The organism is Aggregatilinea sp. (genome assembly GCF_036822615.1).
GTDB lineage: Bacteria > Chloroflexota > Anaerolineae > Aggregatilineales > Aggregatilineaceae > Aggregatilinea.
In genome coordinates, this window is record NZ_DAISHJ010000001.1 from 217522 (window position 1) to 267797 (window position 50276).

41 protein-coding genes, 1 tRNA gene, 1 pseudogene and 1 other annotated feature are annotated in these 50276 nt (G+C 62.8%); of the genes and pseudogenes, 21 read left to right on the forward strand and 22 right to left on the reverse strand.

Features of this window, described 5'->3' with window-relative positions:
• A pseudogene (locus V7116_RS00895) lies at positions 1-190 on the forward strand (homoserine kinase); the annotation flags it as partial.
• 8 nt (positions 191-198) lie between these two features.
• Here V7116_RS00895 and V7116_RS00900 read toward each other — a convergent pair.
• The 5 genes from V7116_RS00900 to purB form a co-directional block, all read right to left on the reverse strand.
• Positions 199-2967, reverse strand: a complete 2769-nt coding sequence (locus V7116_RS00900) for a GAF domain-containing protein (RefSeq protein WP_324389445.1) — start codon at positions 2965-2967, stop codon at positions 199-201.
• A gap of 41 nt (positions 2968-3008) precedes the next feature.
• A complete protein-coding gene (locus tag V7116_RS00905) occupies positions 3009-5906 on the reverse strand; it encodes an FAD-binding and (Fe-S)-binding domain-containing protein (RefSeq protein WP_324389446.1) in 2898 nt (965 codons plus the stop codon).
• A 114-nt stretch (positions 5907-6020) separates the two neighbouring features.
• Positions 6021-7124: an ABC transporter ATP-binding protein gene (locus V7116_RS00910; protein ID WP_324389448.1), complete on the reverse strand. Its 1104-nt coding sequence runs from the start codon at positions 7122-7124 to the stop codon at positions 6021-6023.
• A gap of 216 nt (positions 7125-7340) precedes the next feature.
• Positions 7341-8876, reverse strand: a complete 1536-nt coding sequence (gene purH, locus V7116_RS00915; protein ID WP_324389450.1) for a bifunctional phosphoribosylaminoimidazolecarboxamide formyltransferase/IMP cyclohydrolase — start codon at positions 8874-8876, stop codon at positions 7341-7343.
• Positions 8877-8963: 87 nt separating this feature from the next.
• Entirely contained in the window at positions 8964-10370 is a 1407-nt protein-coding gene (purB, locus tag V7116_RS00920; RefSeq protein WP_324389452.1) for an adenylosuccinate lyase, read from the reverse strand.
• A gap of 739 nt (positions 10371-11109) precedes the next feature.
• Between purB and V7116_RS00925 the strand changes: the two genes are divergently transcribed.
• A complete protein-coding gene (locus V7116_RS00925; RefSeq protein ID WP_324389455.1) occupies positions 11110-11442 on the forward strand; it encodes a hypothetical protein in 333 nt (110 codons plus the stop codon).
• A gap of 48 nt (positions 11443-11490) precedes the next feature.
• On the opposite strand, the gene V7116_RS00930 is transcribed toward V7116_RS00925, so the two are convergent.
• On the reverse strand, positions 11491-12762 hold the full coding sequence (locus tag V7116_RS00930; protein WP_324389457.1) for a glycosyltransferase: 1272 nt from the start codon (positions 12760-12762) through the stop codon (positions 11491-11493).
• 4 nt (positions 12763-12766) lie between these two features.
• The gene (locus V7116_RS00935) at positions 12767-13777 is read right to left on the reverse strand and encodes a GNAT family N-acetyltransferase (protein WP_324389459.1); all 1011 of its coding nucleotides are present in this window, start codon (positions 13775-13777) and stop codon (positions 12767-12769) included.
• A gap of 164 nt (positions 13778-13941) precedes the next feature.
• Between V7116_RS00935 and V7116_RS00940 the strand changes: the two genes are divergently transcribed.
• The 4 genes from V7116_RS00940 to V7116_RS00955 all read left to right on the forward strand — a co-directional run bounded on the left by V7116_RS00940 (position 13942) and on the right by V7116_RS00955 (position 18639).
• Positions 13942-14014, forward strand: a tRNA-Thr gene (locus V7116_RS00940).
• A gap of 66 nt (positions 14015-14080) precedes the next feature.
• Positions 14081-14737 carry a uridine kinase gene (udk, locus tag V7116_RS00945; protein ID WP_324389461.1) on the forward strand — a complete coding sequence of 219 codons (657 nt, stop codon included), beginning with the start codon at positions 14081-14083 and terminating at the stop codon, positions 14735-14737.
• Positions 14738-14790: 53 nt separating this feature from the next.
• Positions 14791-15022 (forward strand) — a binding site (T-box leader).
• Positions 15023-15066: 44 nt separating this feature from the next.
• Positions 15067-15837: a class I SAM-dependent methyltransferase gene (locus V7116_RS00950; RefSeq protein ID WP_324389463.1), complete on the forward strand. Its 771-nt coding sequence runs from the start codon at positions 15067-15069 to the stop codon at positions 15835-15837.
• 147 nt (positions 15838-15984) lie between these two features.
• Positions 15985-18639 (forward strand): valine--tRNA ligase, encoded by a 2655-nt coding sequence (locus V7116_RS00955; protein WP_324389465.1) that lies wholly within the window; start codon positions 15985-15987, stop codon positions 18637-18639.
• 128 nt (positions 18640-18767) lie between these two features.
• Here V7116_RS00955 and V7116_RS00960 read toward each other — a convergent pair whose 3' ends face one another.
• The 3 genes from V7116_RS00960 to V7116_RS00970 are packed head-to-tail and all read right to left on the reverse strand — an operon-like array spanning position 18768 to position 19874.
• Complete coding sequence (locus tag V7116_RS00960; protein ID WP_324389467.1) at positions 18768-19004, reverse strand: HEAT repeat domain-containing protein; 237 nt, start codon at positions 19002-19004, stop codon at positions 18768-18770.
• A 24-nt stretch (positions 19005-19028) separates the two neighbouring features.
• On the reverse strand, positions 19029-19346 hold the full coding sequence (locus V7116_RS00965) for a HEAT repeat domain-containing protein (RefSeq protein WP_324389469.1): 318 nt from the start codon (positions 19344-19346) through the stop codon (positions 19029-19031).
• A gap of 9 nt (positions 19347-19355) precedes the next feature.
• Positions 19356-19874, reverse strand: coding sequence for a HEAT repeat domain-containing protein (locus V7116_RS00970; RefSeq protein WP_324389471.1), 519 nt, complete (start codon positions 19872-19874; stop codon positions 19356-19358).
• Between the two features lie 177 nt (positions 19875-20051).
• On the opposite strand from V7116_RS00970, the gene V7116_RS00975 reads away from it, so the two are divergent.
• Both V7116_RS00975 and V7116_RS00980 read left to right on the forward strand, forming a co-directional pair.
• Positions 20052-21044: a sugar phosphate nucleotidyltransferase gene (locus V7116_RS00975; RefSeq protein WP_324389473.1), complete on the forward strand. Its 993-nt coding sequence runs from the start codon at positions 20052-20054 to the stop codon at positions 21042-21044.
• 15 nt (positions 21045-21059) lie between these two features.
• Positions 21060-21476: a rhodanese-like domain-containing protein gene (locus V7116_RS00980; RefSeq protein WP_324389475.1), complete on the forward strand. Its 417-nt coding sequence runs from the start codon at positions 21060-21062 to the stop codon at positions 21474-21476.
• Between the two features lie 68 nt (positions 21477-21544).
• On the opposite strand, the gene V7116_RS00985 is transcribed toward V7116_RS00980, so the two are convergent.
• From V7116_RS00985 to V7116_RS00995, 3 genes are all read right to left on the reverse strand, one after another.
• Positions 21545-21802: a glutaredoxin domain-containing protein gene (locus V7116_RS00985; protein ID WP_324389477.1), complete on the reverse strand. Its 258-nt coding sequence runs from the start codon at positions 21800-21802 to the stop codon at positions 21545-21547.
• 87 nt (positions 21803-21889) lie between these two features.
• Positions 21890-22186 carry an anti-sigma factor family protein gene (locus V7116_RS00990; RefSeq protein ID WP_324389479.1) on the reverse strand — a complete coding sequence of 99 codons (297 nt, stop codon included), beginning with the start codon at positions 22184-22186 and terminating at the stop codon, positions 21890-21892.
• Positions 22183-22803, reverse strand: coding sequence for an RNA polymerase sigma factor (locus V7116_RS00995; RefSeq protein ID WP_324389481.1), 621 nt, complete (start codon positions 22801-22803; stop codon positions 22183-22185). Before V7116_RS00995 ends, V7116_RS00990 begins: the two co-directional genes overlap by 4 nt.
• Positions 22804-23023: 220 nt before the next feature.
• Between V7116_RS00995 and V7116_RS01000 the strand changes: the two genes are divergently transcribed.
• The 4 genes from V7116_RS01000 (at position 23024) to secF (ending at position 26954) form a co-directional block, all read left to right on the forward strand.
• On the forward strand, positions 23024-23482 hold the full coding sequence (locus V7116_RS01000) for an OsmC family protein (RefSeq protein ID WP_324389483.1): 459 nt from the start codon (positions 23024-23026) through the stop codon (positions 23480-23482).
• Between the two features lie 9 nt (positions 23483-23491).
• Positions 23492-24097, forward strand: a complete 606-nt coding sequence (locus V7116_RS01005) for an HDIG domain-containing metalloprotein (protein ID WP_324389485.1) — start codon at positions 23492-23494, stop codon at positions 24095-24097.
• A gap of 304 nt (positions 24098-24401) precedes the next feature.
• A complete protein-coding gene (secD, locus tag V7116_RS01010; protein WP_324389488.1) occupies positions 24402-25892 on the forward strand; it encodes a protein translocase subunit SecD in 1491 nt (496 codons plus the stop codon).
• A 24-nt stretch (positions 25893-25916) separates the two neighbouring features.
• Positions 25917-26954 carry a protein translocase subunit SecF gene (gene secF, locus V7116_RS01015; RefSeq protein ID WP_324389490.1) on the forward strand — a complete coding sequence of 346 codons (1038 nt, stop codon included), beginning with the start codon at positions 25917-25919 and terminating at the stop codon, positions 26952-26954.
• Between the two features lie 99 nt (positions 26955-27053).
• Here the strand turns inward: secF and V7116_RS01020 are convergent, their stop codons facing one another.
• From V7116_RS01020 to V7116_RS01030, 3 genes are all read right to left on the reverse strand, one after another.
• Positions 27054-27557, reverse strand: a complete 504-nt coding sequence (locus V7116_RS01020) for an OsmC family protein (RefSeq protein WP_324389492.1) — start codon at positions 27555-27557, stop codon at positions 27054-27056.
• A 72-nt stretch (positions 27558-27629) separates the two neighbouring features.
• Complete coding sequence (gene mutL / locus V7116_RS01025) at positions 27630-29474, reverse strand: DNA mismatch repair endonuclease MutL (RefSeq protein ID WP_324389494.1); 1845 nt, start codon at positions 29472-29474, stop codon at positions 27630-27632.
• A gap of 82 nt (positions 29475-29556) precedes the next feature.
• Positions 29557-31041, reverse strand: coding sequence for an ATP-binding protein (locus V7116_RS01030; protein WP_324389497.1), 1485 nt, complete (start codon positions 31039-31041; stop codon positions 29557-29559).
• Between the two features lie 232 nt (positions 31042-31273).
• Between V7116_RS01030 and V7116_RS01035 the strand changes: the two genes are divergently transcribed.
• The 3 genes from V7116_RS01035 (at position 31274) to V7116_RS01045 (ending at position 34604) form a co-directional block, all read left to right on the forward strand.
• Positions 31274-32431, forward strand: coding sequence for a response regulator (locus V7116_RS01035; protein WP_324389499.1), 1158 nt, complete (start codon positions 31274-31276; stop codon positions 32429-32431).
• Positions 32432-32548: 117 nt separating this feature from the next.
• Positions 32549-33310 carry an SIR2 family NAD-dependent protein deacylase gene (locus V7116_RS01040; protein ID WP_324389501.1) on the forward strand — a complete coding sequence of 254 codons (762 nt, stop codon included), beginning with the start codon at positions 32549-32551 and terminating at the stop codon, positions 33308-33310.
• Between the two features lie 4 nt (positions 33311-33314).
• The gene (locus V7116_RS01045) at positions 33315-34604 is read left to right on the forward strand and encodes a sensor histidine kinase (protein ID WP_324389503.1); all 1290 of its coding nucleotides are present in this window, start codon (positions 33315-33317) and stop codon (positions 34602-34604) included.
• A 69-nt stretch (positions 34605-34673) separates the two neighbouring features.
• Here V7116_RS01045 and V7116_RS01050 read toward each other — a convergent pair whose 3' ends face one another.
• Positions 34674-35630: an MDR/zinc-dependent alcohol dehydrogenase-like family protein gene (locus V7116_RS01050; RefSeq protein WP_324389505.1), complete on the reverse strand. Its 957-nt coding sequence runs from the start codon at positions 35628-35630 to the stop codon at positions 34674-34676.
• Positions 35631-35745: 115 nt separating this feature from the next.
• Between V7116_RS01050 and V7116_RS01055 the strand changes: the two genes are divergently transcribed.
• Entirely contained in the window at positions 35746-36093 is a 348-nt protein-coding gene (locus V7116_RS01055) for a hypothetical protein (protein ID WP_324389507.1), read from the forward strand.
• A gap of 173 nt (positions 36094-36266) precedes the next feature.
• On the forward strand, positions 36267-37277 hold the full coding sequence (locus V7116_RS01060) for a class I SAM-dependent methyltransferase (protein WP_324389509.1): 1011 nt from the start codon (positions 36267-36269) through the stop codon (positions 37275-37277).
• Here the strand turns inward: V7116_RS01060 and V7116_RS01065 are convergent.
• Entirely contained in the window at positions 37274-38398 is a 1125-nt protein-coding gene (locus tag V7116_RS01065) for a muramidase family protein (RefSeq protein WP_324389511.1), read from the reverse strand. The genes V7116_RS01060 and V7116_RS01065 overlap by 4 nt on opposite strands.
• A 60-nt stretch (positions 38399-38458) precedes the next feature.
• Positions 38459-39907 (reverse strand): LysM peptidoglycan-binding domain-containing protein, encoded by a 1449-nt coding sequence (locus V7116_RS01070; RefSeq protein WP_324389513.1) that lies wholly within the window; start codon positions 39905-39907, stop codon positions 38459-38461.
• 217 nt (positions 39908-40124) lie between these two features.
• On the opposite strand from V7116_RS01070, the gene V7116_RS01075 reads away from it, so the two are divergent.
• Together V7116_RS01075 and V7116_RS01080 are read left to right on the forward strand one after the other, a co-directional pair.
• Positions 40125-41261 (forward strand): nuclease-related domain-containing protein, encoded by a 1137-nt coding sequence (locus V7116_RS01075; protein ID WP_324389515.1) that lies wholly within the window; start codon positions 40125-40127, stop codon positions 41259-41261.
• 9 nt (positions 41262-41270) lie between these two features.
• A complete protein-coding gene (locus V7116_RS01080; RefSeq protein WP_324389517.1) occupies positions 41271-43136 on the forward strand; it encodes a glycosyltransferase family 39 protein in 1866 nt (621 codons plus the stop codon).
• Positions 43137-43326: 190 nt separating this feature from the next.
• Here the strand turns inward: V7116_RS01080 and V7116_RS01085 are convergent, their stop codons facing one another.
• Positions 43327-44406 (reverse strand): SPFH domain-containing protein, encoded by a 1080-nt coding sequence (locus V7116_RS01085; protein WP_324389519.1) that lies wholly within the window; start codon positions 44404-44406, stop codon positions 43327-43329.
• A gap of 51 nt (positions 44407-44457) precedes the next feature.
• The gene (locus V7116_RS01090; protein WP_324389520.1) at positions 44458-44979 is read right to left on the reverse strand and encodes a hypothetical protein; all 522 of its coding nucleotides are present in this window, start codon (positions 44977-44979) and stop codon (positions 44458-44460) included.
• Positions 44980-45152: 173 nt separating this feature from the next.
• Between V7116_RS01090 and V7116_RS01095 the strand changes: the two genes are divergently transcribed.
• Both V7116_RS01095 and V7116_RS01100 read left to right on the forward strand, forming a co-directional pair.
• On the forward strand, positions 45153-45698 hold the full coding sequence (locus V7116_RS01095) for an NUDIX hydrolase (protein WP_324389522.1): 546 nt from the start codon (positions 45153-45155) through the stop codon (positions 45696-45698).
• Between the two features lie 104 nt (positions 45699-45802).
• Positions 45803-48481: a DUF5060 domain-containing protein gene (locus V7116_RS01100; RefSeq protein WP_324389524.1), complete on the forward strand. Its 2679-nt coding sequence runs from the start codon at positions 45803-45805 to the stop codon at positions 48479-48481.
• Between the two features lie 223 nt (positions 48482-48704).
• Here V7116_RS01100 and V7116_RS01105 read toward each other — a convergent pair.
• Positions 48705-50276, reverse strand: a 1572-nt coding sequence (locus tag V7116_RS01105) for a LysM peptidoglycan-binding domain-containing protein (RefSeq protein ID WP_324389526.1), incomplete at its 5' end; no start/stop codon positions are given.

Here is a 50276-nt window from a genome sequence, read left to right on the forward strand (position 1 = left end):
GCACGCGGCGGGCGCGCTGGCCGCCGGCATTAGCGGCGCAGGCCCGACCATCTTCGCGCTGTGCGACGATCCGGTCATGGCTGAGCGCGTCAATGTGGCCTTCGAGGCGGTTTATATCGCGCTCGGCATTGAGTGCACGACGCATATCGCCCGCCCATACATGCTCGGAGCCACCCTGCTGGCCGACTGATCGCCCGCCTAGCGCTTATTGTCGTGCGCGACAGGCAGCCAGAAGCGGAACGTGCTCCCATGCCCGACCTTACTCTCGAACGATACCAGTCCGCCATGCCGTTCCACGACGGTCTTGACGAGGCTTAAGCCCAGGCCGGTTCCGGGGATTTGTTCGGTCCCCGGTTGGCGCGCGCGGTAAAACCGCTCGAAGATCCGCACCTGCCGTTCGGGCGAGATGCCATACCCGTTATCGGAAACGCTGAAATAGACCTGCTCGTGATCGGAGGTCAGCTCGACCGTGATCGTGCCGTTCTCCGGCGTGTACTTGATCGCGTTCCCCACCAGATTGGCAACCGCCTGCCGCAGCTGCGGGATGCTGCCGAAAACCGGCGGCATGCCCGGCGTGTGCTGGTATTGAAGCGACTGCTTCTTGAGATGCGCGCCCGAATATTCCGCGTCGATAACCTCGGTCACCAACCCCGAAAGATCGAACGTCTGCCAGTCGCTTTCGCGCTCACTTTCGACTCGTTCCAACGTCAGCAGGTCATCGATCAGCGACTGCATTGTGCGCGTGCTGCGGCGCAGGGCGCCCAGATATTCCTCGATCTCCGGTCCGATGTTGGCTTGTTCGAGGCTCATCGAAATCAGATCGAGATATCCGAGAATCGTGTTCAGCGGATTCCGCAAGTCGTGTGAGGCCATGCGGATCATCTCGGATTTGATCTTATCGAGCTGAAGCACCTCGTGATACAGCATCGACTGCCGCAGTGCGATCGACGCCTGATTGGCCAGTGCCTCTGCCTTAGCGATTTCGTTGGGCGTGAACACCCGGTCATAGCGCCCTTCGTTCACCATCACCAGCCCGATGAGTTCGTCCTGGGCGACCAGTGGCAGCAGCAGTGCGGCGCACACCCCATTTTCGTGCAGCATTTGGTGAACGACTCCGGGCAGATCCGGATCGATCGTGCGTAACACCACCGCGCGGTTTTGTTTGAGCGCGTTGGACAGCGGCTCCAGGGCGGTAATAGAGACACTCGACTTGGCGGCGGGAAGCTGCTCCTGCGCGCCGCGTGCCGTGCCGACCCGGTATACCGCCAGGACCTCGGCGTCCGTGCGATCGACTCGATAATTGAAAATGATCGCGCTGGACGCATCGAGCGCCACTGCCAGCGACTGTGCGATGCGCTGGAGTACCGTATCCCGTTCGAGCGTCGCGGTGATCGTCCGGCTGGCCGAATACAACACGGCCATGTCGTCGGCCAGTTGTTCCGACTGCCGGAACAGCCGGGCATTATCCAGCGCGACCGCGGCCCGCCGGGCAAGACGTTCGAGGAAGCTGACGTTCTGCTCGCCGAACGTGCCGGAATCGCTCGAAATCAACGACAGCACCCCCAGCACTTCGCCGCGCATCACCAGCGGCACGGAAATTTGCGATCGCGCCCCCGGCATCAGCGCGTCCGGGTCACCGTCGGCCATATCGTTTGCGATCTGGATCTGGCCGCTGGTGAGTGCATGCCCCAGCGTCCCGCGATCAAGCGGCCACGGGTTCTGCTCGGTGCTGGCGAGGATTTCCGCGCCCAAATAGCCCATCGTCGTAAAGGGAACCAACCCGCGCTGATCCTGCGTCGTCAGCGCCAGCAGGCCCGTATCAGCCCCCGTGCGGCGCAGCGCCCAGTCCATCGTCAGTGTCATCACCTGATCCATGTTCAGGTGCGAGCTTAACTCGCGGTCTGCGCGGTGAATCATCGACAGTTCTTCGACCTGATCGGCCAACTGGTTTGCAGTGCGCGTTTTTTCCTCGAACAGTCGCGCATTTTCCACGAGGTATGTAGTTTGGCTCGCCAGGACGTCCAGCACGCGCAGCGCGGACGCCTGGGGACGAAAGCTGCCTTCAGGATCGCCAAGCCGGAGTGCTCCAACGATCCTTCCCTGTCCCAACCGCAGCGGCGCGAACAGCAAATCGTCGGGATGCCAATGCTGGCCGCCATCCGTAGCCGGGATGAAATACAGTGCGCCCACCCGGTACTGCTCTAGCTGGCCCTGGCTGAACATCATCCAGATCTGGCGCGGGATGATGCCGTCTCGCAGAGCTTCCCGGCGGCTCTCCTGCACGCCCAGCGTAATGAGCTGGTCCGCTGCGCCCTCGTCGTCATACACCGCCAGGATGACCTGTTCCCAACCCAGGCCCTGAAACGCCTCGGCGATCTGTATCAGGTTGACGTTGACGTCGGGCTGTTCCAGAACCTGCCGTACGGCAGCTTGAAGCCCCGTGAGCCGGTTTTGTTCGGTGTGAAGCACGACCTCGGTTTCTTGTTTCTGCGCCTGGAGCCGGTTGGCCGCCAACACGGCGGACGTATAGCGTGCCACAAGTTCGATCCCGCGCCCGGCCAGATCGTCGAATGTGCGTCCTTCCGTGCTGTCCAATGCGGCGAGGACGCCTAACAGCGTATCGTCCCAGATCAGCGGCGCGGCCAGCCCAGCCTGAAATCCCAATGCATCGAGCCGTGCATCGGAGGACGTCCAGCCTCGATCCGTAACAAACTGCTGTTCCTGGCGATCCAGCGCCCGGCCCACAAAACCATGTCCCGGTTCTGCGATATAACCTTCCAGTGTATCGCCTGACGGATAGCAGCCCAGCAGCGTCAGCGCTCGATCGGGAGCGTCGATGCGCCACAGCGCGGTTGCCGTACACCCCAGCATCGCGCTCAGCCCTTGCAGCAGCTCGTCCAGAACAGTTTGCTGCCGGTCCGGATTCACGCTGTGCAGCACATTCAGCAGGAGTTCAGAATCAGCCATGAAACGTACTTACTCCTCGCCTTAAGACCATCGCTGGTCCTTTACTCATTACCCGCACCCAACGCCATCGCCACAATCTCGATTGGATGCAGCGCTTCACGTCCGGTCCCATGTCGAATCTGCTCCCGGCACGAAACGCCGCTGGCCGCGACAATGGCATCAGACGCAGCACGTACGGCGGGCAGCAGCCGCTGCTCGCCAATTTGGACCGACAGATCGTAATGTTCGGCCTCGTACCCAAAGCTGCCCGCGACGCCGCAGCACCCGTCATCCAGCTCGGAGATGTCCAGGTTGGGCAGCAGCGCCAGCATCCGGTGTGCCGCCCCCGTGCCCCACAGCGATCGTTGGTAACAGTGGCCGTGCAGCAGGACTTTATGCGGTGCGCTGTCGAACGCTACACCGGCAAACAGGCCGCTTTCTGCGGCTTCCGCGGCCCATTCCTCGACGGTGATCACCGCGCTGGCAACCGCCTGTGCGTCCGTCCGCAGATCGTGCGGAACCAGATCGGGATACTCGTCGCGGAACGCAGCGGCGCAGCTTGGCTCCACGATCATGAAGCGCTCGCCGCGTGCCGCCACCGGGGCCATCCGGCGCACGTTCTTTGCCGCCAGATCCCAGGCCTGATCGAGCAGCCCTTTCGAGATCAGAGGCCGCCCGCAGCAGTCGATTTGTCCCGGTCCCCAGACCTCGACGCCCTGCTCCAACGCCTGCGCAACGCGCATAACCGCCTGACCGAGATACGGGTAATTGTATTCGGTATAGGTATCAGAAATCAAAATGGGTGCGCGTGCGCCGCCTTTTCCCTCAAGAGGATGGTTCTGCGCCCACGTGCTGAACCGCTCGCGGGCTAACAGGGGGAGCTGGCGTCGCGTTGTGATCCCCACACGCTCCAATGCCCGGCGCGTAAGCGAGGAACTCAGCACAGCATTCGCCGCGGCGGGCATCAGACTGCCGAGCCGGTTCATGCGGTGGATGTTTCCGAACAACCGCGATCGCAGAGGAATACCGTGTGCGTCCTGATAGCTTGCCGTGAATTCGGTTTTCAGGCGCGCCATATCGACGCCGGACGGACATTCGGCTTTACATGCCTTACACGACAGGCACAGGTCCAATACGTCGTACACGCGCTTGTCGGCCAACCCTTCCAGGCCCAGCGCGCCGGACATCGCCAATCGCAACGCGTTCGCCCGCCCGCGCGTCGAATCGCGTTCGCTGCGCGTCGCCATGAAACTGGGGCACATGATCCCCGTGTCTTCTTTGCGGCACACGCCCGCCCCGTTGCACATTTCGACCGCCGCCGGATAACCGCCGTCCGCCGACCAGTCCAGCCGTAACCGTGGCGGCGCTAACGGTGTGCTGTAGGCGGGTCCGTAACGCAGCGTGGCCGGATCGTCCATCGGGCCAACATAGACGATTTTGCCGGGATTCATGCGGTTGTGGGGATCGAATGCCGCCTTTACCTGCCGGAACGCCCCTGTGATCTGCGGCCCAAACAGTTTTTCGCTGAATTCCCCGCGCGAAAGCCCTTCACCGTGCTCGCCGCTGGTCGTCCCTTCGAAGTGGATCGCCAGCGCCAGCGCGCCCTCGGCAATCGTGCGATAGCGTTTTAGCCCCTCTACCGTCTTGAGATCGATCAGCGGGCGGATGTGCAAACAGCCCGCGCTGGCGTGCGCATAGATCGCCATACTCGTACCTGCCTCGGTCACGATCCGTTCCACACCCTCGACGTAATCCGGCAGATGCTCCACCGGGACCGCTGCGTCCTCGATGAACGCCACCGGCTTATTGGCGCTGCGCATACTCATCAGCAGTCCCAACCCGGCCTTGCGCACTTTGAGCACGTCGCTCATTTGCGCCGCGGTTGATGCGATCACCGTCGAGCCGTGGTAACCACCCGCCGCCATGTGCTGTTGGAGCCGTTCCACCTTCGACGCCAGTTCGGACTCCCTCTCCCCGTAGTATTCCACCACAAGCACTGCCGCCGGATCGCCCACGACAAACGTCAAATGGCGCGAAAACTCGATGTGCGCGCGTGTCATGTGGATCAACATCCGGTCGAGCAGTTCCACCGCGGAAGGATTCGTTTCCAGGATCGCCGGAACCGCTTCGAGCGCCGCGCGCAGGTCGTCATAATGCAGCAGCACCTGACGCGTCATCACCGGGCGCGGCACGAGGCCCAGCTCAACCTCGATCACCGTACCCAGCGTGCCCTCCGATCCAGTGAACAGCCGCGCCAGATCTGGCGCAGTGGGATCGAGCTTGTTCAGTGCATACCCGGCTACCGTGCGCCACGTCTTCGGAAAACGCCGTGCGATCTCGTCGCTGTTTTTCGTGACGATACGCGCGATTTGCGCTTCGAGCGCCTGCCTGCGTGCGCTGGTAGGCGCGTCTTTTCCGAACGCGACGCGCTCGCCGTCGGCCAGCACCGCCTCTACCCCGCGCACGTGATCGCCGAACATGCCGTACAGGATGCTGTGCATCCCGGTCGCGTTATTCCCGACGCAGCCGCCCACAGTTGCGCGTTCGCCGCTCGCCGGATCGGGGCCCACCATCAGGCCCAACGGCGCAAGCTGCGCGTTGAGCTGCCCCAGTACCACGCCCGGCTGTACGCGCACCGTTCGGGCCTCGGCATTGATTCCGACCACACGCCGCATATAGTGCGAGAAATCCATCACCACGGCGTGTCCCACCGTCTGCCCGGCGAGGCTGCTCCCCCCGCCCCGCGGCAGCAGCGGTACGCCATACTGCCCCGTGATGGCGTGAGTCGCCGCCACGTCGTCCGCGTCCTTGGGACGCACCACGCCGATCGGCTCGATCTTGTAGTTACTGGCATCCGTGCTGTACAGCAGCCGCGTCATCTGGTCGAAGGACACGTCGCCGCCCAGGGCGCGTTTGAGATCGTGTTCGAGCTGGTTGGAATCGAAGGAAGGAGTTGTCATGGAAGAAGTCAGTCGCTAAAAAAGGCTAACGGTATTGGGAGAAATTAAAAGCAGCCGCCTGTGATAAACACACGCGGCTGCACAATAGGTTGATGCCGGAAGAACTGGCGTCGCTTATTGCAGCGCGCGCTCCGTCTCGGGATCGAAGAGGTGCATATTCGCCATGTTAAACACGACACCGGTCGTCTGCCCCACATGGACGTCCGAGCGCGGGTCCATACGGGCCAAAACGGTCTTGCCAGCCTTTTCGAGATACACGATCTTCTCGTTACCCATCAGCTCGACCACGTCCACGGTTGCTTCAGAGTTTGACGGCACGATACCGGGCGGCGGGAATTCAGGGTGGTGAATATCTTCGGGACGAATGCCGAAGACAACGCGCTTGCCGATATACGGGCGGTAGAGGTCGTAACGCGCCGGTGGCACTTCGAGCTTGTACACGCTCGTATCGATGAACAGCTTGCCGCCTTCTTCGCTCAGCAGTGCGTTATCGAAGAAGTTCATCGACGGGCTGCCGATGAACCCGGCCACAAAAATATTGCCGGGATGATCGTACAGGTTCGAGGGCGTGTCGATCTGTTGCAGTTCGCCCGCGCGCAGAACGGCGATACGCTCGGCCATCGTCATAGCTTCGGTCTGGTCGTGCGTCACGTAGATGAACGTCGTGCCCAGGCGCTGGTGCAGCTTGGTGATGAACGAACGGGCTTCAACGCGCAGCTTGGCGTCCAGGTTGGACAGCGGCTCGTCCAGGAGGAACACGGCGGGTTCACGCACGATAGCGCGGCCCACGGCGACGCGCTGGCGCTGACCACCCGAAAGCTGGCGGGGGCGGCGGTCGAGCAGCTGCTCGATGCCCAGGCTGGAGGCGACTTCACGCACGCGCTCGTCGATGACGTGCTTCGGCGTACGGCGCAGGCGAAGGCCAAACGCCATGTTGTCGTACACGGTCATGTGCGGGTACAGCGCGTAGCTCTGGAACACCATGGCGATGTCGCGGTCCTTCGGAGCGACGTTGTTCACAACGCGGTCGCCGATGAGGATCTCGCCTTCAGAAATCTCTTCCAGTCCGGCCAGCATACGCAGGCTGGTTGACTTGCCGCAGCCCGACGGGCCAACGAAAACCAGGAATTCGCCATCTGGGATGTCGATGTTGAGGTTCTTCACCGCGGTAACATCGCCCCAGCGCTTTGTGACGTTTCGGTAAGTTACACTTGCCACAGAAATCCTCCTAATGACAATTTCTTGCACAGTCGCTGCGCAAAAATAACGTACGCGGCCCGGTTCTGCCGTTGCGGGCAGCGGGCGGTGTGCTTAAACGTTTCAAGTATAACACGTAATTGTGTCCGCACGTCAAGTTTTCGTCAAAAATTACTCGCGCAGTGTCCGACTTGTAACGCCATCAGTGCCGCTCCCGGCAGGTGTTTCCGTTCCGATTTAGTGCCTGAAATGCCGCGTGCCGGTGAAGATCATGGCGATTCCCGCCGCGTCCGCCGCCTCGATGACCGCCTGATCGCGGATCGAGCCGCCCGGCTGGACCACTGCCGTAATCCCGGCCTGAATGCCAACTTCCAGCGCGTCAGGGAATGGGAAGAAAGCGTCGGAGGCCAGCACAGATCCCTGTGCGTGCGCGCCCGCCTTTTCGATCGCCAGCCGCGCCGCGTCCAGGCGGCTGGGCAGCCCGCCGCCGATCCCCACCGTGGCCTGCTCTTTTGCCAGCACGATCGCGTTGCTCTTAACATGCTGCACAGCGCGCCACCCGAAGCGCAGCGCCTGAAGCTCGGTAGGTGTTGGCGCGCGCTGCGTCACCACGCGCCATTCCGCCTGTTGGGGATCGCCATCATCAATCGTCTGGATCAGATATCCATCACGGATGCTGCGCACGTCCAGTGCGGCTTCAACCGTGCGCGGCTCGATCCGCAGCAGCCGACAGTTTTTGCGCGACGTATTGAGGCGCTGCTGGGCCGTAGCCGTAAAATCGGGCGCAGCAATCGCTTCGACGAACAGCGTGCCGAGCGCATCCACGAACGCGTCGTCCACCACGTCGTTCACCGCGATCACACCCCCAAACGCAGAAACAGGATCGGACATCAGCGCCAGCGGGAAGGCTTCTGCCAGCGTGTCCGCTGTTGCGATGCCGGTTGGCGTCAGATGCTTGACGATCACCACAGTGGACGGCTCAAAGCTGAGGACGGCGTGCCACGCCGCATCCAGATCGAGCAGATTGTTGTACGACAGCTCCTTGCCGCCCAACACGTCCGCGCCCAGCGGTTTTGCGCTGGGATGCGTCGCGTATAGGCTCGCCGCCTGGTGCGGGTTCTCCCCGTAGCGCAGGGATTGCACACGCGTCAGCCCGATCGAGAGCACGTCCGGCAGGCCGCGGTCGGCATCGATCCCCACTTCTTGCGACAGGTACGAGTGAATCGCCGTGTCGTAATCGCGCGTCAGGGCGAACGCCTTTGCCGCAAGCTGCCGCCAGATGTGCATTTCCGCTGGCTCGCTGGCCTGGAGCAGCGACAGCACGAGCGGGTAATCGGCAGGATCGCTGACCACGATCACGCGCTGGAAGTTTTTCGCCGCGGCGCGCAGAAGCGCTACACCGCCGATATCGATCTGTTCGATCGCCTCCGCCAGCGATACGCCGATCTTTGCTACCGTCTCCTGAAACGGATACAGGTTGCAGACCACCATATCGATCGGGGCGTACCCCTGCTCGGCCAGCGCGGCCATATCCTCAGTCGTATCGCGGGCCAGGATCGCCGCATGCACGGCAGGGTGCAGGGTCTTCACCCGCCCACCGAGCATTTCCGGGGCCTGCGTGATTTGTTCGACCGGCGTCACCGTCAGCCCGGCTAGTTCCAGCACGCGGGCGGTGCCGCCGCTCGCCACCAGATCCCACCCAAGTCTTGACAGCGCCTCTGCGAATTCCGGCAGGCCCGTTTTATCGTATACGCTCAAGATTGCTCGTGGCATGTGAATCCCTCGCTCGCTGCTCTATCAAACCCACGTTCCCATAATAACGGTATGCCCTCCGTTTTTCGGCTGGCAGTTTGAACAAGTTTAGGAGAGAGCCTGCCGGATCTCCCCCGCGAGCCGCCGGGCGCGTTCTGGCGCATCGCCCACATAGGCGCTCGCATCCAGCAGCGCGAGCAGTGTTTCTTCGGGCACAATAGCCGTAATCGTCTCGTCGGCGCGCAGGAGATCCGGCAGCGGATTCGACCGTCCCTGGCTGACCTCGGCCCAGGCCGCCATGCTGTGCGTGCGCAGGCGCTCGTGCATCTCCTGACGATCCGCGCCTGCCCTGCCCAGCGCCATCAGGACGCGCTCTACGGCGGCGAAGACGCCGTAAATGGCGACGTTGCGCTCGATTGCGGCCCGGTTCACGCGCAGATCGCGCACGATGCGCGTGCACACCTGCACAATCTCGTCCACGGTCAGGAATGCTTCCGGGAACATCAGTCGGCGGTTGGCCGAATCATCCAGGCTGCGCTCCAGGATGGTCAGCGCCGCGTTATCCCATGCGACGCGTGGCAGCGCCGCGACCCACCGCGCGAGGCTGTTCACTTTTTCGGCATTGATCGGATTACGCTTGAACGGCATCGCCGACGATCCGACTTGCTTTTCACGGAACGGCTCGGCCCATTCGCCGAACGGGGGACTTTGCAGCACGCGTAAATCCAGCATCAGCTTGTTAGCGCTGCCCGCAATCCCCGCCAGCGCGTTGAGCACGAGCCAATCCTGCTTGCGTGCGTAGACCTGCGTGCTCACCGTGAAAGTATCCAGGTTCAACCGGCGCATCACGTCGGCTTCGAGCTGTGCTGCCGTCCAGCCCGTGCCCGCCAGCAGATCCATGTAAGATGCGCTCGTGCCGACCGCGCCCTTGATGCCTTTGCCGCGCAAGTTGTCGCGCACGCGCCGCACCTCGCCCCAATCCATCAGCAGATCCTGGGCGTACTGCGCCAGCCGGTAGCCGACGGTGGTCGGTTCGGCGGGCTGGATGTGGGTGAAGCCCATGCTCGTCACGTCTGCCCAGGCGTCGATCTGATCCGCCAGCGCCGCGAGCAGCGCGCGTAGACCCTCCAGAGTCAGATCGAGCGCCTGCCGGACGCGCAACACATCCGCGTTATCTTCAATATCCGCGCTGGTCGCGCCCAGGTGCAGCGCGCCACCGCCTACTGCGCACTGGCTCGCAAACACGCGCAGCTCCGCCATCAGATCGTGGTGAATCTCCGCTTCGACCGCGCTCGATCGCTCCAGGTCGATGTCTTCCGCGTGAGCTTGAATGTCCGCCACCTGTTCACCGCCGATCAGCCCGCTGGCCGCCTGTGCTTCCGCCAGTGCGGTCCACACCTGCCGCCACAAACGGCGCTGGCGATGCTGGCTCCACACCTCACGCATGGCCTCGCTACCATACCGCCACGTCAGCGGCGAAAGATAGGTCGTGTGATCGAACTGCAAACTGTCCATGCAGACCTCGCTTCAGTGCAAGCGCCAACTTCAAACGGGCATTATACCCGAGACAAATATTGGCATGCATGTAACACACACCGTGGATAGGTCAAAGGTAGGATGCCGGAATAGCCAACCGGCTGATGTAGCAGCGTTCATTTTGACATATCCTACGCGTAATGATGGAATCGGAAACAGGAAGTATCCCAGGCGATTAACTTGACGCTAAATAGTTAGAAGTGTTTGAATCAGGATATAGGATCCAAATATTTACCTGGTAAACGACGGATCGTGAAACAGGAGGGGTTTTAGTGAGAGCGGCGGTGCCGCACTAAAGGAGACTTACGATGCAGACGACAACGATTGAAATTGGCCGGGTGCTCCGGTTGGGCCGCGGATGGGCGGATGTCTCTGTGGATCGAAAGACGCGCCGTGTTTCGGTCCGCCCCGATCTCCTGGTTCGCGTAGGAGACTCGCTCAAGATCGTTCAGGATCACGCGGTAGGCTGCCTGCGACCGCCCCGTTAACGCGATGGACACACGTTGTAAACGTAACTGACAGCGGGATGCCACTGTAAAAGACTGAAAACGCCGGGGTTATAGGGATCCCGGTGTTTTGTTTTAAATGATGATTGCCTTAGAAAATAATCAGTTCTCCGGAATTGCTGTTAAAATTTCCACTATTCAGATCTTCTCAAATCCAATACACTTTGGAATGAAACGACCCAGGATCAGTTGCTGCACAGAGGATTCGCATGATGGAAGCTCAGAAAACCGGTCAGACCGCAACACTCGCTTTGATTCGCGCGCGTCGTGATGCGAAGGCCAAGCCCCACTTGACCCAGTACGCGCCCGTGTGGATGGTGGGCGAGGAATTCGTCCCCGACGATGACGCAGTTCGTTTCAGCGTCGTCTTTTGCCATCCCAAGTATTCCTGGGTCACGCGGCGCTACCGCTTCGACGGCTATAACGACGTGCTGTACTATCTGGGCGAGATGCTGCTGGACGAAGACAAGGCGCTCGACATGGAAATCACCGAGCCGTATATCTCTGCCGAAGCCATCAACACGTTGGATTCCTACGGCGGCTAAACGTGAATGTCGGGCAGAGCAGCGTTGCTCTGCCCGTGGTGTTTCCCATCACGAATGATCGTGGCGCTTGCGATACTGCCGCTGTACGCGCTCGAACAGGCCCAACACGCGATCTGCGATCGCGCTCCAATCGTACCCGGCGGCCACGCGCTGGGCGGCATCCCCCATGCTTTCCCGCAGTTCCGGCGTCGTGATCAGCGTCCCGATGCGGTTCGCCAGGGCGTGCGGATCGCGGTAAGGGACGTGGAACCCTGTCACCCCGTCTTCGACCAGAAACGCAAGTCCACCGACCTCTGACGCGATCACGGGCGTGCCGCAGGCCATCGCCTCCAGCGCGACCAATCCGAAGCTCTCATAGTCGGAAGGCATCACCAGCACTTCCGCCGCGCTGTAGTAGGCAGGCAGCGTTTCCTGATCGCGCGCGCCTGCAAAGGTCACCTGGTCTTTTAGTCCCAGTTCATCGCGCAGCGCCAGCAGCCGCGCCGTTTCCGCATCAGGCACGGCGTTTTCGCTCTGCCCCCCGATAACAACCACGCACACGTCGTCCGTGCTGGCTAAACCATCCTGGCGCAGCAGCGCCACCGCGCGCAGCAGAGTGTCGATGCCCTTGAGCGGCTCGATCCGCCCGACGAACAGCACAATCCGCTGTTCCGCGTTAATGCCAATCTGCTGCTTCGCTTTGGCGGCATCGATGCGGTGGAAGCGCTGTGTATCCACACCGGGCGGGATGACTTCGATCTTGCGCCGGTCAGCCCGGTACAGCCAGAGGAGCTGCGCGCGCTCCGCAGGGGTGGCCGCAATGATGCGATCCGACCATCCCAGCGATTCAAGCTCGGTCGTGATGCGGATCTCGGCTTCCTGGTCTTTCGCCTGCTGTGCGACGCGATTCTTCATCCGCCCCAGGGTATGGAACATTTGTACGGTTGGCGCAGACCACGCGTCCTGAAGGCTGTGCGCTGCCCACCCGCTGAGCCAGTAGTGGCTGAAAATGACGTCGTACGACGCTTTTTTCCCGGTCAGCTTGGCCGCATTGGCGGCGAATTCGGGCAGGAAGGGATAAACCTCGGCGGTTCCGAGCGGTTTTTTAGGGCCGCATGGCACGTGGATCACACGCACATGATCGGCCAACGGCGCGATCTTCGGCAGATCGGAGCTATCCCGCCGCGTATAGATGTCCACGTCGATTCCGCGTCGGCCAATCTCCCGGCTGAGGTCGCGTACGTAAACGTTCATTCCACCCGTTTTTTTGCCACCCAACGCCGCCAGCGGGGAGGTGTGCACGCTCAGCATGGCGATCCGGTGGATGCGTGCGCCCGTCATCGAATTAGCCCTGACTCGCAGCGGAGATTGTGAGGCTGTAGACCTGCGTGTTTTGCCCGCCGAGATCGTACTTGTACGATTCGTCGCCGCGCAGGAAATCGAACGTGTGGAAACCGTGCGTAATAGCGTATTCGATCAGCCGCGCCAGCAGCACGATACCGGGACTGTACCCGTTCAGTTCGGGGTTATGACCGGAGTTGTAGACCATCACCCGGTCGCCAATGGTGAAGTTAAGGTACGTCGCGGCAGGCTCTCCGCCGACCAGCAAGAACGCGAGCTGAAGCCAGCCCTTTTCCAGCAGCTTGGGGGTCACGGCGGCAAAAAACGCGGCGTGGTGCGGATCTTCGAGAAATTCCGCCTTGAGTGGAGAGCTGGACCGCATCAATGTGAAGAAGCGTTCCATTTCGGCATTGATGTCGTGCTCCGGTCCCACGATGTACCAATCGACCTCCCCTGCCCGGCGAATTTTCCGCCGCAGTTCGTGTCGGTTTTTCTTGTTGAGTGAGTTGACGTAGCCTTCCCAGTCCTCCGGCAGCGCGATCACCGGGCACACGTCCTGTACTTCCTCGACACACGACAGGCCGCGCGCTTCGATCAGGCCGGGGAGCCACTCGCGCATGGGAGAGGACTCAGGGATGTTACACAGCTCAAGGACGTTGTAGCGATCCGGGTGCGCCGCGATGTAATCTGCGAACGCGCTGAAAACGGCCCCTTCCTGGCCCTTGCGGACGATCACTTGCAGGTAGTCGGTAACGTCTACACAGCCGATCTGGCTGACTTTCCGTGCTTCGGGCTGCCGTCCGCACAGGAACCACGGTGCGATGCCCTGAAGCTGGCCGTCGTCGTCACGGACCGCCATGGCCCAGATCTGCCCCGGTTGGTAAATCTCCCACCACGTTGTCTGCCACAGATACGATGAAAACACCCGGTTGGCGCTGCTTTCTTCCAGCAGCAAATCCCACTCGTCTGCCAGATCGGCAAACAGCGAGACGCTATCATAGAATGTGAGTTTCACAATAACCTCATTTAGGGAATTGATGGCTCCAGCCTCTACCCGGCAATTATAGCGGAGCGCACGCGCTTTCCCCATGCCCCCGGGGTAATACGGCCCCGACTGCGCAGATTCCCCCTTGTCAGAGACTCCCGCCATTGTTATAATGCCCATCAATTGATGCACTCGCCACCCTAGCTCAATCGGCAGAGCAAACGCTTCGTAAGCGTTAGGTTAAGAGTTCAACTCTCTTGGGTGGCTCACCTTTTTGCCCCAGTTATCTAGACTGCGGGCATTTCTTTTATCTGGCCCTGTGCAGGAGAAGCAATGTCGGACACTGTACCCTACCCTACTCCGGTGGTTATTGGTGTCGCGGGCGGTTCTGGCTCCGGCAAAACAACGGCCTCTATGGCGATCCTTGAGCGCGTGGGGACCGAGCACCTCGCCTATATCGAGCATGACGCCTACTACCGCAACCTGTCCGATATTCCCCACACTCAGGGCCTAATCAACTTCGACCACCCCGATGCGCTGGAAACCAGCCTTCTCATTCAGCATATTCAGCGGCTCAAGGCGTGGCAGCCCGCAACAATCCCCGTCTACGACTTCACCACCTACGAGCGCACGCAGGCCGTGCGTGTGATCCAGCCGCAGCCGATTATTCTGGTTGAGGGGATTCTAGTCTTCGCTGAGCCTGATCTGCGTGAGTGCTTCGATGTGCGGATCTTTGTGGATACGGACGCGGACCTGCGCTTTATCCGCCGCCTCACCCGTGACCTCTCTGAGCGTGGACGTACGGTGGATTCGGTCGTGACGCAGTATCTTCACACGGTCCGCCCCATGCACCTGGAATTTGTCGAGCCGAGCAAGCGTTACGCGGATGTGATTATCCCCGAGGGGGGTAAGAACCTCGTGGCGATCGAGATGGTCGCCTCGCGTATTCGCAGCCTGCTTGACGCCGCCGGGCACGCCCCCACGGGCTAACCCGCCTATTTACTATCCCCCCTCCCCATGCTATACTCGCCCTTATAGGTCTCCGAAAGACAGTGACGGAGAAGAGTACGCGGTCTGGGCCTGTAGAGAGTGCGGGTCATTGGCTGAAAGCCTGCACAGTGCGCCGCCGCGGAAGGTCGCTCCCGAGTTGGCATTCTGACCCGTTCTGGTAGGGATGCCCGGTTCGCACCCGTTAGCGTGCTTTGAAGCGCCCGGTGGCCTTGTGCCGTCGGGAAGCAAGGTGGTACCGCGAAAGCCTGCCCTTTCGTCCTTGTATGGCGACAGGGCATTTTTGTTTCTAGAGATGGAGATGTACTGGTATGCCAACCGACAATGACACGAGCCTGTTCTACGATGCCGTAGCGGATGACTATCATCTCCAGTACCGCGATTGGGATACGGAATTGGAGCGCGAGGGCCTGAACCTGCGCCGCTTCCTCCGCCCGCATGATGTAAAGACCGTGCTGGATACCTCCTGCGGTCCGGGAACCCAGGCCATCGCCCTCGCCCGCCTGGGCTATCAGGTCACCGCCGCCGATCCGAGTGCGGGCCTGCTGGCGCGTGCCCGGCAGAATGCCGAGCATTACGGCGTGTTGGACCAGATCACGTTCGTCCAATCCGACTTTCAAGGGCTGCCCGGCGCGGTTCAAGGGCCGTTTGACGCGGTCCTGACCAAAGGCAATGCCCTGCCCCACTTGCTGCAGGATGAGCAGATCGAAGAAGCGCTTTTGGTCTTCCACGACCTTCTGCGTCCCGGTGGTCTCCTGCTGATTGGCATGCGCGATTTCGAGCCGCTGCTCGATGACCGGCCCCGCTTCTGGCCGGGCCGCGTCCACGACGAGCCGGAGGAGCAGATCATTATCTTCGATCTGTGGGACTGGGACGATGGCCCGCCCATCACCGTGACCGTCAGTAACTTCGTCGTGCGAGGCACCGGTCAGACATACCGTGTGTCCAGGCATCCGGTGGTCTTCCGGGCTCTCACTGCCGAGGAAGTCGAAGTGGTTATGCTCGAAGTCGGATTTCAAGACATCGTAGTCGCACCGGATCGCTGGGAGTTACTCATCTCGGCAGTGAAGCCCGAAGAGTAGCGGATGCGAATACAGACGTCCCCTGCTCTTTGGAAGCCATCTATTCTCCTGGTGTGGAGAAAGCGTTTGATGACTACACGAAATTTCTGCGAGGCGATAGGACTGCCTCTTTCCGTTCGTTCCTGAACAGCGCGCCACGAGGACATTATGACGACTAAGTTCACCGCAACAAGCGAGATGCCGACGCTCTTCGACTTCAACGACCAGGAGATGAGCATCTATCACTGGTGGCAAGAAAACGGCTGGTTCAAGCCCGAGGTTAACCCCGGTGCAGACCCGTTCGTAATCGCCATCCCGCCGCCCAACGTGACTGGCGCGCTGCACAACGGCCACGCGATGTTCGTCAGCCTGGAAGACCTCATGATCCGCCACGCCCGCATGAAGGGCCGCGCCGCGCTGTGGATTCCCGGCGCGGACCACGCCGGGATCGCCACGCAGCTCCAGGTCGAGCGCCTGCTGCGCAGCGAGGGCACGAGCCGCCAGGAAGTCGGGCGTGAGGAATTTCTGCGCCGCACCTGGGAATGGAAAAATAAGTACGCGGGCCGCATCGAAGACCAGCTTCGCCGCCTCGGCGCAAGCTGCGACTGGGATCGCGAGCGCTTCACGCTCGATGAGGGCCTCTCCCGTGCCGTGCGCGAAGCCTTTGTCACGCTCTGGGAACAGAGACTGCTCTATCGCGGCCCGCGCCTGATCAACTGGTCGCCCGGCCTGCAAACCGCCGTCAGCGACCTGGAAGTGGAGCGCGTCGAGGAACAGGGCAACCTGTACTACTTCAACTATCCGGTCAAGGGCGGCGGCAGCCTGCCCGTGGCGACCACGCGCCCCGAAACCATCCTGGGCGATACTGCCGTGGCGGTTCATCCCGAAGATCCACGTTATAAAGATCTCGTCGGCAAAACCTGCATCGTGCCGGTGCTCAACCGCGAGATCCCCATCATTGCGGACGAATATGTGGACCGCGAGTTCGGTACCGGCGCGGTGAAGATCACCCCCGGCCACGACCCGAACGACTACCTCATCGGCCAGCGCCACAACCTGCCGGTGATCAACATCATGAACACCGACGCCACGCTGAACGCCAACGCCGGTCCTTACGCGGGCATGGACCGCTTCGACGCCCGTAAAGCGCTCTGGGCCGATATGGAAGCCCAGGGCATCACCCTGCGCGTCGAGCCGCACAAGCACGTCGTGCCACGCTCGCAGCGCGGCGGCGAGATCGTGGAGCCGCTCATCAGCACCCAGTGGTTCGTGAAGATCGAGCCGCTGGCCGAAAAAGCCCTCGGCGCGGTCCGCGATGGGCGCATCAAGATCATCCCCGACCATTTCGAGCGTGTCTACTTCAACTGGCTCGAAAATATCGAGGACTGGTGCATCAGCCGCCAGCTCTGGTGGGGCCACCGCATCCCCGCGTGGTACTGCGACGACTGCGGTGAGGTCACCGTCACGCGCGAAGATCCCGAGCACTGCGCCCACTGCGGCAGCGGCAAGCTGCGCCAGGATCCCGACGTGCTCGATACGTGGTTCAGCAGCGGCCTGTGGCCGTTCAGCACGCTCGGCTGGCCGGAGCAAACGCCCGATCTACAGCGCTACTACCCGACCAGCGTCATGGAAACGGGCTACGACATCCTGTTCTTCTGGGTCGCGCGCATGATCATGATGGGCATGTGGTTCACTGATCAGCCGCCGTTCCATACCGTCTACCTGCACGGCCTCGTCCGTGACGAGCACGGGCGCAAAATGAGCAAATCCTACGGCAACGTGATCGATCCAATCGAAACCGTGGACAAGTACGGCGCGGACGCGCTGCGCTTCACCCTGTTGACCGGCAGCGCCCCCGGCGCGGACCTCAACCTGGCTGAAAGCCGCATCGAGTACAGCCGCAACTTCGGCAACAAGCTCTGGCAGATGTCCCGCTTCACGTGGGCCAATCTCGACGGCTACACGCCTCGCGCCGAGCCGGACGTCACCACGCTGGATCTGCCCAGCCGCTGGATTCTCAGCCGCCTCTCGAAGCTCATCACCAACGTGGACCGGCTGTTCGAAACCTACCAGTACAGCGAGGCCGGGCGCCAGATTCTCGACTTCATGTGGAGCGAGTTTGCCGACTGGTACGTGGAGATCAGCAAGAACGCGCTGTACAGCGGCGAGGGTGAAGACCGCGAGCACGCGCTTGACGTCCTGTCCTACGTGATCAACGCCGGGCTGCGCCTGCTGCACCCGTATATTCCGTTCATCACCGAAGCCATTTGGACCTACCTGTCCCCCGATGGCAAGCCGCTGATCCTGTCTTCGTGGCCGGTTGCTAACCCCGCCCACATCGACGATGCAGCCGAATCCGACTTCGCCGTGGTGATGGACCTCGTGCGCGGCATCCGCAACGTCCGCGCCGAGTACCGCGTGGAGCCATCCCGTCGCATCACCGCGCACATGGATGCCGGATCGCACGCCGCGCTGCTCGAAGACTACAAGAGTCTGTTCTCCCGGCTCTGCAACGTCAGCGACGTCGATCTGCTTCAGACCGGCAGCGCCGCGCCGGAAAACGCCGCCGCGACCGTGTCCGCCGATGTCACGGTCTACCTCCCGCTGGCGGATCTGGTCGATCTGGATGCCGAGCGCCAGCGCCTGAGCAGCGAGCTGGATAACCTTTCGCAGCAGATCACCCGCACCGAGGGGCTGCTCGCCAACGAGAACTTCGTCAGTCGCGCCAAGCCCGACGTGGTCCAGCGCGAGCGGGACAAGCTGGCGACCCTTACCGCCAGCCGTCAGGCTGTCCAGGAACGTCTCGACGCCCTGGCCGAATAACGCCCCCAACTGATACGCAAACGAGCCGCGCTCTTGTGAGTGCGGCCCGTTTCATTTCATCCAGTGCTTGAACGCTGCCACCATATTTCCATAGGGGCAGGTCGTAGATCCGTGCAGCGTTGTGCGCCTTACTCCGCCGGATTCTCGCCCTTTTCGCGCAGTTTGAGGTACAGCACCCGCCCGGCCTTTTGCGCCGTGCGCCGCACCGTCTCGTCAGGATCGGTCCGGAAAAGGGTTTCCAGGGCGCTGTAGGCTTCGGTGGCTTCCAGCAGCGCTAGCTCCTCGATCGATTGAATCCGTATGCTCGGGTTCTTGTCCGACAGGCGCAACATATGGTAGGCGATCAATTTTTCCGACGCCGACATAAACTCGATCTCCTGTAACTGGTTCTACGACGACTGTCTGCCCGATTTGTTTGCTTGCACGCGTGCCAGGGCTTCAGCAGCTTTCTGCTGTTCGTTTCCGCTCGATACGCCGCTCATCCACGCTTGCCGTACCGCGCTGTAATAGATACTTTTTCCGGCCTGCTGCGCCAGCAAGCGCGTTTCCGGATCGGGATCGGTGGCAAAAAGCTCGCCCAGCGCAGGCAGCGCACCCGGATGGCCGAGCACTTCCAGCCCGCGAATGCACTCCGCGCGGGTCGCGCTGTCCTGAGCGCTGCTCAGGCGTCCCAGCCATACTTTGAGCGTCGTGTCTTGATCCGGCATCGCGTCCCGCTACTTTACCCTCAAAAAGGTCAATCCCGCATCCAGTAAATCGCTGAAATCGTCGGGGCCGTCCACACTGAGCGGAGCCGCGCCATCCGGTGCGGGTAGCGCGGGCACGCTTTCGTCATTCTCCTCGCGCGGCGTGCGCAGCAGTTCTTCCATCTGCCGCTGGTAAGACTGTTCTACGGCGAAATGCCACGCCCTGTTTTTGCCCTTATCCGTCAGGCTCAGTTCCAGCTCGGCCAGAAACGCCTCTTCGCGGTCTTCGGTTTCCCGGCGTTCGTACAGCGCCTTGATCGCCTCGCGCGTGGAATGTCCGCGTTCTCGCGCCGCGCGCAGAATCCCGGCGGTCCATAGCGCGACCTCGCGCACGCCCGGCTCAGGATCGCGCGCGGTCATCCACTCCACCGCCCGCAGCGCCTCGGTTTCCTCGACCATCGCCAGAATGCGCAGCGTCTCCACGCGCACCCGCGGATCGGGATCGCGCAGCCTCTGCGGCAGCGCCCTTATGTCCAGTTCCGTATCCATAATGCTCAGTATAAACAAATCCGGTCTGCGTGCCACTGTCGCACCTGCCTATGCTATAATCGCAGGCCGTATGTGTCGCCTCCAACCTCGCTGCCCGGGCTGCATCCAATCGCACAAAACTGCATCAAAACAGGAGTGGCCTGCTGCCGCGGAGGGATCAAAGAAGGGAACGTCGTTGTGATCCAGCAAGCCGTAATTCTGGCCGCCGGGCGCGGAAAACGCCTCGGCCAGTTAACCAAAGATCGCCCCAAATCCATGCTGCCCGTGTTGGGCAAGCCGATCATCGCCCGTGTGATGGATCGCTTCCGCGATGCCGGGGTACGCCGCTTCGTGGTTGTCGTGGGCGAAAACGACGGCCAGATGGCCTCTTACCTCAACCAATCCTGGTATCCCGACGCCGACATCCGTTTTGTGATGCAGCCCGTCCCCACCGGCACGGTCGATGCGCTGCTGGCCGCCGCGCCGCATCTTGACGGGCCGTTCCTGCTCACGGCAGTGGATAACCTGACCTCCCCCGCGCACATCTCGAACCTGATCACGCGTTTTCACGAACACCCTGATCATCTCGCGGTCGTCAGCCTGCTGGAAGGCAGCCCCGCCGATATCCGCAAATCGTCCGGCGTGGTCCTGAACAACAGTCGCGTTGAGGAAATCATCGAAAAGCCCGACCAACCCCGTACGTCGTGGCTGTCGTTTATGCTGTACGCGTTCGCGCACGACTATCTCGACTTTCTACCCGCCGTACCCGTGTCCCCCCGCGGGGAGCGCGAGCTGGTCAGCGCGATCCAGGCCGGGATCGAGCAGGGCCGCCGCGTTGGGTATGTCATTGCCGACTGGCGCCTGCACCTCACCCGCGAACTGGACCTCTACGCCATCAACCGGCAGTTCCTGCGCGAAGGCCGCGACACACACATTCTCAGCGAAATCCCGGACTCGGTGCAAATTACGCCGCCGGTCCGTATCGATCCAAACGTTAGTGTTGGCCCCGGGGCGGAAATTGGTCCCAATGTGTACCTGGAATCGGGCGCGACCGTTGGGCAGCGCGCAGTCGTCAAAAATGCCGTATTGCTTCGCGGCGGTGTCATACCCGCCGGGGAGCACTGTGACGGCGAGATTATCGGCAACGGCGTGCGGCTGGTCGACCCGGATTCCTCTCATCCCGCAGCATAAAGGAGAAGCAAGACGATGTCCAAATCCGTACGGTTCCTCATCCTGATCCTGGTCGTCCTCGCGCTGGCGCTGGCCGCGTGCGGCGGCTCTGACGATAAGCAGGCGTCAGCCACTTACCAGACCATCAGTGTGACGGAAGCTCAAAAGCAGTTGCAGGCCAATCCCGACGCGATCTTTGTGGATGTGCGCACCGCTGAGGAATACGCGACCGGCCACGCCGAAGGCACCGTGCTCATCCCGCTCGACGAAGTTTCCGACCGCGCCGCCGCTGAGCTGCCCAAAGACAAGGACATCTACGTAATCTGCCGCAGCGGTAACCGCAGCAAGTCCGCCTCCGAGACCCTGATCAGCCTGGGATACGAGCACGTCTACAACGTCGACGGCGGCACGAATGCGTGGTCCTCTGCTGGCCTGCCCATGTCCAGCAATTAGCCCGACGTCCGCAAAAAAACAGGCGGCCTACGTGGCCGCCTGTCCTTATTCCTCTCGTCACATTCCAGCTACTGCGACAGCAACCGGTCGATCTCGGGGCGGTTGAAGCCCACCACGATCCGCCCGTTGATGTCGATCACCGGCACACCCTGCTGGCCGCTCCGCCGGACCATATCCCGTGCGGCGGCAGCATCACGGCTCACGTCCACGTCGCGGAACCGGATACCCTGCTGGCGCAGATACTGCTTGGCGTGGTTGCAGTGCGGGCACGACGGGGTGCTGAAAACGATCACACGCTTCTTTTTAGTCTCAGTTTCCTTCGGCATAGTTCCTCACCTGCTAGTTAAAATGACTATGCGAAACGCAGTGCGTACAAGTCATTAGATGCAGCAGATGCTCTCCGGGTTGCGCCTTTACCGCGATTCGCTGCCGCTTCCGTCGCCATTGCCGCGCTGGGGTTTCAGATCCAGCACCGCGTACAGGCGTTCCTTCACCGCGTTCGGCAGATCGGGTGCGGGAAGCTGGCGATAGAGCGAGATCGTTTTCGTCATGGTGTTCACCACGACCCGGCAGTTCTCACACGCCGCCATGTGCGCTTCCAGCTCGCGGCACAATTCAGGATCGAGATCGCCGTCCACGTAGTCTGTCAGGCTCGCCAGATAGCGCCGGCATTCGCCGTTTTCGTGATGATGGTGGCTTGTAACGCTCATGCCTCACCTCGATTTCTGGACTCAGCTATCACCGGACCCTGAGAAAAATAGGCGCTCAGGCGCTCGCGCAGCTTCAGCCGTGCGCGCATCAAGCGGCTTTTGACCGCCGGGACCGACAGATCCAGCGCCGAAGCGGTTTCTTCCGTCGAAAGCCCTTCGATGTCGCGCAGAACAAACACGCTGCGCAGTGTCGCCGGGAGATCGTCAATGGCGCGGGCCATTTCTTCGCGCGCCTCGTCCCGCAGCAGATCGTCTTCGGGCAAACAGCAAAAGTCGAATAACTGCCTCGGCAGCAGGTCCCCGTCGTCGCGCTCGATCGGTTCATCCACCGATACCTGCTCCGGTTCCTTGCGCCGCAGCCGCATCAGGGCCGCGTTGGACGCAATCCGGTACAACCAGGTGCTCATGCTCGATCGCGCTTCGAACTGGTCAATCGACTTAAACGCGCTCAGGAACGTTTCTTGCAGCACATCTTCCGCGTCCGCTTCGTTCCCCATCATGCGCAGCGCCAATCGATATATGCGCGCCGCGTTTTCTTCGACCAGTTGGGCATAGGCGGCTTGGTCACCAGCTTGCAGCCGCGCCACCAGATCCGTGTCGTGTTCTTCGGTTGGCATCGCTTCTCTCAGGCAGTTGAGATCCAGTTGATACCCGAATCTTACCCTACCCTCGGCGCGATCCCAAACGTGAATGCCCATCTACTACTATTAGATGCAGTTTCGGCCCTCACGTTGCGCCCCGCTGCGACCCTGGCTGCATTCTGCGCATCTAAGTCAATGGATGTCACTTTACCGTACAATCTGGCCGGACGGATTCATCTAACGGAGGCACACCCTTATGGCTGGCAAGAAAAGTTCGCGGCTGGTCCTGCGCGACGACATGATCTTCACGGGCTACAGCAGCAACGGCTACAGCATCCCCATCGATGCGCGTCCCGGCGTCGGCGGTCACGATGCGGGCGTCTCCCCCGTGGAATTGGTGCTTACGGCGCTGGGCGGCTGCACAGTGATGGATGTATTGAGCATCCTGCGCAAGAAGCAGGAACAGGTTACCGGCATGGAAGTCTTCGTCGAAGGCGAGCGCGCCGACGAACACCCGCAGGTCTACACGTCGATCACAGTACGCTACGTCGTCACCGGGCGCAACATCAAGCCCGCGTCGGTCGAGCGCGCCATCGAACTCTCGCGCGACAAGTATTGCAGCGTCTCCGCGATGCTGCACCCAACGGTACCGATCAGCTATACTTACGAGATCGTCGAAGCAGGCGAACTGGAGCCGGAGCCTGCCGTCAAGTAGGAGCAGATCATGAACCGTGAGCAAGCGTGGCAGTTGGTCACCGAGTGGACCCAATCGCAAAGTCTGATCCGGCATATGCTGGCCGTCGAGGTCGCCATGCGCGCCTACGCGCGTCACTTTGGCGAAGACGAAGACAAGTGGGCCGTGACCGGGCTTCTACACGACTTCGACTACGAGCGTTATCCCGACATGACCGCCGCGGATGGGCATCCGTTCACCGGGATACGCGTGCTGCGCGAGATGGGAGTCGATGAGGACATCGTGCTGGCGATTGCCGCCCACGCCGCAGAGCGCACGGGTGTCGAGCCGGAAACCCTGATGCAAAAATCCCTCGTGGCCGTGGACGAGCTGACCGGCTTCCTCACGGCGGTTGCCCTCGTGCGCCCGTCGAAAGATATCCGCGACATCACCAAGATCAAGTCGGTGCGCAGCAAATGGAAGGATCACACCTTCGCCGCTGGCGTCCACCGGGGTGAGATCGAGCAGGCGGCGGACGCGCTCGGCGTCGATCTGTGGGAAGAACACGTGCCGCGCGTGCTCGACGCGATGAAAGATATCGCGGACGAGCTTGGCCTCGCGGGCGACTCGGCATCCTCTGCAGCGCCGGAAAACTGATCCGGTCCACGCTGCCCGATTTCCCCCTTCTCCCTGCGTGTGTGGGAGAAGCAGAACCAGTGAATACGGTGTACGTGGGGAAGCTTCTGGCCTCCCCACGTTTCGTTTTTGACGCCTCCGCGCTACTCGGCAGCACACACCGGAATTTCTCATCATCTCATACGACACCTGTAACTCCTACTTGATATTGCAAAACCTTAGCGTTATCATCGCGCAGCTTGTTCAAAAGCATAGGCAGTTTGTAGGTCTTTTAGCCTCAGCCACCTTCAACAGCTTTCACAACCTGCTCGAGAGGATTTAAGACATGAGAGGGTATCGCCTCTGGCTGGTGGTTATTGTGCTGGTCACCGTAGTTTGCGGGTGGATCTCATTGCCCAGTAACCCCGGCATACATTTAGATTGGAACGACGATGGAGACTACAGCGACCCGTTTGAGATGAACAAGGATCTCAAGGTCGTGCAGGGTCTCGATCTACAGGGCGGCTCGCGCGTTTTGCTTCGCGCTGCTCTGGATTCAGATCAATATGACGACAGCACGATGGATCAGGCCGTGAAACGTATCGAGCGTCGTGTCAACGGCCTGGGCGTTTCCGAAGCCGTCGTCCAGAAGCAAGAAGGTGGACGTATCATCGTCGAGCTGCCGGGCGTGAGCCAGCAGGAAGTCGCGTTCAACGCGATCAAATCCACCGGTTTGCTCGAATTTGTGGACTTCTCGACTGCCGGGAGCATCCCCGAAGGGACCTGCGTCCTGACGACCGAGCAGGTGAAGATCGCAGAAGCGCGTCTGGCTGAAGGCGAAACGGCCCAGGCCTATTCCGACTACACCTGCGAAGGCCAGACCGCCGACGCGCCCGCCGATTCGGCGCAGCTCCAGTCCGACGGCACGCCTTTCCAGACAATCATGACCGGTGCAGGCCTGGCCGATGCCGCCGCAGCCAACATTGGAACGGTCACATTATCGTGGGCTGTCAACTTCGTCCTGCGCGATAATGGCGAGGGTGTCGATAACTTCGTGAACTTCGTCGCCAGCCACGCCAACCAGAACATGGCGATCATCCTCGACGGTCGTCTCGTCTCGGCTCCGACCATCCAGTCCGACCTCGCCAGTGCGGCGGCGGCGGGCACGATGGACAGCGGCATCATCACCGGCAACTTCACCCGCGACGAAGCCGAAGTACTAGCCGCACAGTTGAAGTACGGCTCGCTGCCCATCCCGCTGGACATCATCGCCTTCGACACCATCGGCCCGACCCTCGGTGAAATCTCGGTGGACCGTTCGATCCGCGCGGGTATCGTCGGCGTCATCACCGTGCTGATGTTCATGCTGATTTACTACCGCATCCCGGGCATCGCCGCAGACCTCGCCCTGATCTTGTTCGCGCTGATCAACTTCGCGCTGTTCAAGTTCATCCCGGTCACGCTGAGCTTGCCTGCGATCATCGGTTTCTTGATATCCATCGGTACGGCAGTAGACGGTAACATCCTGATCTTCGAGCGCATGAAAGAAGAACTGCGCAACGGGCGCACGATGGATCGCGCCATCGACGCAGGCTTCGACCGTGCATGGACCTCCATCCGCGACTCGAACCTCTCGACGATTATCATCTGCTTCATCCTTTACTTCTTCGGCAGTGCCTTTGGCGCGAGCGCCGTCCGCGGCTTCGCCATCACGCTGGGCATGGGTTTGGTCATCAACCTGTTCACCGCCGTGATCGCCACGCGCACATTCCTGCACACGATGGTCCTGCTCGTTGGCGGTCAGCTGCGCGCCCGTCCGCGCCTGCTCGGCGTCTAGTCGCGTCCGAAGGGAGGCTACGACATGTTTCAGTTCGCACAACGCCGTAAGTACTACTTTTTGCTGTCGGCCTCGGTGATCATCCCCGGCATCATTGCGATGATCATCTCGACCATCACCTATAACAGCCCGATCCGCCTGAGCATCGACTTCACGGGCGGTACGATTGCCGAGTTCTCGTTCATCGACAACGTAGGCGAACAGCAGATCCGCGATGGACTGGCCAACTTCGGCCTCGACGACATCATCGTGCAGCGCCTTGACCCCATCTCCACGGATGAGATCAGCTCGGATGTCGCCCTCGAACCGGCAGGCAGCCGCTGGCAGATCCGCATGGATAACCTGACCGACGAACGCCTGAACGAGCTGAAGGCTTACCTTCAGGAAAACGTCAGCCCGTTCTGGTCGCCCCAGTCGGAAACAGAAGACCCGCTGCGTGAAGCAGCCATCACCACCAGCAGCGTTTCGCCCACGGTCGGGCGCGAAGTGACGCGCGCCGCCCTGCTGGCGACCCTCGCCGTCGCGGTGATCATCCTGTTCTTCATTGTGTGGGCCTTCCGCCGCATCCCGCATGCGTTCCGGTACGGCGCGTGCGCCATCGTGGCCATGTTCCACGACATCCTGGTGACGATGGGCGTCATGTCGATCCTCGGCCTGCTCTTCGACTGGGAAGCCGACGCGCTGTTCCTGACCGCGATCCTGACCGTCGTCGGGTACTCGGTGCAGGACTCGATCGTCGTGTTCGACCGCATCCGTGAAAACATCCCGAAGTATCGCGGTGAATCGTACGATACCGTCGTCAACCGCAGCGTGCTGGAAACCATTCACCGGTCCCTGGCGACGCAGTTGAACGCGATCTTCGTGTTGATCGCCATCCTGCTCTTCGGTGGTGAGACGATCCAGCAGTTCATCGGCATTCTGCTGATCGGTATGATCAGCGGGACGTACTCGTCCATCTTCAACGCCGTGCCGCTGCTGATTTCGTGGGAAAAGGGTGAAATCCCCTTCGTCAACCGCGAAGCGAAGCGCCGCCGCCAGGAAGAACTCACCGTCGCACCCTAAGCGTCGGTGGTACAATCACAGCATCAAAAAGGGCGGCCCGCTTCCTGGGTCGCCCTTTTTCGTTCATCGAATCTGAGATCGAGTCTGGCCGCGCCGCCCCTACCCTGCCCACGTCGTTTCGATGGCGGGCGGATGCAGAATCGTCTGCATGACCACGCAGTACTGTTCCGCTTTTTCGCGCAGCTTGGCGCGCTGTTCCTCCGTCGCTTCCGGCGCGTCGAGATCGAACCGCACGCGGATCGCCTGGAAACCGACCGGGGCCTCCCGCGAGACGCCCAGCGTCCCGCGCAAATCGAGATCGCCCTCGACCGTCACCTCGATCCGCTCCACCGGCACGCCCATCGCCGCCGCGACCATCTGGCACGTGATCTGCGCACATGCCGACAGGGCACCCAGCAGAAGATCGCCGGAACAGGCGGCGGTCCCTGCTCCGCCCACGCCCTGATGGGCTTCCGCCGCATAGATCGCCCGGCCAATGTCCACCGAGCACGACAGCGGCGTACCGGTCTGGCTGCCCTTCGCCGTCAGCGTGATCTGGGCGGCCCGTTCGTCCTCACGATAATGATTCTTGAGCGGTTTTTGAATCGAACGCAGATCGATCATGCTGCCTCCTTGGCCCGGATGGGCGATGACGAAACGGTGATGATCCCGGTCGTGAGGCAGAAGCGTTTTCGCCTAGGTACGACCGAACTGTTTTGCCAGTTCCTCGCCGCTGATGTGCAGCATCGTCGGGCGGCCATGCGGGCACGTGCGCGGCGATTCACACCGCTCCAACTGCCGGATCAAGCCCTGCATCTCGTCGTAGCTCAATGTCTGCCCGGCTTTGACCGCCGCGGTCTTGCACACCCGCCGCACCAGTTTTTCTTCCAGCGTCACTTCGCCCGGCTCGTTGCCGCTTTCCAGGTCCTGCACGATCATCTTCATCACGTCGCCCGGATCGCGGTCCGCCAGCAGCGCCGGGATCGCCCGCACGCGAAATGTGCTCGCCCCGAACGGCTCGATCTCGAAGCCCAGATGCGCCAGCAGATCGAGCGCCTCCTCGACGCGCTGTGCTGACGAAGGTGACAACTCCACCGTTGCCGCATCGAGCGTGCGCTGCGCGACCGGTTCCATCGCGGCGTGCTGCGCCATAAACTGCTCGTACAAAATACGCTCGTGCGCGGCGTGTTGGTCGATCAGGTACAGCCCTGCCGGACCCTCTGCCACGATATACATCGCGCCCACCTGCCCGATCACGCGCAGGATCGGCAGCGTGCGCGGGCGGGCCGGTCGCCCTACGCTGTCGGGAATTTCGGTCGGCTTGGGCTGCGGCTGCGGGCGCGTCGGCATCGGATAATCGGCGCGCTGGTGCGCAAAGCGCCCAGGATCGAGCGATCTTAGCTCCATGCGGAGCTGTTCCTCGCCGGGAACCATCGTGCGCAGCGGGCGCGGATCGGGCCGGTTCTGTGGCGCGGGACGCCATCCCTCTTCAACGTTCTGATACGGGTCGCCGCCAATCGGCGGCACGGGAGCCTGATCAACCACCGCCCGCCGCACCGCGCGCTGCACTGCCGAAAACACCGCCTCCGGCGCGCGGAAGCGCACTTCGGCTTTGGTCGGGTGCACGTTGACGTCCACTTCTTCGGGCTGCATGGTGACCATCAGCACCGCCATCGGATAGCGCCCGCTGGGAATCAGCGTATGGTACGCCTGCGAAACCGCGTAGGTCAGACTCTGGTCGCTGATCGCCCTGCCATTCACGAACAGGATGATCTGCGAGCGGTTCGAGCGATTCAGGTTCGGCGTAGACGTAAACCCGTAGACCTCGATCGGCGGCAGATCCGGGCGCGTCGGCGGCTGAGGGCTGACCTCCAACATCTCCTTGAACGTTTCCAGTCCAAAGACTTCCACCAACACATCCGCCACATCGCCGCTGCCGGGGCTGTGAAACTGCTCGCGCCCCTCCATGATCAGCCGGAAGCGCACGTTGGGATACGCCATCGCATAGTTCGTCACCAACTGCATGACGTGGCGGCGTTCGGTGCTGTCTGCTTTGAGGAATTTCAAGCGTGCGGGCGTGTTAAAAAACAGGTTCTCGACCGTAACGACCGTCCCGGCGGGCGCGCCCGCCTGCCGCGCGTAGCGCATCTCGCCGCCTTCGACCTGCACCGTCGCGCCGATCTCTTCGCTCCGTGCGCGTGAAACGATCGTTGTGCGGCTCACGGCGGCAATGCTCGCCAGCGCCTCACCGCGAAAGCCCAGCGTCAGGATATGGTTCAGGTCGTCCACCGTGCGCAGCTTGCTGGTCGCGTGGCGCGCAAACGCCAGAGCCAATTCGTCCTGCTCGATGCCCTGGCCGTCATCGCTGACGCGGATCAGTTTTTTCCCGCCCTCCTCGATCTCGACCGTGATCGAGGTTGCCCCGGCGTCGAGCGCGTTTTCGACCAGTTCCTTCACGGCGGAAGCAGGACGTTCTACGACCTCACCGGCTGCGATTTGCGCCGCGACTGTGTCCGGCAGAACTTGAATGGATCCACTCATCGCGTTTCTTCCCAATTGAAAACAAGCCCCGGTCGGGCCGGGGCATCAGACAGGCATTTCATGTACTGCGTGCAGCGCGTCGTTACGTCGCGCTGCTGGGTTTATTATACCCCTCCAAAGGGATCATAAGGGTGAAGGTGCAGCCGTGTCCAGGCTCGCTGTCCACCCACACGTCTCCCCCGTGGCGCTGCGCCACGTTCTTGACGATGAACAGACCCAGCCCGTTCCCCTTGACCCGCTCCCATTCCTTGCGGCGGATGCGCACGTTGCGCCGGAACAGTTTCTTCTGGTCGTTTTTGCTGATGCCCAGCCCGTTGTCGGACACACGGAATTGCAGGCTGCCATCGACCACGCCCACCATGATATCGACCGCCCCGCCTTCGGGCGTATACTTGACCGCATTTTCGACCAGATTGGAAAACGCGCTGCCTACCATGCCTTTGTCGAGGTTCATTACCGGCAGATCGGGTTCGATCGTGCTGCTGAAAGACAGCCCCTTTTTATCCGCCGCTGCCGCCATGCTGGTCACTACCTTCTGCGCCAGCTCATTGACATCGGTGGCTTCGCGTGCCAGCTCGTAACTGCCCGTTTCGGGATCGAGCCTGCCCGCTTCCAGGATTTTCTCGACCATGTCCGACATCTGCATGACGCCGGAGCCGATCTTCTCCACAAACGAGGTCTGCCGCTCGTTGAGGGGGCCAACCAGCCCCATCATATCGCAGTAGCCCTTCATGAAGGTCAGGGGGGATCGCATATCGTGGGAGACGGTGCTCAAAAAGTCCGATAGGTTCGCGTTCACGCGCTTAAAATGCGTGATGTCCCGCAGCCACAGCACGCGTCCCATCTCGTCCCAGATCGTCACTTCAGCGAGGCTGGGCGAATATGTTTTGCCGTTTGCGCCTTCAAATTCCGCCGTATGCAGCGGTTGGGTTTCCCGGTCCGCCTGGAGCAGCGCGGCGAGTTTGGCCGTCTCCGCGAAATCGGCCAGCGTGCGGCCTTGCGCGGTTCCCGCGTCGATGTGCAGGGCGTCCTGCGCCGCCACGTTGAGCAGCAGAATTTCCAGCGAGTCCCCCAGGACGATCGCCGGATCGACGGCGCTGTTGATGATCGCCGCCATCCACTCCCGCTGGCGTCGAGTGCTGGAGAGTGTTCTGGCGCGGTCCACCGTCAGCGCGGCCTGCGTCACCAAAATTGCCAGCAGCGTGTCTTCGCTCTCGGTCCAGACCGGCATTTCATCGAATGCCAGCCACAGCGCCCCGCAAAACTGACCGCCAACCTGAAGCGGCGCAGCAGCGATCGCCTGCACGAGATCGGGCAGCGACCCGGCAGGGCATACCTCGCCCGCGGGAACGCTGATCAATTCCCCTGCTTCGTGACCCTCGACGGCGAGCAGCACAGCGTGGTCCGCTTCGGTCACAATGTCTGTTAATACACCATGCCCGTATACAGCCCAGTTATCGACCGGCTTCACCAGCACCAGGCGAGCACCACGGGCCGCGGCAATCTGCTCTGCGCCATCCAGGACTACAGTGAGCGCCTGTTCAACGGCATCCGGTTGGTCTGCCAACTGCCTGACCACCGACAAGAGTATGCTTTGTTGGCTTAACTGAATTTGAAGCTCGTCCACTACCGCCTTATCCTACGGGTTGCAACAGACTTACGATAACGAAATTATAGCACCGGGCGCGAGGTGGCGAAAGCGCCCCTAAGTCCCGCCATTGAGCCTTGCAGCAGGGATCTATCCGTGCTACACTCCGCAATATCCAAGTAGGCGGGGGTAGCCTGAGGATACGAGCCGGATGTCTGAGCGGATTCTCATAGTAGACGACGATGTTGACAGCTTGAAGCTGATCGGACTGATGCTTCAGCGTCAAGGCTATGAAGTGCTGGTTGCCAGCACTGGACAGCAGGCGCTTGCAAAAGCGAAAAATGATCGTCCCGACTTGATTATCCTCGACATCATGATGCCCGATATGGATGGCTACGAGGTATGCCGCCGCTTGCGGCACGACCCCACCACGCAGCCAATCCCCATCATCATGTTCACGGCCCGCGCGATGGTAGACGACAAAGTCGCCGGATTTGAAGCCGGTGCTGACGACTACCTCACCAAACCCACCCACCCCGCCGAGCTGGCATCGCGCATCAAGGCGATCCTCGCGCGCAGCGCCGCCCAGAATCGCGCGGCGGGCAGCCATGCCCTCACCGTTGGATTTATCGGCGCAAAAGGCGGCCTGGGAACCACCACCCTCGCGGTGAATGTCGCCGCGGCGCTCGGCCAGAACGACCCGACCATTCTCACGGACTTCCGGCCCGGCGTGGGCACGATCGGCCTCTCACTCGGGTTCGGTCGCTCGACTGGCATCGCCAACCTGCTCTCGCGCCCGGCCAGCGAGATCACGCCCCGCGCCATCGAAAACGAAATCGCCACCCACAACAGCGGCCTGCGGCTGCTGCTGTCGTCTGCCCGGCCCAAAGAAACCCTCTTGATGATCACGCCGGACAGCGCCTCAATGATCGTGCGTCACCTGCGCACGCTGGCGCGCAACGTCGTAGTCGATCTCGGCCCCAGCCTCACCCGGCTCTCGGCGCGCATCTTGCAGGAAGCGGAGCTGACCGTCCTGACGGTCGAGCCGACCCGGATCGGCCTGACGATGGCGAACGATCTGATGCACGAGCTGGACCAGATCGGCATCTCCGAGTCCCGCATCAGCATCGTGCTGGTGAACCGTGCCCAGTCGAGTCTCGCGGTCCCGTGGCAGGAAGCCGAAAAGATCCTGAATCACCCCATGACCGCGATCATTTCCCCGGCCCCTGAAGTCGCCTTCCAGGCGGCGGAAGCGGGGGTTCCCATCGTGCTGTTCCAGCCCAATGCCATCGTGGCGAGCCAGTTCACCAAGCTGGCCGAAGAGATCAGCACGCGCAGCCGCGTTATGGCGGGAACCGGCAACACATAAGGGGACTCCTTCCACCAGCCATGCTTCAGCAGGCATTTTCCCGGCCCGGTTTCCTCAGCCCCTCTCCGGCGCCTGTCCATTGCTGGCTGTCCGCCGGCATCCGATCGCGGAGCCGCCATGGACATTGAGGACATGGTCCAGGCCGCGCTCGATCTGATCCGGCATGGCCGCTACGTCGTCGCGCTGACCGGTGCGGGCGTCAGCACCCGGTCCGGCATCCCCGACTTTCGCAGCCCGACCTCGGGCCTGTGGGAGCGCGCCAATCCCGCCGAAGTCGCCAGTCTCTACGGCTTCCGCCATCACCCGGAACGCTTCTACGACTGGATCAGGCCCCTCGCGCATCTGATCTTCGACGCCCAACCCAACCCGGCCCATCTGGCGTTGGCGCAAATGGAAACCCTCGGCCACCTGTCGAGCATCATCACGCAGAACATCGACATGCTGCATTCCCGCGCCGGATCGCACATCGTCTACGAGGTTCACGGCCATCTGCGCGAGGTAACGTGTATTCAGTGTTTCAGCACCTACCCTGCCGAGCCGCTCATTCAGGAGTTTTTCCGCACAAACACGCTGCCGCGCTGCCCAAAATGCGGAAATGTGTTAAAACCCAACGTGATCCTGTTTGGCGAGCAGCTGCCCGCCGTCCCGCTGATGGCCGCGCGCCGCGAAGCGCACCGCTGCGACGTGATGCTGGTCGCCGGGTCGTCTTTGGAAGTGTATCCCGCCGCCGATCTGCCTTTGATCGCCCGGCAGTCCGGCGCGTCTCTGATTTTGGTCAATTTGGCGGAAACGCCGCTCGATTCGCTGGCCCAGGTCGTCATCCACGCCGACGTGGTAGATGTCCTGCCCCGTCTCGCCGCGGCGTTAGAAAGCGATTAGTCCCATGACAGATCAGTCATCACTACCCGCTGCCATGCCTGCCGATCATCAACAGGTCGTGGCGCGCTACGAACACTTGTTGGAAATCACCCGCCAGTTGAACTCCACACTCGATCTCGGCGCGCTGCTGAACCGGATTGTCGCCGCCGCAACCGAGCTGATCAACACCGAGCAGGCGTCGATTCTGCTGCTCGATCCCGGCACGGGCGAGCTGCGCTTTGAGGCCGCGTCGAACCTGAGCGGCAGCGCGATGGCCGCGATCCCCGTCCCGATGGAAGGCAGCCTGGCCGGGTGGGTCGCCACGCACGGCGAGCCGGAAATGGTCAACGATGCGCGCAGCGATTCGCGCTGGTTCGCCAACGTAGATAGGACGATCAAGTTCACGACCCGCAATCTGCTGGCCGTGCCGATGAAAATCAAGAACGAAGTGATCGGCGTGCTGGAAGTGATCAACAAAAACGGCGACGAGTTGTGGACCGCCGACGACGTTTACACGTTGACCACGCTCGCCAGCCAGGCCGCGATTGCCGTTCAAAATGCGCGCCTCTTCCAGCAAAGCGACTTCATCGCGGAGATCGTGCACGAGCTGCGCACGCCGTTGGCCGCCCTGCGCGCCAGCACCGCCCTGCTGATGCGCGCCAACATCCCCGAGCCGCGCCGCGACGAGATGCTGCGCACCATGCACGAGGAAACTGAGCGCCTGACTAACATGACCACCGATTTCCTCGACCTCGCCCGGCTCGAATCGGGGCGAGCACGGTTGGAAACTCATGAGTTCAGCGTCATGGAGCTGATCGAGGAATGCGTCACCGTGATCCGCGAGCAGGCCAACGAGCACCAGATCGAGATCGTGATCCGGGGCGAGGATCGCCGCACGGACGCGGATCGCACCAAGATCAAGCGTGTGCTGCTCAACCTGCTCACCAACGCGATTAAGTACAACCGCGACCAGGGCCGAATCTACTGCACGTTGGAGCGCCGTGACGATCTCACCGCCTCGTGCGGCCTGATCGTGCTCATTCAAGACACCGGGCACGGTATCAGCGCGGAGAATCAGAAGCACGTCTTCGAGAAGTTCTACCGCGTGAATGAGGCCGAATCGACCACGGGAACCGGCCTGGGCCTATCCATCGCGCGGCGCATCATTGAGGCGCACGGCTGCGAAATGGGCCTCGCCAGCGAGCTAAACGTGGGCACAACCTTCTACTTCACGCTGCCCATCGCCCACGCGCAGCCGCGCCGCGAGCCGCCCGCCAGCGCCGTCTTCTCGCGCCCCAAAGACCCATCGCAGTAACCCGCGCCAAACAGACAGGGGCGATTCGTGAATCGCCCCTGTGCATCCAATATCACCAACCAATCGGTGTTACGGCGTCAGCAGCACCTTGAGCATCCCCGGCTCCGAGGCGTGCTCGATCGCGGCGGGCGCGTCGTCTAGCGCATAGCGCGCGTCGATCATCGGGCAAACGTCCACCAGTTTTTGCTCTAACAGGCGCAGCGCCGCCGGGAACGGGCCGCACCGGCTGCCCACCACGCGGATCTCGCTCACGGCGATGCGCGTCAGGTCGGCGCGTGGCATACCGTGATAGGTGCTCTTGAGCAGGATCGTGCCGCGCGCCCGCACGAGGTCCAGAGCCGCCGCGAAGCCGTCCTCCTGCCCGGTGCAGTCCACGACGATATCCGCCGCCTGCCGCTCCAGCGCCTCGTAGCGCACCGCGCGAATGCCCCACTTCTCCAGCAGCGCCGCGGGCTTGTCATGTCGCACCACCACCGACAGATCCGCTCCGGTCAGGCGCAGCACCTGCGCGCACAACAGCCCCAGCTTGCCCGCGCCGATCAGCACGACGAGATCGGTCGGCAGCACATGCACCGCTTCGAGCATCTGGCACGCCGCCGCCAGCGGCTCGACAAACACCGCCTCCTCATCAGAGACCGTTTCCGGCACGGCGTGCAGGTTCTGCACCGGCAGCCGGAACACGTCCGCGAACGCGCCGTTATAGTCGTGGATGCCCAGTGTGCGCCGGTTGCGGCACTGCGTCGGCATACTCCGGCGGCACATGTCACACTCGCCGCACGTAATATTGATCTCGCCCACGACGCGCCGCCCCAGCCACTCACGCGGCCCCTCAATCACCTCCCCGACGAATTCGTGGCCCAGCGTCCCGCGAAAGTTCCGGTAGCCGCGCATCAATTCGAGGTCCGTGTTGCAAATGCCCGCCAGCCGCAAGCGGATCAAGGCTTCGTCCGCCGCCGCGACGGGATAAGGCCGCTGCACGACCGCCAGCCCATCCTCATAAACGACTTCCCGCACGTCGAGATTCATCCGCTTCTCCTTTGCCCTGGCCTAAGTCTACCACGTTCGGCGCGAGCGCAGCTTGTCATTTGCCCGTGCCGCTTTTATAATCCCTGCCTGCACCCACACCAGGAGAAAACCCTCTATGAAACGTGGCCTCGCGCTTGTGCTGTTCTTGATGCCGTTGGTTTTGATCGCTTGCTCCAACCAGACCGCGCTGTCGTTCACCAATCACACGGAATGCGGCACCGCCACGATCACCATCACGGACCCCACGTCGGGCAGCAATAAAGATTACACGCTCGAAGAAGGCAAAGAGGTTACCATCGAGATCGACCACGGCGTCACCTACCGCTACAACATCGTCTACGCCGGACGGCCAGACAGCGACCTCACCTGCGAAGACAAGAGCGGTTCGGTGATGGTGCCCAGCCGTGGGCAAAGCTCCAACTTCGAGCTGATCAGCGCCACGCCAACGCCCACTGCCCAATAGCAACGATCAAGCGCCGCAGCGCGTACTAGAGACGTAACGATGATACAGGTGCCGCCGGGAGCGGTGCCTGTATTTGATCGTCTCTCCAAAGGGCCCCGGCACAGCCCGGCCCGGAGATCACACTCACCAGTCCAGTTTTACACTTGCACAACACACAGGGGGAAACTCATCACGTGCAGCCGACCCAGCCGCTCGATCATGCCCTCAAGTCACACGCCAACGCGCGCTTCCAGCGCTTTTCGCAGAGCCCCCTGCGCGACCTCAGCGCGCCGTCCGAAGCGTTCTGCACGCTGCCCGCGCCTTACCTCGGTTTCCTGGCCGATCACGCGCCCGCCGTTCACGACTGGCTCGACGTGTGTGTCACCGGCAGGGATGCTCGCCAGCGCTCGCAGACACTCACGTTTTTCGTCGGCAGCATGACGCACTTCATCCAGGCGAAAAACCAGTTCATCCCGCTGGGGCGCGAACAGGTCCACACGCTGACCGACATTTACGACGTGTTCCTGGCCGATTTCCGTGACACCCTGCGCCCCGTCCCCTCGCCGCGCCGCCTGGGCGTCCAACTGCGGCAGGTGCTGGCCGCGCATCAGGCCGATCTCGAACAGTTCGTGCGCGATCTCGCCCACGTCTACGGCAGCGACTTTGTCTTCAGCGAGCCGGTCTGTCACGAATATTCGCCCGCCCTCCAATTGAGCCTGCTGCACGCGCCCCTCGACCGCCTCGCAGAGCCGGTGCTCGATCTCGGCTGCGGCCCGCGTGGGCAGCTCGTGCGGCATCTGGCCCGGCAGGGCAAAACCGTGGTCGGCATCGACCGCGCCGCCAGCCCTGATGCGCTGCTCTTGCAAGCCGATTGGCTCGATTTTCCCCTGGAGCCGGGGACGTGGGGCACGATCATCTCGCACATGGCGCTGTCCAACCACTTCCTGCACCATCACTTGCGGCAGGACGGTCACCCGGAACAATACGCGTGTGTCTACATGGCGGCGCTGCATGCGCTCAAGCCGGGCGGGAGCTTCTACTATACGCCCGGCCTGCCTTTCATCGAGGATCTGCTGCCGCGTGGGGAGTTTAGCGTGGAGCGGTTCCCGGTCACGGAACTTAACGGGACGCCCACCGACCGCTTGTTCCGCGATCAGTTGGGCGTCCCGGTCTTGTACGCCTGCAAAATCACGCGGCGCGGTTAGCCGCCGTTCGTCCAGGTAAAGGTGCGCTCCGCCATCGCCGTATTGAGCGGGTACGCCACGCCGTCCTCGCCCACGCGGATCACGGACACCTGCCACGCGAAGCTGTGCGGCTGGCCGTCTGCGGGCAGGTATTCCGGCGGCACGTCCAGCGACAACTGGCGCGTATCCGTCTGGTAGGTGCTGCCGGTCGTGTCGTCACGCAGGGTCACGCGGTAGCGCTCGTCGGAGGCCAACGGCCCTGTCGATACCCACGACAGCCGCACCTGTCCCGACACCGTCGCCCCATCCAGGGGGAACACGGCCTGAGGAGCCGCGTGCGTCGGTGTGGGTGTGGGCGTCTCGCTGCCCGTCAGCGTCGCGGTGACGGTAGGCGTCGGCGTTGCGGCGGGCACATACAGCTCCTGCCCCACGCTCAGTACCGGCGCGGGCGCGCAGCAGCAGTTGGAGCTTTCCCACGTACAGGCCCGGCAGTCGATCCCGTTCGGATTGGCGTCGGGCTTCTGATTCAGGTCGCAGACGGTGCGCATGGTCGTGTCGTTGCCGATCGCCACACTCATCAGCGTATCGCCTTCCTGCACCGTATAGCTCGTCGTCGCGTAGATGCTCGCCGCTTCGCGCGTGACCATCGGCGGCGCGCTGGTAGCGATCGCCGTCTGCGTCATATCCGCGCCCACTTCGGTCGGCGTCAGCGTCGGGCGCGGCACGAGGATCGTCGTGCCGGGGCCGGGCAGCACGCAGGGCCGCGCCAACTCGTTCATCTGCGCGATGAGCGGGATCACGTCCAGGCTGCTGTGCCCGAACTGGTAGGCGATGCCCACGCAGTCGTCGCCGGACTGGACCGTATATTCATATGGGCCGGGCGTATCGGTCGGCAGCGGGGTTTCCGTCGCGGGCAGCGGCTCGGATGTACTCGTGGATGTGATCGTCGGCGGCAGCGTCGGTGAAGGGCTGCGCGTTGGGCCGCCGGGCGTCTGGGTCGGAGCAGCGGCAATCACGGTGGCGGTACTGGATGCCGGGGGCGGCGTTGGGGAATCGGGGATCGGCTGCTCGTCATCACTGCCGCATGCTGCCAGCAGCAGGGCCAGCAGCAGAACGGGCATAAAAAGCCATCTACGAGACATCGTTAGGGTTCCTCTCACTAAGTCCGCTCAGCCCCCCATTCTGATCGTCGTGTTGCTGTTCTAGCGGCTGTCCCACCTGAACGTGCGTGGGTCAGCAGGATGGTTCTCGTTGCTGATCTGGTTTTGCGCGTCGATCGTGCCCACGGAAACGGACCATTCAAACTCGTGGGTCTGCCGGTCCTTGGGCTGCCACCCACCCGGCAGAATATACGCAGTCTCTTTCACGGTCGCCACATATTCGGTCCCGGTTTCCAGATCGCGCACCCGCACGACATAGCGCTCGTCCGGCCCCAGCGATCCGGTCCCGCCCCACCGCAGCGTAACGATCTGGTCTGCGTTGAACAGCGCTTCGTCCGCGGGCGACACCAGATATGGCGCGTTGAACGTGGCGGTCGCGGTGGGTGTAGGGGTCAGCGTTCCGACCGGCGTCGGGGTCCACGTCGTCGTGGGCAGCGGCACAGGCACGCGGATCTGCTGCCCGATGCCGATGATCACGCTGCATAGTTCCCCGCCCGAAGGCGAGCTGTAATCGCACTGCAAAAACGCCACCTCGGGATTGATCTTGGACAGCGTTTCGAGCGTCGTGTTGTATTCCTGCGCGATCGTCAGAATATCCTCGCCCTGCTGCACGGTGTGCCACGCCAGCCCGGGCCGCAGCGTCGGCTCCATCGCTTCATAGGTGGCAAGATTACTCGGCGTTCCGAGGTCTTCCGAGACGACCGTATCTGCCGCGCCCACTTCAGCCGAGGTTTCGCCGCCTTCCGCCGCGCCGCCGGACCCGCTCGCGTCCTCGGTGGGACCGCCCGGCGTCGCCGTGGGCCACGGGATCTCGAGTTCCTGCCCCACCTGAAGTTCCTCGGGGCTGTTCATGTCGTTCATTTCAAGGATAAGGTCCACGATCGACAGGTCGCGGTGGCCGCAGCGTGACGCCATCGCGTAGATCGTGTCGCCGCTTTGCGCCGTCTGCATGCACGGGCCGGGCGTTGGGGAATCGGTCGGTGTGGGCGGCGCGGGCGTCACGGTCGGGAAATTCATCGCCATGCCCGGCGTCGCCGTCGAAAATTGTGCCACGGTCGGGGTCGCCGCCGCGGTCGCTGCGGCAGCGGCATCAGCGCTGCTGCGCGGGGTGGCGGTCGGCGGGGCGGTTGGCAGTGCAGTCGTTTCACTTGCCAGCGGCTCAACCCCGATAGGTGTCTGGTCGCCGCCAAAAGGATCGAGCAGCAGCACCACGCCGCCGCCCACCGCGATGAGCACGACCACGATCCCCAGCAGCACCAGCCGCCAGATTCGTCCCGCCAGCTCGACCGCATACAGGTCATCGTCGCCCAGCGCGGGATCGTACTCCGCCGCAGGCGAGCGCCGCGGCGCCTCAGATCCGGGCGTAGACGCAGGCAGCCGGGTCGCAGGCTGGCCCGAAAGAGTCGCGCCGCATATCCCACAGCGGCGGGCTGAAAGCGGCTGCATGGAACCGCAGATGGTGCACAGTTGGGTCGGTTTGCGTTCGCTCATACGGGTTGCTGTTCTGCCGGGCGTTTCACCGCCGCAAGCGGCCATCGCCGGGCAATTTGCGCTGCGAATTATACCAGCCTCGGCTCAGTTCACCACCCCCGGCCCCGCCCGCCAGCCGATCGCGGGCAAACCCTAACCGCTTTGCCCAATTTATGTTACCATTCCCCGGAATCACGAGAGGAACGCACTTACATCGATAGAAAGGCTCTAGTGCACTATGCGCGTTGTCACCAATGAGGCGCTTCTCAAGCGGAATCGCACTATCTCGCACGTCCTGTTTTTTGCCAGCCTGGGCGGTATGGCGCTTGGCTTCTTTTACACGTGGTCGAATCCGGCCTCATCCAGCGCCAGCAGCCTGAGCTGCCTGCTGCTGCCTACCCTGCTGCTCATGACCGTCACCTCCGTCCGCATGGCAAACCAGTGGATTCGTGAGCCGCGCCCGGCGCAAGCGCTTCAAGAAGCACTCAAGGGCCTGGGATCGCGCTACACGCTGTTCAACTACCTGCTGCCTGCGCATCACGTCCTGATTGGGCCGGAAGGCGTCTTCATGATCCACACGGTCTGGCAGGAAAAAGAGTATCACGTCAGCGGCAAGAAGTGGTCCGGCGACGGCGGCATGCTCAACCGCGTGATGGGCTACATGCGCCAGGACCTGATCGGCAATCCGTTCCGCGAAGCCGAATTTGAAGCCCAGCAGATCCAGCGCGTGATCGACAAGCTCGCGCCCGATTCGGGCGTTACGGTCCAGCCGGTCGTCGTGTTCATCAGCGTCAAGGCCCGCTTTGAAGCCGAAGACCCCGATATACCAGTCGTGTACGGCGATCCCAAAAAGAAACCCTCGCTGCGCCAGTTCATCAAGGAACAGCGCAGCGCCAACCGCGCCACCCTCAGCGAGGAAGCGATGGACCGCATCGATCAGGCGTACGGGCTGGTCACGCGCCAGGAACTCACGGGCATGGATCTGGAAGAAGTCGAAGACGAAGACGTCGCGGAGACCGCCGCGCCCATTGACGATACGCCGGTCGAAGCGGATGCCGATTTCGACGCGCGTTTTGTGCCCGCCGAACCCGATACTGAGATGGGCGGGATGATCGTCCTGGTGCAGTCCGGCCAGTTGGTGAACATCGACGCGGTTCCGCTGGACGGCCTCGACGCCCACCTGGACGCGCTCGAAGACGAGATCACCCAGTCCGCCTCCGTGCTGCGTACCATTCAGGCCGACGACCCTGAAGCGCTCGAAACGTACCTGTACAAGAAGTTCGTCCGCCAGCGCCAGAAGGGTGACTGGTACGGCTTGCGCAAGAAAGACCTTGCGTGGTTGATGTCGATCGGCGACCAGTTGCAAAAGGCGTAAACGCCCGGCATGCGTAGATCGCGTTCGTGGTGGCTGGCGGTGATGGTGCTGGTGTGCGGGCTGGCGTTCGCCCTGCGCCTGTACCATCTGGACGCCAGCCCGCTGCGCGGCGACGAAGCCTTCGCCGTGCGCTATTGGGCCGCCGATCCGCTCGGCGCTGATCCGCTCGGCGTGGACGATCCCCTCAGCCACCGCGAGCCGCACCCCTTCGGCACCTATGCCGCGTTCTGGACGTGGAAGCACCTCGCGGGCAGCAGCGAATTCGCCATGCGTATGCTGCCCCTGCTCGGCAACATGATCGGTGTCGCGGCGGTCGCGGCCCTCGCGCGGCGGCTGTTTGGCAGCGCCCCGGTCGCGGTGATCGCCGCGCTGCTGTGGGCGGTGCACCCCTTCCTGATCTGGCACGCCCAGGACGCCCGCAACTATGCGCTGTGGGCCGGGCTAAGTCCGCTGGCGATGCTCCTGTTTCTGCGCGCCGCCGCCACGAACGATCCGCGCCGCTGGACGTTTTACGTTCTGGCCGAAGCGCTCGCGCTCTACACTTTTTTCCTCGAAGCGTTCCTGCTCCCGGTTCAGGCGCTCTATCTGCTGCTTATCCACGCCCCGCGCGCCCTCTGGCGTCGCGCCGTGATCGCCTGGATCGCGCTCGGCGTCCTGCTGGTTCCGTGGCTCGTGCAGTTGTACTGGCTGTCCGGCAGCGGCTACTCCGGCACGCTCGACCGCGCCGATCCTGCCGCCCTGCTGACGCGCTTTCTGCCCACGCTGCTAACCGGCGGCGAACCTGCCAAACCCTGGAACCTGATCGTTCCGCTCGGCTGGATCGCGCTCGTCGCGCTGCTGCTGTTCCCCGCCGCGCGCCGCGATCGCCGTCCGCTCTGGCTGGCGCTGTGGGTTCTGCTTCCGGCGGCCTTTTTGCTGGTCGTCGCCACGCGCATGAGCGTCTTCAACCCGCGCTACTTGATCATGGTGACGTCTGCGCTGCTGCTGCTGACCGCGCGCGCGCTGATCCCGTCCACCGGCGCGGCTCCCCTGCCCCGTCCGGCGATGTGGGCGGCCCGCGTCGCGCTGGCCGGGCTGCTGCTCGTGCCCGGCGCGAATACGCTGGCCCGGTACTATGGCGGTGATTCGCCCAAAGCCCCCGATTGGCCCACGCTGGCCGCGTTTTTCATGGAGCGTGCCGGCCCGACCGACCTGATCGTGTTCCCCGCGCCCGATCCGACCTTCCGCTACTACTACACGGACGGTCCCGCCGCCGAGATCAGCCTGGAGCCGGGCCGCGATCCGCTCGACACGCTGCAAAATGAATTCTGGCGCGGCGCGATCTGGCTGGTGGGCGATCCGCCGGACGCGGTGCGCGTGCTGGACGAGCAGTACCCGCGCCTCGCGCATTACACCGTCGGCGGCTTCCCGGTCACCTATTACGCCACCCGCGACGTCACGACGGACGACATCGCGCAGGCGGTCGGCGCGACGTTCGGGGACTTCGCGCACCTCGTCGGCTACACGCTCTACGGCCCCAGCACCGCCTCGCCCGCCATGACGCTGGCGCTCTACTGGCTGCCGCTGGCGCAAACGCCGACCGAGTACAAGGTCTTCGTGCATCTCACCGCGTCACGCCTCGCGCCGGACGGCACACCTATCTGGGCCCAGGACGACCGCGCACCCGGCACGTCCACCTGGGACCTCGACGCCCTGCTGCGCGATCCGTACACGCTGCTGGCGGACGCTTCGGAAGGCCTGCCCCCCGGCGACTATACGCTCGAAATCGGCTTCTACGATCCGGCCACGGGCGAGCGCGTGCCGATCATCGGGCCGCACGGCGAGTCCCTGGGCGACAGCCTGCCGCTCAAAATGATCCGGTTCCCGATCCGCTGAAGAATCAAAAACGGGGGGACGATCCGCAGACCGTCCCCCGTCATTCGACACATTGAGCTTCTACAGGCTGTTGCGCTTATTGCCCCACGCTCCGGTTTGCAACCCGCCCGGTTTCCCCTTCCCTCCGCTTGCGTGGGGGAAGGGGTCAGGGGATGGGGGGCAAAAGTACGTAACACGCCCTGGCGCAGACTTACCCGCCGAGTTCCTTCAGCCGCGCTTCCCACTTCTGCGACAGTTTATCGTACATCGACTCGGACAGCTCGCCTGACGCCAGCTTCATGTCGAGCTGGTCCAGATAGGCGCGGATCTCCGCCGCCGTCTGTGGCACAGCGGGCGCTGCCGCCTGCTGCGGCGCTTGCTGCCCGCCCTGCTGATTGTTCTGCATCATCTGCATCATCATCTGGTTCATCATCATTTGCTGCTGCTGTTGCAGCGCCGCCTGCTCCGGGTTCATCGCCGCGCCGAGACTCTGCCCGACGCCCAGGCCAACGCCCGCGCCTGCCAGACTGCCGCCTGCGCCGGGATTACCCGCCGCCGCGTTCGCCACGTCCAGCCGCTTGATGCGCTCCCACGTGTCGATGTCCACGTAGTTGCGCAGCTCGTCCGTAGGCACGTCCTTCGCCGTGAACGGCTTGGCCTCGAACGCCTTGATGCGCATACCGATCTGCGCGAACTGCTCGTTCAACCGCGCCAGCGCCGCGCCTTCCAGGTCGCCCAGCAGGCGGTTGGCGTCCATGATGCTCTGCGCGCCCGACGTCGACAGCAGTCCGGCCAGCTCGCCCAACAGCATCGACTGGATGCGGTCGCGGATATCGCCCAGGCGCAGGATCGGCTTGCCGACCGCGTACTGCTTCATGAAGCGCATCGGGTCATCGACGCCGATGTCAATCACGCCGTGCGTGATCAGCAGCACCACGCCCACGCCCTTGCCCGGCGTTTCGAGCACGATGGGCGGATTGGTCCCCCACGGAACCTGCGGCAGATCCTTCAGGTTCACGAAATACAGGTCGGCGGTGAAGGGCGTGCGCCCGCTGGTCGCCAACCCGATCAGGCCGGACAGGATCGGCAGGTTGCCCGTGCTCAGCGTATGCGACCCCGGCCCCAGTGCGTCGAGCACCTGGCCCTGCCGCACGAAGATCGCCACCTGGCTTTCCTGCACGATGACTTGCGAGCCCATACGAAAGTCACCGCTGCCGCCCTGCGGTTCGCGGTAGACCAGCTCGTCGTCCATCACGTTGGTATGGTCAACAACATCAATAATGCGTGGCATTGCCTTTGTCTCCTTGTGCTGTCACCCGTCCGCCGGGCGGCGCGTCTCTAGTTATTCAAGTCCGCTGAGCGTCTTCTCACGCAGGCTGAACGCCTCGTTGGCTTCGACCGTCACACGATCCAGTTCCGCGATGGCTTCTTTGATGCCCTCGCCGCTGCTCGCCGCCTGCTCCAGCGCGTTGAGCTTTTCCTTGAACTGGTCCCCATAGCGCAGCAGCGCTTCGTCGAAGGCGTACACCACGGCCAAATCTTCCGCCGTCACCTTGATCGCGTCGTAAAACCCGCTGTAGCCGGGCGCGGCAGTCGCCACGCGATCGATGAACGTCTGCATTTTGGTCTTCGCGCTGCGCGTTTCACTCATGTACTGCAACCCGCCCGCATCGATCAACGACTTTTCGATGGCAGGCAGCCGGCTGAGCTGCTGTGTCAGTTCCAGGGCGACCTGCTCCCGGATGATCCGGTCCGCCTGACGCCGAGCGCTCATGTCCATATAACCGCCAAAGCCGGGAAGCCGCGCAGCCAGGCGTTCAAACGATCCACGCTGGCCCACGATCCGGCTGTACAGGTCGTTCATTCTTCTCTTCTCCCTTAGCATAAATCAGTTGGTTCAAGCATACATCAAGCCCTATGCCCCGACAAACCTAAATATGAGGGGCCCGGCGTGCGAAACAGGTATAGGTCCGCCTCGCACCCTGCCCGGCGCGCGCTATAATGTCGCCAGCGCGGCCCCTCACCAGGAGTGACATTATGGGAGCCAAGGATCAAGGTGCAGACGCCACCGCCGGGCGCTGGCTGGCCCTGCCCCGCACGCTCTGTTTTGTTACGCACGGCAGCGATCTGCTGCTGATGAAGCGCGCCCTGCACAAGCGCGTTTATCCGGGCCGTTACAACGGCGTCGGCGGGCACATCGAGCGCGACGAAGATCCGCTGACCGGGGCCGTACGCGAGATCCAGGAGGAAACTGGCCTTGACGTGACGGACGTCCGGCTGCGCGGCGTGATCCACGTGGACGCGGGCGAACCGACCGGTATCCTGGTGTTTGTGTTCACTGCCGAAGCGGCCTCGCGCGAACTGATCGAGTGCGACGAAGGCACGCTCGAATGGGTTCCGCTGGACGCCGTGGACGATCTGCCGCTGGTCGAGGATCTGCCGCTGCTGCTGCCCGCCATCTTCGACCATCCCGATGCCCCGCCGTTTTTCGCGCACACCAGCTACGACGCGAACGACAATATGATCATGGTCTTTGCGGGACCGCAGCCCGATTGGGCGGATGCGGACGATCCGGCGGATTAACCCTGCTGACGCGGGATCGTGAGTTGTGTTATCATAATGCTGTACGAGGCCCCAATCGGGCCTGTTTCTTGAATTCTTTTTTGCAACCCGGACACCACCGACACATGAGAGTTTCGAGCGAACGCACCCGTTGGTCTTTGTTTCTGGCTGTGGCGCTCCTGCTGGTCGGGGCCGTGATAATCGTCCCGATGGCGACGGCGCATCTGCAATCGTCCACTCCCACCCCCTCCCCCGAGGCGGACGACATTCCCGAAACGATCCCGCGCTACACCCTGCTCGAATTCGCCGTCGCCGTGCCCGGCACGTTTGACAATCCCTACGATCCCCACCAGATCGACGTTCAGGCCGTGTTTCGCTCCCCGAAAGGCGAGACCATCGCTGTTCCGGCTTTTTACCTGCGTCCCTACGATCTCAACTGCACGGGTGATGACTGCGACTCGACCTCGCTCGCGCCGTCGGGCGCGCCGGGCTGGCGCGTGCGCTTCACGCCCACGCAGATCGGGCGCTGGACGTTCGAAGTGACGGCAAACACCGCCTCCGGCGCGGAATCCCTGCGCGAAGGGGAGTTCCGCGTCGTTGAGTCGGATAGTTCCGGTTTTGTACACACGGGCAGCAACCCGCGTTATTTCGCCTTTGACGACGGCACCGGCTACTTCCCCGTGGGTGAAAATCTCGCCTGGGCGCTCGACAACGAGGGCAGTCTGGACGCCTATGCGCGCTGGCTGGACGAACTGAACGCCGCCGGAGCAAACTACGCGCGCCTCAATCTTGACGTGCCCTGGTTCATCAGCCTCGATTCGCCCGGCCCGCCCGGCGACTACGACGCGGCCCAGGCTGCTGCGTGGCGCATGGACACCATCCTTGAAATGGCGGCGGAGCGCGACATTTATCTCCAGGTCGTGCTGATCTGGCATCAGGGCTTCACCACCGAGCCGCTGCCCTCCGGCACGGCGCGTCCTGACGCAGCCGTCAGTTGGGCCACCAACCCGTACAACACCGCCAACGGCGGCGCGCTCGACGGGCCAGCGTCCATTTTCTTCGACGCCACCGCCCGCGACCTGCTGCGCCAGCGCCTGCGCTACATCGTGGCGCGGTGGGGCTACAGCCCGAACGTCTTCGCCTGGGAAATCACCGACGCGCTGGACGACGTCAGTGGCTACACCAGCAGCCGCGCCCAACCGTGGCTGCAGGAAATGTCCGCCTACGTGCGCCAGCTCGATCCGTACCGCCACCTGATCACGGTCGGCCTGCGCCAGCCGGATCTCACCCTGTGGCGGCTGCCCGGCATCGACTTCGCCAGCGTGCAGTTCTATCAGAATCGCCCCGACGCCAAGACGGGCGATGTCGTGAACGAGAGTCTGGCCGTGCTGCGCGACGTGATGGGCGGCCTCAACAAGCCGGTCATGCTCACCGAGTTCTCGCTGAACCCCTCCTACGCGCCCATCGACGACGACCCCAACGGCGTGCACCTCAAAAATATGTTGTGGGCCACGGCCCTATCCGGCGCGGCAGGCGGCGGCGCGACGTGGTGGTGGGACAGCTACGTCGATGCGGAGAATCTCTACCAGGACTTCCTTCCGCTGGCGCAGTTCACGCAGGACATCCCCTGGGGCTCGCCCGATCTTCAACCGGTCGAGGTCGGCCTGTCCGCCGATATTCCGGTCGCCTATACCCCGCTGCGCATCGACAACTTCGACCGCGCGCCGGAGTCCGAATCGCCGCTGAACACGATTTACCGCCTCACGGCAGACGGGCCCGTCCCGTCCACCAGCCGGATGTCGGCCTTCCTGTACGGCAGCGCGGATCCCGTCAAGAGCCGTCCACAAACGTTCACCATCACGCCGCCGGTCAATACCGAGCTGCGCATTCACGTCAGCAGCGTCTCGCCGGAGTCGCCCGCCATGCTGACCATCGCCGTGGACGGGTTCGAAGTGGCGCGGGTCGATTTCAGCCCGGCCAGCGCGGATATTCTGGTCACCGTGCCGATCGGCGCGGGCGAGCACACCGTCGTGCTGGATAACCTGGGCGCGGACTGGCTGGAACTCGGCTACATCGAAATCGCGGACTACCGCGCGCCCGTTCGTGCGCTGTCCCTCGCGGATCGCACGCTGGGCATCGCGGTCGCGTGGGCGCAGCATCGCAGCTATACGTGGCAGGACGTCGTGGAAGACCAACCGCTGGAGCCGCTCAACTTCCAGTTGGCTGTCCCCGGCATGCCGCCCGGCCTCTACCGCGTGACGTACTGGGACACCACCACGGGCGCGGTCATCGGTGAGGAATCTGTCACTCTGCCCGTTGATACCGACGGCACGCTGGCGCTGAGCCTGCCGCCGATCACGTCACAGTTGGCCGTTCGCGCGATCCGCATCGCTGGGCCGGAAGAAGTCCCGACCGAGGATGTGGCGCAGGTCATCACGCGCACGCCCGCGATCAGCCTGACGCCGTCGCCCACCGACACTGCGACGCCGACCACGACCCTGACGCCGAGCATCACGCCGACACCGACGGATACCGACACGCCAACCAATACGCCCGTGCCGTCCGATACACCAACCGAAACGCCCACGCCGAGCGACACACCGACGCCGACCGACACCTTTACGCCGGAACCGTCGATCACGCCGGAGCCAAGCGATACACCGAGCATCACGCCCAGCCCGGTCGATACGGATACGCCCACGGCCACATCCACCGCGACGCTAACCCGCACGCCGACCCTGACGCGTACGCCCACCGTTCCGCCGACGACGATCCCCAGCACGCGCGTCGTGCCCGTGCCGTAGCGCCACGGTTGTCGCGCGAGGGAACAGGGTTCCTGCCCTCGCAAACACCTGATGTTTCGTACGCCTTGTAGGGGCGGGTTTCAAACCCGCCCTGCTTTTTTGCTTTTCTCTTTGATTTACAACCAAACCGCGTCATCCTTCCCTTGTGCAGAGAATCAAAAACCGCCCGGCTGAGCTATCAACCGGGCGGTCGTTTCGTTGAACAGTGAAGGGATCGGCGGGCTTACTTCGCCATGTCCCGCACGCCCAGGAAGGCCGGGCGCGGGTTCCCCGCCGGATCGAGCAGGCTCCACAGGCAGTCCACGCCGATCACGCCCTGCACCTGGCAGTAGTTCAGGTTCCACAGGAACATCGGACCGATATATCCCAGCTCGCGCCCCAACTGGAACGCGCGGATGCTGTACGTGGTCTGCTCGTCCAGGCTGGTGAAGCCCACGAACTCGAAGCCCTGCGGCGGCTCGACGTTCAGGCCGTCGTTGGTGCCCCACCCGAACTTAGTCACCCACAGGTACGTGCCGCTGTCGCCGTTCTGGACCATGATCTCGCGGTAATCTTGCAAAGTGTCGCTGAAGAAGAAGCTCGGATCCTCGTCCCACCCGTCGATCTCAGGGCGATTCTGCTGGCAGCACGCGCTGTCGGGCGGATTGGCCCAGCCCATCGGGTGCGCGCCGATCGCGTCCGACCAATCCGCGACTCCCGCCTGATACAACTGCCGCAGGTACACGCGGTCGCTGATGGCGTTCACGCCGTCATTATATCCCGTCGGCGCGAGGCCGCCGGTCACCACGATCGCCTTCGGATCGGCGGTACGAATGGCGGTGTAGGCCAGCCGCAGCATCTCGACGTAGCTCGACGCACTGATGCCCAGCGGCGTATTCCACTCGCGGCGCAGGTTCGGCTCGCTCCAGATTTCGTAGGCCCCCACGCGGCCCGCGTAACGTTCGGCCAGCGCGCCCACAAACGCGGCGAGGTCGTCGTAATTCGCGGGCGGCCCCTGCTCCTCGGTCGTATCGCGTGCCCAGTCCGGCGCGTCGGTGACCGTGAGCAGAATATTCAGATTGGCCTCGTCCAGCGCATCGACGATCGCATCCAACGCGTCCCAATCGATCGTATCCGCGTCGGGCGCGTAGCGCTCCCACGAAATTTCCTGTTTGACCCAGGTCGTTTCCAGCTCGACCGCGCGATCCACGACCACCGGCACGTCCTGGTCTTGCAGGTCCGCCACCACGCCATAGGCGAAGCCCACCGCGCGCGCCGGGCTGGGCGGCAGGGTCGGCTCTTCGGGCGCGAGCGTCAGCGTCGGTTCCATTTCCGGCAGCACCGTCGCCGTCGGCACCGTGGTAGCGGTCGGCATCGGCGTCAGGGTCGGCGCAAGTGTCGCCGTTGGCAGCGGGGTCGCGGTCACGGCTTCTTCCGTCACGATCGATACTACAGGCTCTTCGGTCGCTTCTTTGACGACAGCAGTCGCCGCTTCTACCTGCGCCGTCGCCTCGACTTCAGCCGTCGCTTCCATCTCGGTTTCGGATGGCGCGGTCGTCGGCGCCGCCGTCGCCACGACTACTGGCCCGTTACTCAGCGCGCTCGGCGGAATGCGCAGCACCTGTCCCACGTAGATAAAGTTCTCGTTGTAGATGCCGTTATACGCCGCCAGCACGCTCGGCACGAGGTTGAAGCGCAGCCCGATCCGGTACAGGTTGTCGCCGGGCTGGACCACGTAAATGCCTTCGCTCCCGGCGGGGACCTCGGTCGGCGCGGGCGTGACGGGCGTCGCGTCGCTGGCCGCCTCGGTTGCAGC

Excerpts from the sequence above, each read along its gene's own strand:
- V7116_RS01100 (WP_324389524.1), top strand. The coding sequence starts at position 45,803 with ATGAGAGTTTCGAGCGAACGCACCCGTTGGTCTTTGTTTCTGGCTGTG.
- V7116_RS01040 (WP_324389501.1), top strand. The coding sequence starts at position 32,549 with ATGGACATTGAGGACATGGTCCAGGCCGCGCTCGATCTGATCCGGCAT.
- V7116_RS01085 (WP_324389519.1), bottom strand. The coding sequence starts at position 44,406 with ATGCCACGCATTATTGATGTTGTTGACCATACCAACGTGATGGACGAC.
- V7116_RS01095 (WP_324389522.1), top strand. The coding sequence starts at position 45,153 with ATGGGAGCCAAGGATCAAGGTGCAGACGCCACCGCCGGGCGCTGGCTG.
- V7116_RS00930 (WP_324389457.1), bottom strand. The coding sequence starts at position 12,762 with ATGACGGGCGCACGCATCCACCGGATCGCCATGCTGAGCGTGCACACC.
- V7116_RS01000 (WP_324389483.1), top strand. The coding sequence starts at position 23,024 with ATGGCTGGCAAGAAAAGTTCGCGGCTGGTCCTGCGCGACGACATGATC.
- V7116_RS01035 (WP_324389499.1), top strand. The coding sequence starts at position 31,274 with ATGTCTGAGCGGATTCTCATAGTAGACGACGATGTTGACAGCTTGAAG.
- V7116_RS01080 (WP_324389517.1), top strand. The coding sequence starts at position 41,271 with ATGCGTAGATCGCGTTCGTGGTGGCTGGCGGTGATGGTGCTGGTGTGC.
- V7116_RS00970 (WP_324389471.1), bottom strand. The coding sequence starts at position 19,874 with ATGGATACGGAACTGGACATAAGGGCGCTGCCGCAGAGGCTGCGCGAT.
- V7116_RS00955 (WP_324389465.1), top strand. The coding sequence starts at position 15,985 with ATGACGACTAAGTTCACCGCAACAAGCGAGATGCCGACGCTCTTCGAC.
- V7116_RS00980 (WP_324389475.1), top strand. The coding sequence starts at position 21,060 with ATGTCCAAATCCGTACGGTTCCTCATCCTGATCCTGGTCGTCCTCGCG.
- V7116_RS01065 (WP_324389511.1), bottom strand. The coding sequence starts at position 38,398 with ATGTCTCGTAGATGGCTTTTTATGCCCGTTCTGCTGCTGGCCCTGCTG.
- secD (WP_324389488.1), top strand. The coding sequence starts at position 24,402 with ATGAGAGGGTATCGCCTCTGGCTGGTGGTTATTGTGCTGGTCACCGTA.
- V7116_RS00990 (WP_324389479.1), bottom strand. The coding sequence starts at position 22,186 with ATGAGCGTTACAAGCCACCATCATCACGAAAACGGCGAATGCCGGCGC.
- V7116_RS01070 (WP_324389513.1), bottom strand. The coding sequence starts at position 39,907 with ATGAGCGAACGCAAACCGACCCAACTGTGCACCATCTGCGGTTCCATG.
- V7116_RS00925 (WP_324389455.1), top strand. The coding sequence starts at position 11,110 with ATGGAAGCTCAGAAAACCGGTCAGACCGCAACACTCGCTTTGATTCGC.
- V7116_RS01055 (WP_324389507.1), top strand. The coding sequence starts at position 35,746 with ATGAAACGTGGCCTCGCGCTTGTGCTGTTCTTGATGCCGTTGGTTTTG.
- V7116_RS00950 (WP_324389463.1), top strand. The coding sequence starts at position 15,067 with ATGCCAACCGACAATGACACGAGCCTGTTCTACGATGCCGTAGCGGAT.
- purH (WP_324389450.1), bottom strand. The coding sequence starts at position 8,876 with ATGCCACGAGCAATCTTGAGCGTATACGATAAAACGGGCCTGCCGGAA.
- V7116_RS01045 (WP_324389503.1), top strand. The coding sequence starts at position 33,315 with ATGACAGATCAGTCATCACTACCCGCTGCCATGCCTGCCGATCATCAA.
- V7116_RS00985 (WP_324389477.1), bottom strand. The coding sequence starts at position 21,802 with ATGCCGAAGGAAACTGAGACTAAAAAGAAGCGTGTGATCGTTTTCAGC.
- V7116_RS00905 (WP_324389446.1), bottom strand. The coding sequence starts at position 5,906 with ATGACAACTCCTTCCTTCGATTCCAACCAGCTCGAACACGATCTCAAA.
- V7116_RS01020 (WP_324389492.1), bottom strand. The coding sequence starts at position 27,557 with ATGATCGATCTGCGTTCGATTCAAAAACCGCTCAAGAATCATTATCGT.
- V7116_RS00960 (WP_324389467.1), bottom strand. The coding sequence starts at position 19,004 with ATGTCGGCGTCGGAAAAATTGATCGCCTACCATATGTTGCGCCTGTCG.
- secF (WP_324389490.1), top strand. The coding sequence starts at position 25,917 with ATGTTTCAGTTCGCACAACGCCGTAAGTACTACTTTTTGCTGTCGGCC.
- V7116_RS00900 (WP_324389445.1), bottom strand. The coding sequence starts at position 2,967 with ATGGCTGATTCTGAACTCCTGCTGAATGTGCTGCACAGCGTGAATCCG.
- V7116_RS01075 (WP_324389515.1), top strand. The coding sequence starts at position 40,125 with ATGCGCGTTGTCACCAATGAGGCGCTTCTCAAGCGGAATCGCACTATC.
- V7116_RS00965 (WP_324389469.1), bottom strand. The coding sequence starts at position 19,346 with ATGCCGGATCAAGACACGACGCTCAAAGTATGGCTGGGACGCCTGAGC.
- udk (WP_324389461.1), top strand. The coding sequence starts at position 14,081 with ATGTCGGACACTGTACCCTACCCTACTCCGGTGGTTATTGGTGTCGCG.
- V7116_RS01050 (WP_324389505.1), bottom strand. The coding sequence starts at position 35,630 with ATGAATCTCGACGTGCGGGAAGTCGTTTATGAGGATGGGCTGGCGGTC.
- V7116_RS01005 (WP_324389485.1), top strand. The coding sequence starts at position 23,492 with ATGAACCGTGAGCAAGCGTGGCAGTTGGTCACCGAGTGGACCCAATCG.
- mutL (WP_324389494.1), bottom strand. The coding sequence starts at position 29,474 with ATGAGTGGATCCATTCAAGTTCTGCCGGACACAGTCGCGGCGCAAATC.
- V7116_RS00995 (WP_324389481.1), bottom strand. The coding sequence starts at position 22,803 with ATGCCAACCGAAGAACACGACACGGATCTGGTGGCGCGGCTGCAAGCT.
- V7116_RS01090 (WP_324389520.1), bottom strand. The coding sequence starts at position 44,979 with ATGAACGACCTGTACAGCCGGATCGTGGGCCAGCGTGGATCGTTTGAA.
- purB (WP_324389452.1), bottom strand. The coding sequence starts at position 10,370 with ATGGACAGTTTGCAGTTCGATCACACGACCTATCTTTCGCCGCTGACG.